The organism is Xanthomonas sp. WHRI 6108, assembly GCF_040202385.2.
Lineage (GTDB): Bacteria > Pseudomonadota > Gammaproteobacteria > Xanthomonadales > Xanthomonadaceae > Xanthomonas > Xanthomonas arboricola.
In genome coordinates, this window is the sequence record NZ_CP168198.1 from 1 (window position 1) to 57,671 (window position 57,671).

Sequence of the window (57,671 nt, forward strand, 5' to 3'; positions counted from 1 at the left end):
ATGGATGCTTGGCCCCGCTGTCTGGAACGTCTCGAAGCCGAATTCCCGCCCGAGGACGTCCACACCTGGTTGAAACCCCTGCAAGCCGAAGACCGCGGCGACAGCATCGTGCTGTATGCGCCGAACGCCTTCATCGTCGACCAGGTCCGCGAGCGCTACCTGCCGCGTATCCGCGAACTGGTGGCGTATTTCGTCGGCAACGGCGAAGTGGCGCTGGCAGTCGGCTCCCGCCCGCGTGCGCCGGAACCGCAGCCGGCACCGATGGCCACGCCCAGCGCACCGGTTGCCGCGCCGATCGTGCCGTTCGCCGGGAATCTGGATTCGCACTACACCTTCGCCAACTTCGTCGAGGGTCGCAGCAACCAGCTCGGTCTGGCCGCCGCGATCCAGGCCGCGCAGAAGCCGGGCGACCGCGCCCACAACCCGCTGCTGCTGTACGGCAGCACCGGCCTGGGCAAGACCCACCTGATGTTTGCCGCCGGCAACGCGCTGCGCCAGGCCAATCCGGCCGCCAAGGTGATGTATCTGCGCTCGGAACAGTTCTTCAGCGCGATGATCCGGGCGCTGCAGGACAAGGCGATGGACCAGTTCAAGCGCCAGTTCCAGCAGATCGATGCGCTGCTGATCGACGACATCCAGTTCTTCGCCGGCAAGGACCGCACGCAGGAGGAGTTCTTCCACACCTTCAACGCGCTGTTCGATGGCCGCCAGCAGATCATCCTGACCTGCGACCGCTATCCGCGTGAGGTCGAAGGCCTGGAGCCGAGGCTGAAGTCGCGCCTGGCCTGGGGCCTGTCGGTGGCGATCGACCCGCCCGATTTCGAGACCCGCGCGGCGATCGTGCTGGCCAAGGCGCGCGAGCGCGGCGCCGAGATTCCGGACGACGTGGCGTTTTTGATCGCCAAGAAGATGCGCTCCAACGTGCGCGACCTGGAAGGTGCGCTCAACACGCTGGTGGCACGCGCCAACTTCACCGGCCGCTCGATCACGGTGGAATTTGCCCAGGAGACGCTGCGCGACCTGTTGCGCGCCCAGCAGCAGGCGATCGGCATCCCCAACATCCAGAAGACCGTGGCGGACTACTACGGCCTGCAGATGAAGGACCTGCTCTCCAAGCGACGCACCCGCTCGCTGGCGCGTCCGCGCCAGGTGGCGATGGCGCTAGCCAAGGAACTCACAGAACACAGCCTGCCGGAGATCGGCGACGCCTTCGCCGGCCGCGACCACACGACCGTGCTGCATGCCTGCCGGCAGATCCGCACGCTGATGGAGGCCGACGGCAAGCTGCGCGAGGACTGGGAAAAGCTGATTCGCAAGCTCAGCGAGTAAGCCGGCAACGGTCTTGACCGCCCGCTTGGAGAAAAGCGTGGAAACGTTGGGGTCAAATGCGGGAGAATCTGTGGATAACGTTGCCTCGCAGGTCGGGCGGAAAACTATCCACAGGTTTTACCGCCAGACCAGGGGCACTAGTCCAACGACTTTCAGGCGCTAATTTGTCTTTGGAAACAAACAGTTATGGTGGTTATCCGCTGAAAACGGCCCTACCATCACCACCAAGCTTTTGATTTATTCCATTATCTTTTGAAGCATAGGGGCACGGAACCACATGCGTTTTACACTGCAGCGCGAAGCCTTCCTCAAACCATTGGCCCAGGTGGTCAATGTGGTCGAACGCCGTCAAACCCTGCCGGTTCTGGCCAATCTGCTGGTGCAGGTCAAGGACGGACAGGTCTCCTTGACCGGTACCGACCTGGAAGTGGAAATGATCTCGCGCACGATGGTGGAAGACGCGCAGGACGGCGAAACCACGATTCCGGCGCGCAAGTTGTTCGACATCCTGCGTGCCCTGCCCGACGGCAGCCGCGTCACCATCTCGCAGACCGGCGACAAGGTCACGGTGCAGGCCGGGCGTAGCCGCTTCACCCTGGCAACGCTGCCTGCCAACGATTTCCCGTCGGTGGACGAAGTCGAAGCCACCGAACGGGTTGCGGTGCCGGAGGCGGCGTTGAAGGAGCTGATCGAGCGCACTGCGTTCGCCATGGCCCAGCAGGACGTGCGTTATTACCTCAACGGCTTGCTGTTCGACCTGCGCGAGGGCTTGCTGCGGTGCGTGGCCACTGACGGCCACCGTCTGGCGCTGTGCGAGACGGAGCTAGAAAAATCCGGCGGTGCCAAGCGCCAGATCATCGTGCCGCGCAAGGGCGTAACCGAGTTGCTGCGGTTGCTGGAAGCGGCGGACCGCGAAGTGGAGCTGGAAGTCGGTCGTAGCCATATCCGCGTCAAGCGTGGCGATGTGACCTTCACCTCCAAGCTGATCGACGGCCGCTTCCCGGATTACGAGGCGGTGATTCCGATCGGCGCCGATCGCGAGGTCAAGGTGGACCGTGAAGCGCTGCGTGCATCGCTGCAGCGTGCGGCGATCCTGTCGAATGAGAAGTACCGTGGCGTGCGGGTGGAAGTGTCGCCGGGACAGCTGAAGATCAGCGCACACAACCCCGAGCAGGAAGAAGCGCAGGAAGAAATCGAGGCCGACACCAAGGTCGACGATCTGGCCATCGGCTTCAACGTCAACTATCTGCTCGACGCGCTGTCTGCACTGCGCGATGAGCACGTGGTCATTCAGCTGCGCGATGCAAATTCGTCGGCACTGGTGCGCGAGGCCAGCAGCGAGAAGTCCCGCCATGTGGTGATGCCGCTGCGTCTCTGACGTCGCGTTCCACGTGGAACACGAAGAGCCCGGCGAAAAAGCCGGGCTTTTTCGTTTTGGAGGTCAAGATCGCTACGTTCGTTGCGGTGTAAGGCTTTGGGAGGCGTGAGCGTCCGTGGGCATCCGCTCGGCGCTGGTATTGGGTGCCCAGATGCGTCGGTGCCTTACCCGGAGCTACTTTGCCTTCGGGCATGAGCCTCAGAGCATCAATGCCGCACGTTTACCAAGCCAAGAACGGTTCGATAGACGCCACTCACGGGTAGTCAGACTTCGACGACCGGACAAGGGCGTTGGTTCGTTTGCTTGGATTGACGGGTGTGAGTTGGAACACGAGCGCTATCAAAAACTGGCATCAGCCCGGTGCGCTGCTGTCGTCAGCACGGATACTTTGCCCATCTGTGTTTCAGACATGCCCAAGGATCAGTGAGCTGTCTTGCCTAGGGAACGTGCCGCGTGCGATCGCTGTGCTCTGGGCAAGCAGGCAGCCTAACCGTGCCCTGTCGAGTTACGAAGGCTTTGTTGGCAGGTCCACGGGATACACGTGGAACAACGTGCTTTCTCCTCGTGTCACTCACCGCATTGGGACAAGCTGGTTTTGTCGCAGCTCCCGTGAGATTAATTGGTCATACACGTTGCGGTTTGTCGTCCAGCGAAGTCGCACTGACTGGAGTCAGCCTGAATCAGTTCATAAAAGACAAGGTGGTCCGCTCCGACCGAGTACGTACAGCTGCGCCTGGCGTGAGCGTCCTTGAGCCGGTTTTTGAGTTATGCACATCGCGCTTTGCTTTTAAATCTATAAATAATTTAAGAGCTTGGTGGTGATGGTAGGGCCAGATTTCGCCGGAAACTACCCTATGTGTTTGTTTTTAAATTACTTTTAGACCTCGAAACCCTGTGTCTAGACCCGTGTAGAGAGGTCGGCAACCTGTGGATAAGCGGGAGCGGCTGCTCGGGCCTGGTTTTTATCCACAGGTTGTCCCCTGCCTGTCCCTCGGGTCGCCTCACGTCTGCACGGGCAGGATCCGCATCGATCACGTATCCTCCGCTCCGACCGGGATGCCGGATCACAGCGCAGAGCAGACCGATCGATGCACGTAGTGCGGTTGTCCATCCATCGACTTCGTCGTTTCGAGACCGTCGACCTCCACCCCGCCAGTTCCTTGAACCTGCTCACCGGCGATAACGGCGCGGGCAAGACCAGCGTGCTGGAAGCGTTGCATCTGATGGCCTATGGCCGCAGCTTTCGTGGCCGTGTGCGCGACGGGCTGATCCAGCAAGGCGCTGGCGATCTGGAAGTTTTTGTGGAGTGGCGCGAAGGAACCGCCGCGACCGGGGAACGCACGCGGCGGGCGGGGCTGCGCCATAGCGGCCAGGAATGGACGGGGCGGCTGGATGGCGAAGATGTCGCCCAGCTGGGCGCCTTATGTGCCGCTCTGGCTGTCGTGACCTTCGAGCCCGGCAGCCACGTGTTGATCAGTGGCGGCGGCGAGCCGCGGCGGCGCTTCCTGGACTGGGGGCTGTTCCACGTGGAACCTGACTTCCTGGCGCTGTGGCGGCGCTATGCGCGAGCGCTCAAACAGCGCAATGCCTTGCTCAAGCAGGGCGCGCAGCCGCGCATGCTCGATGCCTGGGATCATGAACTCGCCGAATCCGGCGAAACGCTCACATCGCGTCGTCTTCGCTACCTGGAGCGCCTGCAGGAGCGACTGATTCCGGTCGCCACCGCAATCGCTCCGTCGCTCGGGCTATCCGCGCTGACGTTCGCACCGGGCTGGAAGCGCCATGAGGTGTCGTTGGCCGACGCGCTGCTATTGGCACGCGAGCGTGATCGCCAGAACGGCTACACCTCGCAGGGACCGCACCGAGCCGATTGGGCGCCAGCCTTCGATGCATTGCCGGGCAAGGATGCGCTCTCCCGCGGCCAGGCAAAGCTCACCGCCCTCGCCTGCCTGCTGGCGCAGGCCGAAGACTTCGCCCATGAGCGCGGCGAATGGCCAGTGATCGCTCTGGACGACCTGGGCTCGGAACTGGACCGCCACCACCAGGCACGCGTGTTGCAGCGCCTGGCGTCCGCGCCAGCGCAGGTGTTGATCACCGCAACCGAAATGCCGCCCGGTCTGGCCGAATCCGGCAAGCTGCTGCATCGGTTCCACGTGGAACACGGCAATGTGGCCGTGCTGACGCCCTCCGCGTAACCGTCGGCGGCGCAGGTGGGCCGACTGGTATAATTTCCGGGCTATCCCCCTTTTCCCACGGTGCGATGCGGCTCCTGCCGCCTGCGCCCGTGTTGTGGAGCTAACGGCACACGCATGACCGACGAACAAAACACCTCGCCCACCCCCAACGGCACCTACGACTCCAGCAAGATCACTGTGCTGCGTGGCCTGGAAGCCGTCCGCAAGCGCCCCGGCATGTACATCGGCGATGTCCATGACGGCACCGGCCTGCATCACATGGTGTTCGAGGTGGTCGACAACTCGGTCGACGAAGCCCTGGCCGGCCATGCCGACGACATCGTGGTCAAGATCCTGGTCGATGGATCGGTTGCGGTGTCCGACAACGGCCGTGGCGTGCCGGTCGACATTCATAAGGAAGAAGGCGTCTCCGCGGCGGAGGTGATCCTCACCGTTTTGCATGCCGGCGGCAAGTTCGACGACAACAGCTACAAGGTATCCGGCGGCCTGCACGGCGTGGGCGTGTCGGTGGTCAATGCGCTGTCCGAGCACCTGTGGCTGGACATCTGGCGCGACGGCTTCCACTACCAGCAGGAATACGCGCTGGGCGAGCCGCAGTACCCGCTCAAGCAGCTGGAAGCCTCGACCAAGCGCGGTACCACGCTGCGCTTCAAGCCATCCGTGGCGATCTTCAGCGACGTCGAGTTCCATTACGACATCCTGGCGCGCCGCCTGCGCGAGCTGTCGTTCCTCAATTCGGGCGTCAAGATCACCCTGATCGACGAGCGCGGCGACGGCCGTCGCGACGATTTCCACTACGAAGGAGGCATCCGCAGCTTCGTCGAGCATCTGGCGCAGCTCAAGTCGCCGTTGCACCCGAACGTGATCTCGGTGACCGGCGAGCACAATGGCATCGTGGTGGACGTGGCCCTGCAGTGGACCGACGCCTACCAGGAAACCATGTACTGCTTCACCAACAACATCCCGCAGAAGGATGGCGGCACCCACCTGGCCGGCTTCCGCGCCGCGCTGACGCGTGTGCTGAGCACCTACATCGAGCAGAACGGCATCGCCAAGCAGGCCAAGGTCGCGCTCACCGGCGACGACATGCGCGAAGGCATGATCGCGGTGCTCTCAGTCAAGGTGCCCGACCCCAGCTTCTCCTCGCAGACTAAGGAAAAGCTGGTCAGCTCGGATGTGCGTCCGGCGGTGGAAAACGCCTTCGGTGCGCGCCTGCAGGAATTCCTGCAGGAGAATCCGAACGAAGCCAAGGCCATCACCGGCAAGATCGTCGACGCCGCCCGTGCGCGCGAAGCCGCCCGCAAGGCGCGCGACCTGACCCGCCGCAAGGGCGCGCTGGACATCGCCGGCCTGCCCGGCAAGCTGGCCGACTGCCAGGAAAAAGACCCGGCGCTGTCCGAGCTGTTCATCGTCGAGGGTGACTCGGCAGGCGGCTCGGCCAAGCAGGGCCGCAACCGCAAGAATCAGGCGGTGCTGCCGCTGCGCGGCAAGATCCTCAATGTTGAACGCGCGCGTTTTGACCGCATGCTGGCCTCCGACCAGGTCGGCACCCTGATCACCGCGCTGGGCACCGGCATCGGCCGCGACGAGTACAACCCGGACAAGCTGCGTTACCACCGCATCATCCTGATGACCGACGCCGACGTCGACGGCTCGCACATCCGGACCCTGCTGCTGACCTTCTTCTACCGGCAGATGCCTGAGCTGATCGAGCGCGGCTACATCTACATTGGCCTGCCGCCGCTGTACAAGCTCAAGCAGGGCAAGAGCGAGCTGTATCTGAAGGACGATGCAGCGCTCAACGCCTACCTGGCCAGCAACGCGGTCGAAGGCGCGGCGCTGATCCCCGCCACCGACGAGCCGCCGATCACCGGCGAGGCGCTGGAAAAGCTGTTGATGCTGTTCACCAGCGCCAACGAGGCGATCGCGCGCAACGCGCACCGCTACGACCCGGCGCTGCTCACCGCGCTGATCGACCTGCCGCCGCTGGATGTGGACAAGCTGCAGGCCGAAGGCGAGGTGCATCCCACCCTGGATGCGCTGCAGGCGGTGCTCAACCGCGGCACCTTGGGCACGGCGCGCTACCAGCTGCGTTTCGACCCGGCTACCGATGGCGCCTCGGCGTCGCTGGTGGCGGTGCGCAGGCACATGGGCGAGGAATTCACCCAGGTGCTGCCGATGGGCGCGTTCGAAAGCGGCGAGCTGCGTCCGCTGCGCGAGGTCTCGCTTGCCCTGCACGACCTGGTGCGCGAAGGCGCGCAGATCGTGCGCGGCAACAAGACCCACCCGATCACCAGCTTCGCCCAGGCGCATGCCTGGCTGCTGGAAGAGGCCAAGCGCGGCCGCCAGGTACAGCGCTTCAAGGGCCTGGGCGAAATGAACGCCGAACAGCTGTGGGAAACCACGGTCAATCCGGACACGCGTCGCCTGTTGCAGGTGCGTATCGAAGATGCCGTGGCCGCCGATCAGATCTTCAGCACCTTGATGGGCGATGTGGTCGAGCCACGCCGCGACTTCATCGAGGACAACGCGCTGAAGGTGTCCAACCTGGACATCTGAGCCACCGTTGCCCGTCGGCGCACCGCTCAGGCGCTGCGCCGACGCCTGCGGTTTTTTCAGGACGACGATGAGCGCAGATCCTTCTTCGCGGCCGGTAACGACGCCGGCCGCCGGCACCGCCCCGCTGCTGCCGCCATTGCTCGGCTTCGGTATCGATGTGCTGATCGCCACCGGCCTGCTGCTGTCGCTGAGCGTGGCCGGGTTTGCGCTCTGGGGCGTGTTCCGCGGCGTCAGTGCCGTGCAGGCCGCCAAGGCGCAGGGCCTGACGCTGTCCTCGAGCGAGATCATGGCCACCATCGGCCAACCCGGCGTGCTGGTGCAATTGCTCACCGCGTTGGTCAGCACCGCCTCGCCGGCGCTGCTGCTGTATTACTGGCGCCGCCGTGCGACGGCAGACGAACACCGGGCCTCGCGCGCCGCTGCAAGGCGTGCCTCCACCTGGGGTTGGACCGCGCTGATCGCGGTTGGCGTGTTCCTGCTCAGCAATCTGGTCAGCGTCGCGGCGTCGGCGTTGGGCATCAAACCGGTGCCGACCAATCTGCCGCTGATGGAAGAAGCAATCAGGCAATGGCCGCTGGCGCTGGTGGTGTTTGCCGTGGCGATCGCCCCGGCGTATGAAGAATTGCTGTTCCGACGCGTCTTGTTCGGCCGCCTGCTCGCCGCTGGCCGGCCCTGGCTGGGCATCGCGCTGAGCAGCGCGATCTTTGCGCTGGTGCACGAAGTGCCCGGCGTCAGCGGCAACGGACCGGCTGCCATCGTGCAGCTATGGCTGGTCTACGGCGGCATGGGGGCGGCGTTCGCATGGCTGTACTGGCGCACCGGCACGCTATGGGCACCGATCGTGGCGCATGGCGTCAACAACGCCACCGCCCTGGCGGCGCTGTACTTTTTTGGCATCGGCTGAGCCGTTTGACGAAAAGTTAAGACGAGCCTGCCAAAATGCCCCCAGAGTTCAAGGGGGATTGAATGAAAGCCAGGCTGTTGATCGTTGTCGCCGTCTTTGCACTGACGGCATGTGCCACCACAACCTCGCCGACCGGCCGCCGACAGGTGGTGGGAGGCGTCACGCAGGACCAGCTCGACAAGCTTGGCGCCGAATCGTTCGCGCAGACCAAGGCCAAGGAAAAAGTCAGCACCGACGGCAAGCAGAACGCCTACGTGCAGTGCGTGGTCAATGCGCTGGTGGCGCAGCTGCCGCCGCAGTGGCGCGAAACCCGCTGGGAAACCGCGCTGTTTGTCGATAACGAAGCCAACGCCTTTGCGCTGCCCGGTGGCAAGGTGGGCGTGAACACCGGCATCTTCACTGTCGCCAAGACGCAGGATCAGCTGGCCGCCGTGCTCGGGCACGAAATCGGGCATGTGATCTCCCGCCATCACGAAGAGCGCATCACCCGCCAGCTCGGCGCGCAGACCGGTCTGGGCATCATCGGCGCGCTGGCCGGTGCGGCCTACGGCGACGGTGCCGCCAGTGCGGTCAACCAGGTCGGCGGGATGACCGCCCAGACCGTGTTCCTGCTGCCCGGCTCGCGCACCCAGGAAAGCGAGGCCGATGTGGTCGGCCAGCGGCTGATGGCCCAGGCCGGCTTCGACCCTGCTCAGGCAGTCACGCTGTGGCAGAACATGATGGCCGCCAGCGGCAATCGCCAGCCGCAGTGGCTGTCCACCCACCCCGACCCCGCCAATCGCATCCGCGAACTGCAGGCAGACGTCAATCAACTCGAACCGGTTTACCAGCAGGCGCGACAGGACGGGCGCGTGCCGCGTTGCGGCTGATTTCGCAGCGCTCACGTACCGAATGTCGCAACACAGCATGGAAACCGTTTTCGGGAACTGAGACTTTCTGCTAAGTTTGCCGGCTCAGATTTTTCGTACAGCGTTTATTCCGCTTTTCGTACCGCCCGACGGCGGCTCGTCCGAGGTGAAACATGAAACTGCTCAACCGCAAGCAAGCCCTGTTGTCCCTGTTCATCGCCGCGTCCCTGGGCGGGGCTGTCGTCACCGATGCTGTTGCGCAGTCGGATCGTTCGTCCGAGCGCGCCAGCCGCAAGTCCAAGAACAGCGGCAAGGCCGAAGAGTTGTATCCGCAGTCCACCCGCGCCGCGCCGACGATCAAGCCCTCCTCCAAGATGGGCAGCAAGCTGCAGAAGCTGATCGAAACCTTCAACAAGGGCGAAGACTTCCCCGCCGTGCGCAGCCAGGCCGACGAGATCCTCGCCAATGGCTCGGCCAATGAAGCCGACAAGGCGCTGGCGTCGCAGCTGGCCGCCCAGGCGGCGTACAACATGGACGACACCGCCGCTGCCAAGAAGTACCTGCAGCAGGCGATCGGCCTCAATGCGCTGGACAACAACGGCCAGTTCCAGTCGATGCTGATGCTGGCGCAGTTGCAGATGCAGGACGACCAGCAGGCCGAAGGCCTGGCCACGCTGGACAAGTATCTGGAAGAGAGCAAGTCGCAGCGTCCGGAAGACCTGATCCTCAAGGGCCAGGCGCTGTACCAGGCCGAGCGCTACAAGGAAGCCATTCCGGTGCTGAAGCAGGCCATTGCCGCCTCGCCCGAGCCGAAGGACACCTGGAACCAGTTGCTGATGGCGTCCTACGCCGAAGCCGGCCAGACCGGTGAAGCGGTGGCCGCTGCCGAAGCGCTCGCCGCCAAGACGCCGAACGACAAGAAGGCCCAGCTCAACCTGGCCAGCATGTATATGCAGGCCGACCAGATGGACAAGGCCGCCGCAGTGATGGACAAGCTGCGCGCTGCCGGGCAGTTGACCGAAGAAAAGGAGTACAAGCAGTTGTATTCCATCTACGCCAACACCGAGAACAAGGAAAAGGACGTCATCGCGGTCATCAATGAAGGTATGCAAAAAGGCATCCTTAAACCCGATTATCAGACATACCTTGCGCTGGCACAGTCGTATTACTACAGCGACGACGTGCCCAAGGCGATCGAGAATTGGCAAAAGGCCGCACCGCTTTCCAAGGACGGCGAGACCTATCTGAATCTGGCCAAGGTGCTGCATTCGGAAGGTCGCATCCCGGAGGCCAAGCAGGCCGCGCAGCAGGCAATCGCCAAGGGTGTCAAAAAACCTGATGACGCCAAGAAGATCATCAATCTGAAGTAAAAAAGAAAATAAACCCCCGAAATCCCTGTGTTTTTAGTGGTTACAGGACTCGGGATTGGTATAAGCTTGGGGGTTCCTGCGGTGTCAAAGCCGTCCGAAAACCTGGGGATCATCACAGTGATCCGGGGCCCCCACTGAAAGAGCCATTGGCGCATGACGGAACAACTCGTTATCCACAGGCATGACTATGATGCCGGGAACCAGGGTCTGAGCTGGGCCCGCATTATCGGCATTGCTTTCGTAATTGCCTTGCACCTCACTGCACTGATGATGTTGCTGATCCCTGCAGTGGCGCCGAAGGCTCCGGCAGAGAAGGAGCGCACCACCATGGTCACCTTGGTGGATGCACCGCCTCCTCCCCCGCCGCCGCCGCCGCCGCCGCCGCCGGAAGACAAGCCGCCACCGCCGGTCAAGAATCTGTCGCCGCCGAAGCCGTCACCGGTTCCGCCGCCGCCGGAAGCTCCGGTTGTCGATGTTCCCGAACCGCGTCCCAGCGATATCGTCACGCCGCCGAGCCCGCCGGCTCCGCCGCAACCGCCGAGTGACATCGGCGCCAGTGTCGATATCTCGTCCAAGAACATGAACCCGCCGAAGTACCCGCCGGCTGCATTCCGTGCCGGTGTCCAAGGTGAGGTCATCCTGATCGTGGATGTGGATGCCAACGGCAACGTGACCAATGTGTCGGTCGAAAAGTCCAGCCGCAACCGCGACCTTGACCGTGCCGCGATGGACGCAGCACGCAAGTGGAAGTTCAACGCCTCCACTGTCAACGGGCAGAAAGCCGCCGGACGTGTCCGCGTCCCGGTCAACTTTGCTCTGAACTGATCCCACGGGCCGGCCACGGTCGGCCCAGGATCCTGTCTTCCTTTCGCTCCACCCTTCATCACCACACACAACAAAGGTAAGCGTCATGCTGCAGGAATTCTTTATCGCCGCCGCTGCAGGGGGCTCCAATCCGTCGGCCGCCCTGTCGCAGATGGGCTTCGAGCACTTGATCACTGAAATGACGTCCAGCCCCGGCGATTTCGCCGTGTCCTGGGTCGTTCTGATCACCCTGATCGCCATGTCCGCTGCCTCCTGGTACTGGACTGTCATCAACATCTTCCGTGCCACCCGTCTGAAGAGCGCGGCTGACCGCGTCACCACTGCGTTCTGGGATGCCCCGAATGCACAGGATGCCATCCGCGCCATGGAAGAGCAGCCGGCTTCCGAGCCGTTCTCCAAGATCGCACTGGACGCAGCGCAGGCTGCTGCTCACCACCAGCGCGCCGAAGGCAGCACCGGTGGCCTGGGCGAGAGCCTGAGCCGTTCGGAATTCGTCGATCGCGCCCTGCGTCAGGCCGTGACCCGCGAAAGCACCAAGCTGCAGTCGGGCATGACCCTGCTGGCCACCGTCGGTGCGACCGCGCCGTTCGTCGGTCTGCTCGGTACGGTGTGGGGCATCTACGGCGCGCTGATCAAGATCGGTGCAACCGGTTCGGCCTCCATCGACGCCGTTGCCGGCCCGGTGGGTGAAGCGCTGATCATGACCGCGATCGGTCTGTTCGTCGCCATCCCGGCCGTGTTCGCGTTCAACTTCTTCTCCAAGGTCAACAGCTCGGTGATCGCCAAGTTCGACACCTTTGCCCACGACCTGCACGACTTCTTCGCCACTGGTTCGCGCGTTCGCTAATCCGTAGTAAAGAACGACTTCGCAACGATTTAGACGGAGCCCGTTATGGCCTTCAGTAGTGGAAACAGCGGTGGCCCGATGGCCGACATCAACGTGACGCCCCTCGTGGACGTGATGTTGGTGCTGCTGATCATCTTCATCATTACGGCACCGCTGATGTCCCATAAGGTCAAGGTGGAGCTGCCAGAGGCCAACCTGATCCAGAAGGAAGATGCGGAGAAACGCGCCGCGCCGATCACCCTGGCCGTCAAGGAAGACGGGTCGCTGTACTGGAACGACGAGCCGATTTCCAAGGAGGCCTTGGAATCGCGCCTGTCCACCGCCGCACAGCAGACACCGCAGCCGCCGCTCAATTTGCGTGGCGACCGCACGACCAAGATGCGTACGATCAACGAGATCACCAAGATCGCGCAGGGTCAGGGCATGTTGGACGTCGGCTTCGTCGCAACCAAAGAGAAGGGGCAGTAAGCCATGGCATTCAGTACCGGTGGAAACCGCGGCCCAATGGCCGACATCAATGTCACGCCCCTGGTGGACGTGATGTTGGTGCTGCTGATCATCTTCATCGTGACCGCGCCGATCATGACCTACCCGATCGCCGTGGATCTGCCGCAGCGGGTGCTCAACCCGCCACCGCAGACGACCGAACCGCCGCCGCCGATCGAGTTGCGGATCGACGCCAGCAACCAGGTGTTCTGGAACAACAGCCCGACCCCGGTCGCGCAGTTGCAGCAGAAGATGGAAGAAGTGGTGCAGGCCGATCCGACCAATCAGCCGGAACTGCGCATCGACGCCAATGAAGATGCGGAGTACGAAGTGATGGCCAAGGTCCTCGCTGCGGCGAAGAACTCGCAGATGAAGAAAATCGGCTTCATGCAGTAAGACATCGCAAGACCGCAACACAACAGTCATGACGCGACTGCAACGCCACCGGAAACGGTGGCGTTTTTTTATGCTCGATCAATGGGGTGGTTGCTGCTGCGATGTTCGACGCGCATGCATGCGGCCGGCTGTTTGCCAGGACGTGATATCCGTTTCCCGGGCACCGGGCGAGTGATGCATGCAGTGACCCTCAGGTCGTCCGCGCAAGCAAACCGCCGGAGGTGCAGCGACAAGTCGCAACGGCACGCTTCGGGGCTCGGCCTGCCAGAGGCGTCTGCCCTGCCCTTCCCTCACTGCCGACCAGGTGTATGCTCGATCGTGCAGCACCCACGCTCATAGCACAGGAGGCAGTCATGGCTTTCAGTACGGCAGGCAATCGGGGACCGCTGGCGGAGATCAATGTCACGCCGCTGGTGGATGTCATGTTGGTGTTGTTGATCATCTTCATCGTCACCGCTCCGATGCTGGCGCGGCCAATCACGGTGGACCTGCCACAGCGCAGCGAGCAGACCCAGTCACGCATGGACCCGCCTGCACCGATCGGGTTGCGTGTGGACGCCAGCGGGCAAGTGTTCTGGAATGCCAGCCCGATAACGCTGCAGCAATTGCAGCCCAGGTTGATCGAACAGATGCGCCAGGCAGCCGGCAATCAGCCAGAGCTGCGCATCGCCGCCAGTGCGGATGCCGAATACGCGGTGATGGCCAAGGTGCTGGCTGCAGCCAAGAATGCGCAGGTGGATCGCATCAGTTTTGTGCAGTAAATGGGTGATTAACCAGCCTGGTAAATCAGCCGCAAGTCATCGATAACGATTGCATCGGGGCAGAAGCCCTGCCCCGATGCAATACCTAGAAACTAGACAACGCATCCATATAATCGACTTGATTATCTCAAGCGCTGATCGATGCGCCGCGCAGTATGTCCAGATAGGCGCGCACGGTCGCATCCAGGCCTTGATACAAGGCTTCGCTGATCAATGCATGACCGATCGAGACTTCGAGTACGCCGGGGACAGCGCTCAGAAAGTCGCCGAGATTGGCCTGCGACAAATCGTGGCCGGCATTGATGCCCAGACCTGCGGCGGCGGCGCGCTGCGCTGCGTCGGAAAACAGCTTGAATGCAGCATCCGGCTGGCCGCTCAGATGCGCGTGCGCATATGGGCCGGTGTACAACTCGATCCGGTCTGCACCGAGTGCTGCCGCCTGCGCGATAGCGGGATTTTCGGCATCGACAAACAGACTGACGCGAGCACCGATGGCCTTGAACGAGGTGATCAGCGTGGCCAGTTGGGCGGTGTCCTGGGCAAAATCGAAACCGTGGTCGGACGTCAGTTGTCCATCGCCATCCGGTACCAGGGTGACCTGTTCGGGGCGGGTGGCACGACATAAGGCCAGCAGGCCCGGATAACCGTCGCGCGGCGGCGCGAACGGGTTGCCTTCGATATTGAATTCGACACCGTGCTCGCGTGTCAGCGCGCTCAGCGCCAGCACATCGTCGGCGCGGATATGCCGCTGGTCCGGGCGCGGGTGCACGGTGATGCCGTGCGCACCGGCGGCAATGCAGGTGCGTGCGGCCTGCACCACATCCGGATCGTGGCCGCCGCGCGAATTGCGCAACACCGCGATCTTGTTGACGTTGACGCTGAGCTGGGTGGTCACTGCGTCGGTCTCAGGCCTGCGGCTCGCCGTCGCGCGTGGCGTTGAGGGCGGCCGCCTTGCGGGCTTCGGCGATCTCGCGCAGGCGGCGCAGCTCGGCCGGGTCGATCAGGCTGCTGGTATCGCGCTGGGTATCCCCCATGCGCGAGGCGAACCAGCCGCGCGTCCACAGCAACAGCAACAGCAGTGCCACCAGCAGCGAGGCCACCAGCAACCACACGTGCGGCGTGCTGAACGCCAGCACCAGCGCACCCAATGCCATAAGCAGAAACAGCCAGTGCATGACGACGAGCTCCCCGATCAGTGGCGGCAGTGTAGCGCCGCGCCCGGCATGGTTCCACGTGGGCGCGGCGATGCGGATCAGAGCAGCGGTGACAGCAGCCGTGCGCAGGCTTCGGGCAGCCGCGATCGCCACAATGGCCGGTGGCGGGCGAAGCGCACTTCCTGCGCCTGCTGCAGGTCGGCGTCGATCAAACCGGCCAGCTCGGCGGCCACCGCCTGGTCGCGGAACAGCATCGACAGCTCGAAATTCAGGCGAAAGCTGCGGCTGTCGAAATTGGCGCTGCCGACGATGCAGACCTCGTCGTCGGCCAGCAACGCCTTGGTGTGCAGCATGCGCGGGCCGTATTCGTAGATGCGCACGCCGGCCTCGAGCAGCTCGTCGAAATACGAACGCGCCGCGTAGGTGACCAGACGCGAGTCGCTGACGCGCGGTACCAGCAGGCGCACGTCCAGGCCCCCCAGTGCGGCCGAGGTCAGCGCCATGCGCGCAGCCTCGCCGGGCACGAAATACGGCGTGACCAACCAGACCCGATGCCGGGCTTCGTGAATCGCAGCGACCATCAGCCGGTGGATGGACTCCCACGACGAATCCGGGCCGGAGACCAGCACCTGCGCGTCGACATCGCCCTGCGCACGGCTCGGCACGTCCTCGGGCCATAGCTGCTGGCCGTGGAAGGCAGCGCGGCCCTGCCCGGTGGCGTACAGCCAGTCTTCCAGGAACACCAGCTGCAGGCTGCGCACCACGTGGCCCTGCAGGCGCATGTGCAGGTCGCGGTAGGCATCGCTGCGGACCTGCTCGTTCTCTTCGTCGGTGACGTTGATGCCGCCGGTGAAGCCGATCCTGCCGTCGACCACGACCACTTTGCGGTGGGTGCGCAGGTTCAACCACGGCCGCTTGAACGGCTTGAGCAGCTGGGATGGATGGAACCAGGCGGTCTCCACCCCGGCCGCGCGCAGCGTGCGCAAGCTGCGCCGGGTCATCGCCGACGACCCCACCGCGTCCATCAGCAGGCGCACCTTGACCCCGGCGCGTGCGCGCTCCATCAGCGCATCGCAGATCGCGGTGCCGCTGTGGTCGGGCTGAAAGATGTAGTACTGCAGATGGATATGGTCGCGCGCACCGCGGATGGCCTCGATGATGGCCGCATAGGTGGCCGCGCCATCGACCAGCCAGTGCACCTCGGTGGCGCTGCTGGGGGCCAGCCCGGTAGTGGACTGGGCGATCTTGGCCAGCTCGGTGCAGTCCGCGTCCGGCGGGCAGACGCTGCTATAGCTCTCCATGCCCGAGCGCGAACGGCCGCGCCGTAGCCGTTGGCGTTTGACCTTCTGCGGGCCGAGCCAGTAATAGATCAGCAGGCCCAGGTACGGCAGCGCCGCCAGCGACAGCACCCAGCTGAGCGTGGCCACCGGCTCGCGCTTCTGCAGCACGATCCAGCTGGCGATCCACAGCAGGTACAGCACGTAGGCGGCGAGGAGAAGCGCTTCGAGGTGGGGAATGGTGGCCAGCCACTCCCAGGCGCCCTGTACGGATGCGAGCATGCGCGGATTCTACGGGGCGCACGCTCCGCTGCGGTGAGCGTGGGGACGATGCGATCGCCGCGCCGGGTCTGAAAGCTTCATCGTGGCGCGCCCCTGGTCGCATCGATTGAGACCTGCCGGCCGTACGATGCGGGGGATGGCAACAGCGATCAAGGGCCGTGGGGCGACCGGCCATCTGCCCGGACGCTTCGAAACCACCACCCAACAACCGGTGGACGATGGCTGGTACGCCGACGACGGCGAGGAGTTCGCCGCGCCGGCATTGCGCACCCAGGTCACCGAGGAAACCGCGCGCAGCATCATCAGCCGCAATCAATCGCCGGACATCGGCTTTTCGCAATCGGTCAATCCGTATCGTGGGTGCGAGCATGGCTGCAGCTACTGCTTTGCGCGGCCTTCGCATGCCTACCTCAATCTGTCGCCCGGGCTGGATTTCGAGACCAAGCTGTTCGCCAAGACCAACGCGCCGGAGCTGTTGCGCCGCGAATTGTCGCGCCCGGGCTATGTGCCCAGCCCGATCGCACTGGGCATCAATACCGATGCCTACCAGCCGATCGAGCGCAAACGCGCACTGACGCGGCGCCTGATCGAGGTGCTGTGGGAGACCCGGCACCCGTTCACGCTGATCACCAAGAATGCGTTGGTCACCCGCGATCTGGACCTGCTCGCACCGCTGGCACGCGAGGGCCTGGTCAATGTGCATTTTTCGGTGACCACGCTGGACCCGCATCTGTCGGCCAGGCTGGAACCGCGCGCGTCCGCACCGCATGCCCGCCTGCGCGCGATGCGGGCACTGCACGAGGCCGGCGTGCCGGTCGGGGTGATGGCCGCGCCAGTGATCCCGTGGATCAACGACCATGAGCTGGAAGCGATTCTGCAGGCCGCGTCCGCTGCCGGCGCGCACAGTGCCGGCTACGTATTGCTGCGGCTGCCGCACGAAGTGGCGCCGCTGTTCCGCGACTGGTTGCAGACCCATCACCCGCAACGCGCCGGGCACGTGATGAGCACGATCCAGCAACTGCGCGGCGGCAAGGATTACGACAGCGCCTTCGGCACACGCCTGCGCGGCCAGGGCGTCTACGCGGAGTTGCTGGCACGCCGCTTCGCCCTGGCCCACCGCCGCAGCGGTTTCGACGCCCGCGACATGCCGGCATTGGACACGACCAAGTTCCGCCGCCCCGCTCCGCCGGCCAAGCCGGTGCCGCAATCGCCGCAAGGCAGTCTGTTCTAGGGGCGGGAATTGGGGATTTGAGATTGGGGATTCGTAACAGCCGACGCACTGCAATGACCGGCCCTTACCAATCCCCAATCACGAATCCCCGCCGTACAAGGCACTCGCCGACTGGAACAGGATCCAGCTGGTGGCGATGAACTTGTCGCCGCCGACCGGGCGGTTGCCGCGGTGGGTGTGGGTGAAGGCGGTGGGGGCGATCAGCAGGCTGCCGGTGCGCGGGCGGGCCTTGCGCTGCTGGAACAGGAATTCGGTCTCGCCCTGTTCGAACTCGTCGTTGAGGTACAGCGTCCACAGCAGATGCCGGTGCAATGTGTCGGCGCTGGCATCGCGTGGATACAGCTCGCAATGCCAGTAGGGATAGCCGCCCTGGTCGGCGGTGTACCACTGCAGGTTGATCGCGCCCGGGCGCAGGCAGGTACGGGCCAGGTCGCCCAGCGCCTGGTCGCTCATCTGCGCGATGTCCTCGGCCACCAGCCGGTGCGGGCTACCGTCGGCGGTGGTGACCTGCAGCATCAGCGGTGAGATCAGGGCTTGTGGATAATGCCGCAGATAGGTCAGCACGCCTTCGAACACCGCTTGCTGCAGGCGGTTTTCCACCGCCGCCCACTCGGCTACGCCGCTGATGCGCAGGTCGCGGCTGTGTTTGAGTTCGGGAAACACGCCGCCACCGATACGGCCGGGATGCAGCTGCTGGCTGTCGCGCATGCGTTGCACGATGGCGGCGCAATCCTCGCGCGAGACGGCGTTGTCGGTGATCTGGATGAAGTCGGGTTGGCTCATGCGCACGACCATAGCAATCTGCGCTACCGCCTGCACAGCGCGCCCGGCGGCGCACGCAAGGCAGCAAAGAAAAACCCCGCCGAAGCGGGGTTTTTCGTTACACGCGTGGTGCTACGACGATCAGAACTTGTAGTTGACCGAAGCGGCCAGCACGTCGCCCTTCACCTTGTAGCTGCCCGCCAGGCGGTCGCCGGTGGCACTGCGGGTGTCGCTGGTCGGGTCGCTGGTGAACAGGTGGGTGTAACCGAAGTTGTATTCGGCCTGCTGCGACGGACGCCAGCTCAGACCCAGCGAGACCCACTTGCGGCTCGCATCCGGCACGCGCACGTCGCGGTGCTCGGCGGTGGTCGGGGTCTGGTCGTACGCCAGGCCGCCACGCAGGGTCAGCGTCTCGCTCATGCGGTAGTCGGCACCGATCGAGGCGAAGGTGGTGTCGCGGTAGGAGAAGTCCAGCACGCTGTCGGGCTGGTTGGAGGCGAAGTCCACCGTCACCTGGTCGAACTTGCTCCAGGCGGTGCGGGTGACGTCGGCCATGATCGACCACTGCTCGTTCACGTTGTGGGTGAAGCTGGCGGTGGCGCTGGCCGGCAGCTTGACGGTGGCGCGGCCCTTGGTGTCGACGAAGGTGCCCGGCGCGGCAACGCCCAGGACTGCCGCAGCCGGACCCGGCACGGTGAAGTCGGCATCGCCGTCGGTGATCTTGTGCTCCACTTCCGAGCGGTAGCTGAAGCCGATGTGGGTGTTCTCGTCGATGCTGAACAAGCCGCCGAGGGTGAAGCCCACTTCGGTGCTGTCGCCCTTGATGCGCGAGTAGCCATCGGCATTGCCCGGCGCGAAGCCCGGCACGCGGCGCGCGGCCAGCACGCTGCCGAAATCGACCGCATTGGCCAGGTCGATATCCAGACGCTCGGCGAACACCGAGGCACCGAAGGACACGTACGGGTTCACGTCATAGGAGAACGCGACATTGAAGTCGATCGCCTGCAGCTCGGTCTTGGTGCCGTGGTAGCGGCCGACCCAGTCGCGGTCGTATTCGGTCTTGAAGCCGAACGGCACGGTCAGCGAGGTACCCAGGTGCATGTTGTCGTTCTCGCCGAACGGCACGTGGAAGTACATCGCCGGGACCGGCGCGATCATGCCGGCGTCGCCGCCATTGCCGCCGGAGACCGGGGCGCCGTTGGCGTAGGTGGCGGTGTCGGGCTGGAACTTGGCCGAGAAGCTGATGGCGCTGACGTCGGCCTGGAACAGGCGACCGTCCAGCTGGCGCATGCCGGCCGGGTTGTTGGCGATGATCGAGGCATCGTCCGGGGCGCTGCCCGAACCGGCGAAGGCACGGCCAAGACCCTTGGCGCTGTTTTCCTTCAGCTGGAAGGCGGCGCCGTGGGCCTGGCCAACGGCGAGTACGCCGGCAATACCGACGGCCAACAGGGTGGCGCGGCTGAGAGTGGAAGCGGTAGACATAAGGTGGTGCTCTCCGGATAAAGACTGCAGTGGTCGGTACAGCGCCCGCGCCCAGCGCCAAGTGGCTGCTGGAGCGCGCCGGAGACCCCCCCCCGACATACGACGCCGTACGCAGTATACCCACCACAATTAACCGAACAATAACGAAGCACGTTTTGATCGTCTGGACAGGTTAGGGATGGGTTCAGGAGCGTGAACCCGCTAGAGTGCCACTCCGATGTTCGTCTCTCTCCCTTCCCGCAAGAAACCCACCCCGCGCTGGGCAGTGCCGTTGCTGTTCGCAGCCGTCTGGCTGGCCTACCTGTGGTCGATCAGCCGGCCCGGCGAGGCACGCAATACGCTGTGGCTGGACTGGGGCGCGCTGTCCAGCGGCGTGTCCAACCTTGGCGACTGGTGGGCGACGCTGCGCGACGGCAGCGTGCTGCGGCTGTTCACCGCGTTGTTCCTGCATGCGGACTGGTCGCACCTGCTCGGCAACCTGGTGTTCCTGCTGATCTTCGGGCTGCCGGCCGAGCGCATCCTCGGGCCGTGGCGCCTGCTGTTGCTGTTCCTGGTCGGTGGCGCGGCCTCCAATCTGGCGGCAATCTTCGCGATCGGCACCCCGGACCGGGTGATCATCGGCGCCTCGGGCGCGGTGTCGGCGTTGATCGGCACCTATCTGGCACTGTTTCCCGGCGCCAAGCTGGGCGTGGTGCTGCCGCTGGGGCTGTTTCTGGAATTCATCCGGGTACCGGCGCCGTTGCTGATCGGCGCCTGGGCGCTGCTGCAGGTGGTGTTCGCCTATATCGGCCCGGCCTTCGGCATGGTGGCGTGGTCGGCGCATATCGCCGGGTTCGTGTTCGGCATCGTGTACGGGCTGTATGTGCGCGCGGCGATCGCGCGGCGGCTGCGCAAGCGCCACGGGTTCTAGCGCGGCGGCAATCGTGCAAGGCGCACCGGAGCGCAGTGTTGCGCCGGCTGCGCGCTGCGTCGCTGCGCGGTGGCGCGCCTATAATCGCTGCATGTCCAAGCCTCTGTACAAAGTCACCTTCCTCAATCACGGCAAGGTCTACGAGCTCTACGCCCGCCAGGTCACCGGCAGCCATCTGTGGGGCTTCAACCAGATCGGCGAGCTGGTATTCGACGTGCACGACGGGCTGGTGGTCGACCCCACCGAAGAGCGCCTGCGCGAAGAGTTCGGCAACACCAAGACGCTGCACCTGCCGATGCAGAGCATCGTGCGCATCGAGGAAGTCGAGAAGAAGGGCCAGTCGGTGATCCGCGATGCCACCACCGGCGACAAGGTGGTCACGCCGTTCCCGTTGCCGACCAAGCCGCGCTGATGCGCATCCTGGTGCCCGACGATTACCAGGGCGCCGTGCGTCACCTGCCCTGCCTGCAGCGCCTGCACGGCCACGATGTGCAGGTGCTGGGCGCGCTGGCCACCGACCCCAACGAATGGGCCGAGCGGCTGGTCGAAGCCGATGCGCTGGTGCTGATCCGCGAACGCACCCGCGTGGACGCCACGCTGTTGCGGCGACTGCCGCGACTCAAGTTGATCAGCCAGACCGGCCGGATCGGTGCGCATGTGGATGTGGCCGCGTGCACCGAGTTCGGGGTGGCGGTGGCCGAAGGCGTCGGCTCGCCGGTGGCGCCGGCCGAACTGACCTGGGCCTTGATCCTGTCGGCCAGCCGGCGCCTGAGTGAGTACCAGCGCGCGCTGCACCAGGGCCGCTGGCAGGCGCTGGGCGATCCCGGTCTGGGGCGCGCGTTGCATGGGCGCACGTTGGGCATCTGGAGTTACGGGCGGATCGGCCAGCGCGTGGCCGGCTTCGGGCGTGCATTCGGCATGCAGGTGCTGGTGTGGGGCGGCGAGGCCTCGTGCGCACAGGCCGCGCGCGATGGCTTCGACATCGCCGCCAGCCGGCAGGACCTGTTCGAACGCAGCGATGTGCTGTCGCTGCATCGGCGCCTGACCGCGCAGACCCGCCACCAGATCAACGCGCAGGATCTGGCCTGGATGCGTCCGGATGCGTTGCTGGTCAACACCAGCCGCGCCGAGCTGATCGCGCCCGGCGCCTTGCTGGCCGCGCTGGATGCGGGCCGGCCGGCACAGGCGGCAGTGGATGTATTCGAACGCGAGCCAGTGCTGGATCCGCGCGACCCGCTGCTGCAGCATCCGCGCGTGCTGGCGACGCCGCATCTGGGCTACGTGGAAAGCGACAGCTATGCGCTGTACTTCGAAGCAGCGTTCGACAATGTGCTGGCATTTGCCGCCGGTGCGCCGCGCAACCTGGTCAATCCCGAGGCATTGGCGATTACGCGATAGTGCGTGGTTGACGCGGTGATCGTGCGCTCGGAGAGGCTTGTCGCGACAGGGGTCGCTCCTACAAGCGCCTTGGGGTCCAAAACCCGCCGGCGCTGTGGCGGCCGGGTGATCCAGGGATGCGTGCAGGTGGCGTGGCAGTGCCGATGCGTAGCGATCGGGCCTGGCGCGCAGCGGGTGATTCACCCGCTGCGCTGTGGCCGGATTACTTGACCGGTTCGGCCGGCGCAGGCGCAGGCGCGGCAGGTTCCACCGGCGGCGCGGGCTTGGCCTTGTCGGCCGGTTCGCTTGGCTTGTCGGCAGGCTTGGGCTTGTCGGCTGCTGCCGGGCGCGCGGCGGCCGGCCTGGGCTCGGCCGCGGTCTTGGCGGCCTTGGCCTTCTGCGCTGCCTGTGCCTTGGCCTTGAGCGCGGCTTGCGCCTTGGCCGCCGAGCCGGGCTGTTTGAGCTCGGCCAGCGCGGAAGCGATCGGGCCATCGCCCGGCAGCACGTCGCCGGCTGTGTAGCCCTCCTCGCCTTCGGCATCGCCACGCAGATGGCCCGGCAGCGTGGCTTCGCTGAAGTCGGCCAGGCTGGCCGGCACGTCGGCATCGCCGGGCTGCGGTTCGGGGGTGAGCAGCACTTCCGGCACGATGCCGCTGGCCTGGATCGACTTGCCACTGGGGGTGTAATAGCGCGCGGTGGTCAGCTTGACCGAGTCGCCGTTGTCCAGCGGCAGCACGGTCTGCACCGAGCCCTTGCCGAAGGTGCGGCTGCCGATGATGCGCGCGCGCTGGTTGTCGCGCAGCGCGCCGGCCAGCACTTCCGAGGCACTGGCCGAGCCGGCGTCCACCAGCACCACCACCGGCGCGCCGCCGAGCAGATCGCCCGGGGTGGCGTCGAACTTGGCATCGCTGATGGAGATGCGCCCGCGCGTGCTGACGATGTTGCCCTTGTCGAGCAGGTCGTCGGCCACCTGCACCGCCGAGGTCAGCAGACCGCCCGGGTTGCTGCGCAGGTCCAGCACCAGGCCGCGCAACTTGCCGCCGGCCTGCAGCTGCTTGAGGTTCTTCTGGAAGTCGGCACCGGTGTCGGCCTGGAAGGTGCTGATGCGGATATAGCCATAGCCCGGTTCCAGCAGCTTGCTACGCACGCTGGCCACGCGGATGGTCTGCCGCTGCAGGGTCACGTCGAACGGCTTGGGCGCCTTGTCGCGCACGATGGTCAGCACGACCTTGCTGCCGGATTCGCCGCGCAGCGGCTCCATCGCCTTGCTGGCGTCGATCGGCTTGCCGTCGATGGCCACGATGACGTCGCCGGCGCGGATGCCGGCACGTGCGGCCGGGGTGTCGTCGATCGGCGCGATCACCTTGAGCGTGTTGTCCTGCTGCTGCAGCAATTCCACGCCGATGCCGTCGTAGGCGCCAGTGGCCTGCTCGTCGAAGGCTTCGGCATCTTCCTTGTCGAAATAGGTGCTGTGCGGGTCCAGGTCCGAGAGCAGGCCGCGCACTGCGGCGTGCATCAGCTTCTTGTCCTCGACCGGGTCGACGTAGGCCTGCTTGACCGCGTTGTACACCGCCACGAAGCGGCGGATCTCGTCCAGCGGCACCTTGGAGACGGCGGCTTCGTTGGCTTCCGGATCGTCCGCAGTGGCCTGGGCGGCGGCGGGACTGGCTTTCTGCGCCCAACCGGGTGAGGCGAACAACGCCAGCGACAGGGCAACGGACAGGACGGCTACGCGCATGAAGCACTCCGACAAAGAGATAAGACGCCCCGCAACGGAGCAGCCTGGATTATGCGCGAAGCCACGGTAAATCCGCGTTGACTTGGCGGGGCCAGGTATGGCGGCGGTCATGCACCGGCACGCGCGCGGCGTGCGCGTGCGCTCAGCGGCGCTGCAACCAGCTCGACGGATCCACCGGCTGCCCGTTGCGACGCAGTTCGAAGTACAGCGCCGGCACGCCCTGCCCGCCCGAGCTGCCGACCTTGGCCACCGCTTCGCCGCGCTTGATCGACGCGCCGGCATCGCGCAACAACGTGTCGTTGTGCGCGTACAGGCTCATGTAGCCGTTGCCGTGGTCCACGATCAGGATCATGCCGTAGCCGGTCATCCAGTCGGAGAACACCACCGTGCCATCGGCCACCGCGGTGACGGTGCTGCCCTTGGGCGCGCCGATCAGCACGCCCTTGCTGGTATGGCCGTCGGGCAAGGTGGCGTTGAAGCGCGCCAGCAGGTTGCCCGCCACCGGCCAGCTCAGACCGCCGACCTTGGGTGCCGGCGCACTGGCGATGACCTTGGGCGGGGTCTTGCCGGGACGCTCGGGGCGCTCGGTCTTGCTGCGTTTGGCCTGCGCGGCGGCTTCGGCGGCGGCGCGTCTGGCGGCGGCACGCCGTTCGGCCTCGGCCTTGGCGGCGGCCGCGCGCAGGTTGGCGAGCAGCTGCTCCAGCGATTTGGCGTCCTGGCCCAGGGCTTTTTCGCGTTCGGCGCGCTGTTTGTAGCGGTCGTCCAGCTGCGCGACCGTCGCCGCCTGCTGCGAGCGATCCTTCTGCAGCAATGCGGCCTGCGCCTTTTGCTGCGCACGCGCCGTATCCAGTGCCTGGCGACGGTTGGCGATGTCCTGCTCCACCTTGGTCAGCGCATCCAGCTGCGTGGTCAGTGCCTGGATGCGCTGTGCACGCGCGTTCTGCACGTAGCGATGATCGGCCAGCATGCGCGTGGCATCGCCCACGGTGTCCTGCGACAACAACACCTTCAACGGCGCGTTGCGGCCGACCTGGTCGGCGGCGCGCAATAGCGCAGCCAGCTGCACGCGCTGGTTCTGCAGGCCGCGCTGCAGCTGCGCACGCTCCTGCTGCAGCTTGCCCAGATGCTGTTCCTGCTCGCGCATCGCCGTTTCGGTCTCGCTCAACGCACGCGAGGTCCTGGCCACCTTCTCATCGGCCTGGCGCAGTTGCTGGGCGGCAGTGCCGCGCTTGCCTTCCAGCTCGCGGCGGTCGGCGCTGATGGTCTTGAGTTCGTCGCGCAGCTGCTGCAGTTTGCGCTCGGTTTCGCGCTGGCTTTGCGCACCGGCCGCGGTGCTGCCCAGCAGCGTGCAGGCCAGCACGGTCGCCGCCAGCCACGCGCGGCAGCGGCCGGTGGCGGGGGCGGACGGCAGGCGCGAGCGCGGGGCGGGCGACAGGGGCAACGAAAGGTCCAGTGACTTCAGGCAGGTGCGCGATTGTAGCCAAGCATGGTGTGATCACCGCCACGCCCAAGACAGCCGCCGCCGCGCAAGGTTCAGCATGAAGCCCCAGCATCTTCTTCTGGCATTGTCCCTGGTCTGCGCAAGCGCCTGGGCCGACGAGGACATCAGCAAGGTCAACGGCCGCATCAGCGCCGAGGCCGGCAAGGTCTATGGCGGGCTGGACACCGTCAATGGCTCCATCGAGGTCGGCGCCGGCGCGCAGACCCGGAGCGTGGAAACGGTCAACGGCAGTATCCAGATCGGCGACAACGCTCGCACCGGCGATGTCTCCACGGTCAATGGCGCGATCACGCTGGGGCAGAAGGTGGTGGTATCCGGCGGGCTGGAGACGGTCAACGGCAGCGTGCTGGTGGAGCGCGGCAGCCGTATCAGCGGCGGTGTGGAAACCGTCAACGGCAGTATCGGCCTGGTGGAAACCGAGCTCGGCAAGGGCATCGAGACCGTCAACGGCGACATTACCGTCGGGGTGCGCTCGCATGTGCATGGCGGGATCGAGGTCACCAAGCCGAACTTCAGCTTCTCGTTCAAGCCTGCGCGCAAGCCGCGCGTGGTGATCGGCCCGGATGCGGTGGTCGATGGCCCGCTGGAGTTCGAGCGCGAGGTCAGCCTGTACGTGCACCGCACTGCGAAGATCGGTGCCGTCACCGGCGCCACCGCGCGCAGCTTCGACAGCGACGTGGCACCCAAGGACTGACGCGCTCACCACGGGGCCAGCGCCTAGAATCGGGGCACCTTCGCCGCACGAGGAGTCCCGATGCCCCGCAAGATCCTGTTGTGCCTGGCCGCGACGCTGGCCCTGGCCGGCTGCAAGCGCGAATCCGCCGACGCACCAAGCGCGCCCGCCGCACAGGCGCCGGTGGACACGGCGGCCAGCGCACCGGTCAGCCGCCACACCTTTTCGCCGGAGCTGACCGGCGACGACTTTGCCGAGCTGGTCAAGACGCTGGCCTCGGACGAATTCGAAGGACGTGGCCCCGGCACGCCGGGCGAAGAGAAGACCGTCACCTATATCCGCGACCAGATGCAGCGCATCGGCCTGCAGCCGGGCAACGGCGACAGCTGGTTCCAGGACGTGCCAATGGTGGAAACCACCGCCGATGCAGCCACCGCACCCAGCCTGCGCAGCGGCGAGCAGACCCGCATCCTGGCCTTCGGCACCGACATCGTGGTCGGCACCCGCACCGGCCAGGCCGAGGTCAAGCTGGACAACAGCGAGCTGGTATTCGTCGGCTACGGCGTGGATGCGCCCGAACAGCAGTGGAACGATTACGCCGGCCAGGACTGGAAGGGCAAGACGGTGGTGATGTTCGTCAACGATCCCGGCTTCCATACCGGCGATGCCAAGCTGTTCGACGGCAAGCGCATGACTTACTACGGCCGCTGGACCTACAAGTTCGAGGAAGCCGCCCGCAAGGGCGCGGCCGCCGCGCTGATCGTGCACGACACCCCGGGCGCCAGCTATGGCTGGGACGTGGTCAAGAATTCCTGGGCCGGCCCGCAATACGACCTGCCGGCCAAGGACGATCCCGATCCGCGCCTGCCGGTGCAGGGCTGGATCAGCGCCGAGACCGCCAAGCAGTTGTTCGCCGATGCCGGGCTGGATCTGGCGCAGGCCTACAAGGACGCCAGCAAGCGTGGCTTCAAGCCGGTGCCGTTGAAGGCCAGCTGGTCGGTGGACCTGAAGAGCACGATCGCGGAGAAATCCTCGCGCAACGTGGTCGGCGTGCTGCCCGGGACCACGCATGCCGACGAAGCGGTGCTGTACATGGCGCACTGGGATCACCTGGGCAAACACCCGGGCGAGAGCGGCGACAACATCTACAACGGCGCGGTCGACAACGCCACCGGCGTGGCCGGCATTCTCGAGATTGCCGACGCGTTCGCGCATCAGGATCCCAAACCGGCGCGGTCGGTGGTGTTCGTTGCGGTGACGCTGGAAGAATCCGGCCTGCTCGGTTCCAAGTACTACGTGGCCAACCCGAGCTTTCCGCTAGACAAGATCGCGGCGGTGATCAACCTGGATGCGATGTCGGTGGCCGGGCGCGCACGCGATGTCACCGTGGTGGGCATGGGCAGTTCGGAGCTGGAAGACATCCTCAAGCCGATCGCCGCGATGCAGGGCCGCACCCTGCATGCCGAAGCCACGCCGCAAAGCGGCTCGTATTTCCGCTCGGATCATTTCAACTTCGCCAAGGCCGGTGTGCCGGCGCTGTATGCCGATGGCGGCGAAGACCTGCGCGAGGGCGGTACCGCGGCCGGGCGCGCGGCCGCCGAAGACTATGGGCGCAATCGCTATCACGCCCCGGGCGACGAATACGATGCGGCCAGCTGGAAGCTCGATGGCACCATCGAAGACCTGCAGGCGGTGTATGGTGTGGGCAAGGAGGTGGCCGCCGGCCAGCGCTGGCCCAACTGGTATGCCGGCAACCCGTTCAAGGCTGCGCGCGATCGCATGATGGCCGGCAAGCCCGCTGCGGGCGCCGCGGTAGCCGCGCCTGACGCCGAAAATGACGCAGCTGCCGAGGGCAAGAAGGCAGCGCCGGCGCGTTGACCGACGCCAGCACCGCATGCGATGTCATGCAGCTACTGCATGGCGTCGTGATGCGGCCTGCAAGGGGAGCGGTAGCGCCGCGCCCGCGTATCGCGATCAACACAAAGGGCCTCCTGTTGGAGGCCCTTTGTGTTGGTTCGTCCTGGTCGTGACGGTTGCGGACGAGGTCACGATCCGTGTCGATGCAGTGCATCGATGCGTCGGATCACGTGCCCCATCCCACTGAGGCATGTCTCTTGGTCGGTGCTCTTCTGAGAGAGGATGCCACCGGCCTGTGAGAGGCCTTCAATCGTGCTGACGGCAGTGCCTTGCCATCAGCACGGCCGTCCTGTCGGCACGCCGGCGCCCCCGAGATGCGATGGTCAATCGTTATCCACGCTCACCACGTGACCATCATCCGGGTCGACGTGCAGATCGACCTTCTGCCCACCGCGTTGCTCGGCATCGGCCTTCCACAAGCCGTCTTCGAACTTGAGGTCGTGCACGTTGGAATAGCCGCCGGCCGACAGCGCGGCGCGGATATCGGCCTCGCTCAGTTTGGAAGTGGTCTGGTCGCCGTACACGCGGCCGGTCACCGGATCGATACGCACATCCACGTCCTTGCCGTCGCCGCTGCGTGCGTCGGCGGTCCACACGCCATGTTCGAACTTGACGTCGTGCACCTTGGTATAGCCCTTGTCGGTCAGCATGCTGGTGACCTCGCGGGAGGTCAGCGCCTTGGCCGGCTTGTCGGCGGCGGCCTGCGCAAACGCGCCCTGCGCTGCCAATGCGAGTGCGCCGATCAGCGCGGTCTTCATCAGTCGATGTGCCATGTGATGCTCCTGCAGTGAAGTGCGCCCATGCTGGACGCGGTCTTATCGCTGCCAGGTGAATGGCCGTCAGAAGCCGCAGCAAGAGTTCAGTGAGCTCAAGTTTCGGTGATGATGCGCTCGGGGTGCGTCCGATGGCGCACGCACGTTCGCACGTTCATCAGCCAGTGGTTTGCGGCATTGCGGCGCAATGGGCGCGTAGTGTGCTGGGAGTGACGTAAACGGTGTCACATCGAAACCGTCCTGCCCGGCCTGTCATCCAATAGATAGCCAGTACGAAGATGCAAAAGAAGCGAGCCGCCTTGCGGCGGCTCGCCTGACTCAACCCATCTGCCTCAGATTACGGAATGGCGCGTGTGGCGCGCACCGCCTGCGGCGAGAGGATGGACATCTGCGGCTTGTCGGTGCCGTCCTTGTTGGGATGCACGCTGTACTGATAGCTGACATTCCACCACGAACCGGCGGCCCACCAGGTCCAGCCCGACCAGACATCTGCATTGGCGTCGATATAGCGGAGCATGCCGCGCAGTGCCTCATTGCAGACGGGGTTGTTGGCGGTGCCGAATTCGCCCAGAAACCCGCGCCTGTGGTTGGTGCGCAGCCACTCGGTGAAACTACGCAGACGCTCGACACCGATGGTGGCACTGACGCAGACATTGGTGGTGCCGCTGGAATCGGCATCCAGGTACTGATGCACCTCGAACGCGTAGCGATCGAGCGGATCGTAGATCGAAACCAGTGCGGTTGCGTTGGAATAGCCATCGTTGGTGGGCGAATACCAGCTGTGCGCACCGGTCCATAATGCGCCGGGCACCAGAATCAGGTTGTTCGCACCGGTGGCACGAATCGCATTGATGCCTGCCTGTGCAGTGGCAGCCCAGGCGCTGGCCGAGACGCCATTGGGCTCATTCATCAGCCCGAAGATCACCGCGTTGTCGCTGGGAAATGCCAGCGCAAGGCGGCGCCACAAATCGGCGAATGTGGCGATCGGCACTTCGTCGCCACCGATCTTGTAACCGTAGTATTTGCCGTAATTGTGGATGTCCAGCACCAGATACATGCCCGACGCCTTTGCGCGTGCCACGGCTTGCTGCACCAGGGCCAGTTGGGTCGGATCCAGTTCACCGCGTGCACTGGGCTGCAGACGTTCCCACAGCACCGGCAGGCGGATCGTGTTCATGCCGACGCCGGCGAAATAGGTGTAATCGCTGGCCGAGGCATACATATAGTCCTTATTGAGGACGCCGGGTTTTTTGGACGATGCGAATTCGGCGCCGGATAAATTGACGCCGGCATACGTCAGTGCGCGTGTTTGTGCGTAGACGGGTGCGAATGTGCCGAACAGAATGCAGAGCAGGGCGCAGCGGAAAACGGTGCGCAGCGTTTGAGAGACAGCAGACATGAAACAACTCCTTCGACGACGGGGATGGTGTGTCGCAGCGGTTTGCGTGCGATCTGCGCGAGGTGCGCCACACCTGTCGTAACCAATGCATCTGCCGTGCCTAAACGCTCACCACATCGAATGTGAATTAAATGTGTAGGCTGGGTCGCAGTCACTTACCGCAAGGGTCACGTTCTGGAACAGCGCGCTGTGACGCGCCGCGCTGAAAAGCGGTCGCGCACGCTTGTCGACACCGCCATCGCATGCATGGCGCTGTCGAAAAATCGGCGGATGGATACGCTCGCCGTCAACGGCGCGGCGCCGGATCACCGACGCTGCACTGCTGTAGCGCACGCACACGCAGCGAGCGCTAGAGCGCGTGCTGAGTGCTGGCGTTTTGCTGCGTGACGACTGTGCTCACCGCGGCTGGGCACGGCTGTTGCCGGGCATCGGCATATACCGGGTGTACATGCGTTAGCTGGGTGCTTGCTGCGCAGCGTGCGACGGTTGCCCATCGCACGCTGCTTGCTCCGACTACTGGGTGATGCGTTTTGCGCGCGCGCTCAGGATCGACATCTGCGGCTTGTCGCGGCCCTGCGCATCGGGCTGCACGTTGAAGGGGTAGCTGCGGTTCCACCACGCGCCGGCGGCCCACCAGGTCCAGCCCACCCATACGTCGCGGTTGGTTTCCAGATAGCCCAGCATGCCGTTGAGTGCGCTATTGCAGGTGGCGTTGTTGCCGGTGCCGAACTCGCCGAGAAAGCCCTGCTTGTGATTCAGACGCAGCCATTGGGTGAAACTGCGCAGGCGGTCGGCACCGGCGGTGCTGCTGACGCAGCCGGCGCTGGTGCCGCTGGAGTCCGTATCCAGGTACTGATGCACTTCGATCGCGTAGCGATTGAGGGGGTCGCGAATGGAGGCCAGCGCCACTGCGTTGGACTGGCCGGCAACGGTGGAATACCAGCTGTGCGCGCCACTCCATAGCGCGCCGGGCACCAGGATCAGATTGTTGGCACCGGTCTTGCGGATGGTGTCGATCGATGCCTGCGCGGCGTTGGCCCAGGACTGCGGATTGATGTCGTAAGGCTCGTTCATCAGCCCGAAGATCACGCTGTTGTCGTTCTTGAAGGCGATCGCCAGGCGTCGCCACAGATCGTTGAAGGTGCTGATCGGCACGCGCGCGCTGCCGATCTTGTTGCCGTAATACCGGGCGTAGTTGTGGATATCCAGGATCAGGTACACCTTGGCCGCCTTCGCGTCGGCCACGGCCCGGCGGATCAGTGCCAGCTGCGCCGCATCCAGCTCGCCACCGGCCTTGGGTTGCAGGCGCTCCCACAGGATCGGCAGCCGGACGATGTTCATGTGTTTACCGGCGAAGTAGCGGTAATCGCTGGCAGCCGGATACAGATAGTCGACGTTGAGCACCCCGGGCTTTTGCGAGGATTTGATTTCGGCACCGGAAAGATTGACACCTGCGTACTTCAGGCGGTTCTGTGCCTGTGCGAACGGCACACCTGCAAGCAGCACGATGACAAGCAGCAGCAATGACAACGCACGGCTGGACAGCCGGCGCGTCGGCGTGGGGGAGGGCAGCATGGGTGACTCCTGAAGCATTCGCGGGGGAGATGCATTGCCCTGGCGTGGACCTGCCACGTGCATGACGACACTGCATCGCGTTTCACCCTAAGCGCATCGAGACATTCAAACTACGAATGCGAGCTATCACTTAATTGGAGCTGTGAGCGACTTCGCGTTTATTGCCAAACATGCGCACGCTTTGTTGTGGTATGGCGACACCGCACGGTCACGCGCATTGCATGCCGATTGCAATCTGCGCCGAATGGCTGCGGAACGCCGCCTCCCGCATCGCTGGACGGCCATGGTGCGATCACAACGCGGCAGGTCGATGGCGCCGTGCGCCTGGCAGTGGTGCGCATCGCAATTGCGACGTACGCCGCATTGCGCGGGCATCATCGAAACGCAACGCGCGGCGCAGCACAGCACCTGCCATCGCCACCGTGCTGCTGCGCGATCAACGCGCACGCACATGCAAAAGTCACCTGGTGCGGTCGCGCAACCTCGGCACTTGCCATGTGCACCGCGCACTAAGTGTGGGCGGCGTCATGCTTTCGGCAGCGGGCAGCCAGTGCACCTGGTGCAATAAGAAGATCGGATTGCGGCTGAGATGGATGCAGCACGCGGTCTGTAATCGTTGGTGGATGTCATCGGTGACGCGTGGCAGGACATGACGGATGGCGCGCAAAAAAAACGGTGGCCGCAGCAACTGCTGCGACCACCGTGATCGACCTTCCCGCGCGGCTTACTTGGTCGCGCGGCGGGCGTACTTGCTCAGAATCGACATCTGCGGCTTGTCGCTGCCGTCCTTGCCCGGCTGCACGGTGAAGAAATACTCCGGCTTCCACCAGGCGCCAGCGGCCCACCAGGTCCAGCCCAGCCACACGTCGCTGTTCTTTTCCATGTAGGTCAGCATGCCTTCCAGCGCCTGGTCGCAGACCGGATTGTTGGCGGTGCCGAACTCGCCCAGAAAGCCCTTCTGCTTGTTCTCGCGCAGCCATGCGGTAAAGCCGCGCAGCTTTTCCTCGCCGATTGTGGCGCTGGTGCACACCGGCTTGGTGCCGCTGTAGTCGTTATCCAGATATTGGTGCGCTTCGAAGGCCAGGTTATTGCCCGGGTCCTTGAGGATTTCCAGCGCCTTGGCATTGGAGACGCCATAGTTGGAGCTGCGCCAGCTGTGCGCGCCGCTGTAGGCGGTACCCGGCACCAGGATCAGGTTCCTGGCGCCGGTCTTGCGGATCGCGTTGATCGCGCCTTGCGCCGCACTCGCCCAATCGGTGGCGGAAATGCCGTTGGGCTCATTCATCAGCCCGAAGATCACCGACTTGTCGTCCTTGAATTCGAGCGCCAGCCGGCGCCACAGATCCGCCACCGCGGCGGTGGGCACCTCGCTGCTGCCGATGCGCTTGCCGTTGTACTTGGCGTAGTTGTGCACATCCAGGATCAGGTACTGCTTGTTGGCCTTGGCCGCATCCACCGATTTCTTCAGCAGCGCCAGTTGCGCCGCATCCAGATCGCCGTTGAGCTGTGGCTGCAGGCGCTCCCACAGGAACGGCAGGCGAATCGTATTCATGCCCTTGCCGGCGAAATAACTGAAGTCCGACGCGGCCGGATAGGTGTAGTCCTTGAACAGGGTGCCGGGCTTCTTGCGTGAGTTGAACTCGGCGCCAGACAGATTGACGCCGACATACTTCAAACCGCTGGATTCCTTTCCAGGGCGCGCAGGCTCCTTGGCGTGCGCCAGCGGCAGTGCGGCCAGCAAGGTCAGTGCGAGTGCGGCACTGCGCAAGGATGGGAGGTTGGGGGGAGAGCGGAACATGGAAGCCTCCTTCGGCATCGACGTAGGCGGCCGCAGGGGGAGGGCACGGCCAGCAGGGATGGTGCAGGGCAGGATGGTGGTTGGTCAGCGTAGAAGCTCCGGCGTTAGCGCGCCATTCACGCCGGCAAACGCCGATTTGATCGTGCGCAAACACCCGCAGGGCGCACCATGCCGCTGCGGTCGCGTCCGCAACCCGGCAGGCAAGACGCACTGTCGCAGGAGTGCGACAGGCAGCTGTCTTAAGCTAGAGCCACCTATTTCTTCGTCTTCCGCACTGTCGCGGGGGACGTCACATCCTGGAGTCTCCCCATGAGCCAAGCCCACGCGTACGCCGCCCAAACTGCCGATCAGCCGCTTGCACCGTTCGTGTTCGAACGGCGCGCGCCAGGCCCCAACGACGTGCAGATCGATATCGCCTACTGCGGCGTGTGCCACTCGGACCTGCACACCGCACGCAACGAATGGCACAACACGCGCTACCCGTCGGTGCCCGGCCACGAGATCGTTGGCCGCGTCACTGCGGTCGGCGATGCGGTCACCGGCTTCAAGGTCGGCGATCTGGCCGGCGTCGGCTGCATGGTTGACAGCTGCCGCAGCTGCGCGTCCTGTCAGGAAGGCGAAGAACAGTATTGCGAGCAGGGCTTCACCGGCACCTATAACGGCCCGATGTTTGGTGGCGGCGAGAACACCTACGGTGGTTACTCGGACCACATCGTGGTCGACCAGAAATACGTGCTGCGCATCTCGCACAGCGACAACCTGGCCGCAGTGGCGCCATTGCTGTGCGCAGGCATCACCACGTATTCGCCGCTGGCGCACTGGAAGGTCGGTCCCGGTCAGAAGGTGGGCGTGGTCGGTCTGGGCGGCCTGGGCCACATGGCGGTGAAGATCGCCAAGGCGATGGGCGCCACCGTGGTGCTGTTCACCACCTCCGAGAGCAAGCGCGCCGATGCGCTGCGCCTGGGCGCCAGCGAAGTGGTGGTGTCCAAGGACGAGGCGCAGATGGCCGCACAGGCCAACACGCTGGATTTCATCCTCAACACCGTGGCCGCGCCGCACAACCTGGACCCGTTCCTCAATGCGCTCAAGCGCGACGGTGCGATGGTGCTGGTGGGCGTGCCCGAGGAGTCGCATCCTTCGCCGAGCGTGTTCAATCTGGTGATGAAGCGCCGCACCCTGGCCGGTTCGTTGATCGGCGGCATCCGCCAGACCCAGGAAATGCTGGATTTCTGCGCCAAGCACAACATCGTCTCGGACATCGAAACCATCCGCGCCGACCAGATCAACGAGGCCTATGAGCGCATGCTCAAGAGCGACGTGAAGTACCGCTTCGTGATCGACATGGCCACGCTGGACAAGGCGGCCTGATCGCCTGGCCTGCAGCCCTGCCACAGGACTGTAGGTCGGTTGCCGGCCCTACGGTCGGCTAGGTGATGCGGCATGGAATGCATCACCGGGTTCTGACGGCAGTGCGTGGTCGTAAATGACCGCACGACATCAGCCTTACCAGCCGGATCGGCAGCGCCGCTGAGCGGCACTGCCGGCAAGGACTGCGGCTATGCGGACACCGGCGAGGCGTGCAGCTTGCCGGCGACAGGCAAGCTGCGTGGGCGACGCACCGGCAGCGGTGCGGAGAACAGCAGGTTCAGCGCGGGCAGGCGGCCCGGTGCACGCAGCAGGCACAGCACGGCTGGCCCCAGCACGCCGACACTCAACAAGGCGAAGAACAGTACCGTTCCCTCGTCTATCCAGCGCGGCAGCAGGTAGGCCAGCACGATGAACGGCGGAAAGTGGCTCAGGTAGAACACCACCGAGTTGCGGCCCACATAGCGGATCGCCTGCGCGGCCGGTTGCCGGTTCGCCCACATCGCCGCGGTGATCAGAAGTGGTAGCGCGATCAGCACCAGCGGCAAGTAGCCGATCCAGATGCCGTGCAGCGCGGTGAGATTGGCGATCAGCACGATGGCGCACAGGCTCAGGCACGACAGTGGCCAGATCCAGCGCGGTGCCTGCCGTAGCAGGGCCGGCACCCGGCCGGCCAGCAGCGTGCCGATGTAGAAGAACGCAAAGTAATAGAACGGATCGGCACCCTGACGCAGCAGCGGACCCAGGCAGACCGAGCCCAGCACGGTCGCGGCCAGGACCAACGGCGCCGGCAGCCGGCGCAGCAAGGGCATCAGCACCAGAAACACGAACAGGTAGAACAGGAACCAGGTCAGTGCCACGTTGCCGACCGCGATCTTGCCCAGGTCCAGCCAGGCGATGGGTTCGGCCTTGGCCAGCACCGAGCCGGCCTCGCGCAGGGCGAAGATCAGCACCGACCAGAGCAGGTAGGGATACAGCACGTGCCGCAGCTTGCCGCCGAGGTAGGGCGCGATGCCCTTGTCCAGCCCACGCGCCACGAACAGGCCCGAGAGCAGGAACATCAGCTGCATACGCAGCGGCGCCAGCGAGCGGTTGAGGCGCTCGATCGACAGCATCAGTGCGCTGCTTTCTTCAGCAGCGCCGCCGCGCAGTTCCGGGTAGGCATCGAAGGCAAAGCCGTAGGCGTGCAGCACGATCACCATCAACACGCTGGCACCGCGGAGCCAGTCCACCCAGTCGTCGCGTCCGTATTGGCCGGTAGTGAGTTGCTGTGTCATGAGGTTGCTTCCTTGGTGGGGCCCACGGCTTCGCCGCCGCGGGGCGCGGCGACAGATGAATGAGGTCTGGAGTCCGCGGCGGCGGTATCGCGCACCGGGATGGGACCGACTGCCGTCATTGCCGAGCACATCCGGTTTGGCGCAGGGCGTCCTGCGCGTCGGGAGGTGGGTCGGCAGGATCGCGTTAGGGGGCGACAGCAGATATGTGACTTAAATCACACTTCTACAGTGGGTGCAATCGTCGAGGCTGCAGATCGATGCGGGCCCGGGCGCATGCCGATGGCAGGCTCAAGCGTGTGTGCGAAAGGCTGCATGGCGGCTGGGCGCTTGCGTTTGCTGGCATTCCCGTCCGGCGCGCCGTGTGTCCAGCGAGGTGTCGATCGCGGAGGAGGCGTGCGTGTGTCCTCGCGCGCTGCGGGTCGGACAAACCACGACCTTGCGGATGCGATATCGGCGTTGCGCCACGAGGCGTCTGGCCTGCGTGGCAGGCAGGTGGAGCCCTGGAGCATGAGTCAGGCGAGAGTCTGGTCGCCTAGAGCGTCTTCCGCACGGTGGGTCGCGGTGGATGCGCTGCATCGAGCAGCGTCATGCGGCCTGGCCGCCAACGCAGCGTGCGGGTTGCCCGCACGCGAGCCGGTAACCAGCGGTGGGCGCCGAGCCCACGCGCTGGTCGGCACTCAGGCCGCGGCCGGTTCCTTGACCTGCGCCTTGACGCCCAGCAGCTGCACGATGCTGCCGGCCGCATCGCGGCCTTCGGCCACCGCGGTGACCACCAGGTCGGCGCCGCGCACGCAGTCGCCGCCGGCGAACAGCCGCGGATTGCTGGTCTGGTAGGGCAGGCGGCCATTGTCGTCGGCCGGTGCGACGATGCGGCCGTTGCTGCCGGCTTCCACGCCCTGCGCTGCCAGCCAGTCGGGCAGGGTCGGCGAGAAGCCGAAGGCGATGATCACCACGTCCGCTTCCAGCAGCGATTCGCTGCCTTCCACCGGTACCGCGTTGCGCCGCCCGCTGGCATCGGGTTCGCCGAGCCGGGTTTCCACCACGGTCACGCCGATCGCCTCGTCGTCGGCGCCGGATTCGATCGACAGCGGCTGACGGTTGAACAAAAAGCGCACGCCTTCCTCGCGCGCGTTGGCGACCTCGCGTGCAGAGCCGGGCATGCTGGCCTCGTCGCGGCGGTAGGCGCAGGTGACCTTGGCCGCACCCAGGCGGATGGCGCTGCGCACGCAGTCCATGCCAGTGTCGCCGCCGCCGAGCACCACCACGCGCTTGCCGTTGAGATCGGGCAGCGCCATCTGGTCTTCCCAGCCGGCGATCGGCCGGCCGTGCGGGTCGTTGCCGCTGACGATGCGGCTGTTTTGCACCAGGAACGGCAATGCCGGCAGCACGTTCTTCAGGTCCTGCCCGGGCAGCCCGCCATCGGTGTAGCGGTAGGCACCGGTGCCCAGGAACACCGCATCGAACTCGCCCAGCAACTGCTCGATGCTGACGTCCTTGCCGATCTCCACGCCCAGGCGGAACTGCACGCCCATGCCTTCGAGGATTTCGCGGCGCTTGCCGATCACCGACTTGTCCAGCTTGAAGCTGGGAATGCCGAACTGCAGCAGGCCGCCGATCTGCTCGTAGCGGTCGTAGACCACTGCCTCGATGCCCGCACGCACCAGGCGGTCCGCGCAGGACAGGCCGGCCGGGCCTGCGCCGATCACCGCCACCCGCCAGCCGCTCGGCTGCACGTTGCCCAGGTCCGGGCGCCAGCCCATCTTGAAGGCGGTATCGACAATGTATTTTTCCACCGCGCCGATGGTGACCGCGCCGAATTCCTCCAGCGTGCAGCTGCCTTCGCACAGGCGGTCCTGCGGACACACCCGCCCGCACACTTCCGGCAGCGGATTGGTGGAGTGGCACAGCGCGGCGGCTTCTTCGATGCGGTTTTCCTGCACCAGCTGCAGCCACTGCGGGATCGCGTTGTGCACCGGGCATTTCCAGCTGCAGTACGGATTGCCGCAGTCCAGGCAACGGCCGGACTGGTACTGCGCGTCGGCCTTGTCGAACTTGCCGTACAGCTCGCCCCAGTCACCGGACGTACGCAGCTCCACCGGAATGCGCGTGGGCATGGTCCGGGGCAGGTCGAGGAATTGGAAGGCTTGCTTGCGGCTCATAGGGCTGGGATTCGGGAGTTGGGATTGGGGATTCGCAACAGCGTGTGACGGGGGGCGGACGCGGTGCGAATCTCGAACAAACAATCACGACGCTGGAAGGCCGGGAGTGGAGATTCGGGAATCGGGATTCGCATAGCTTGAGCGAATCCCCAATCCCGACTCCCCAATCCCGTCACTCAAGCGGCACGCCTGAGCGACTCTGTCAGCGACTCGATGCTGGCGGCCTTGGGTTTGACCAGCCAGAACTTGCCGATGTAGTCGCGGAACTCGTCGAGGATCTGCTGCGCCCAGATGCTGCCGGTCAGCTCGCGGTGGCGGCTGATCAGGGTGTGCAGGTGCTGGCGATGGTTCTCGAAGCCCTCGGCGGAGACGCGGTGGATGTCGATCAGTTCGTGGTTGTAGCGGTCCACGAAGTCGCGTTCGATATCCAGCACGTAGGCCAGCCCGCCGGTGAAGCCGGCGCCGAAGTTCAGGCCCACCTTGCCCAGCACCAGTACCACGCCATCGGTCATGTACTCGCAGCAGTGGTCGCCGGCACCTTCCACCACCGCCAGTGCGCCGGAGTTGCGCACCGCAAAGCGCTCGCCCGCCCGCCCGGCCGCGAACAGCTCGCCACCGGTGGCACCGTACAGGCAGGTGTTGCCGACGATCGGCGTGCTGCGCGCCTCAAAGCGCGCCCCGCGCGGCGGGCGCACCACCAGCCGGCCGCCGGCCATGCCCTTGCCGACGTAGTCGTTGGCCTCGCCTTCCAGCTCCAGCTGCAGGCCACCGGCGTTGAACGCGCCGAAGCTCTGCCCGGCTGTGCCGCGGAAGCGCAGATTCAACGGCGCATCGCTCATGCCGTGGTTGCCGTGTACGCGCGCGATGGCGCCGGACAGGCGCGCGCCGATCGAGCGGTCGGTGTTGTGGATCAGGAAGCGGTGGTCGCCGCCACGCTTGTTGGCGATCGCATCGGCGAGCAGGCCGTCCATCTGCGTGGCCAGGCTGTCGGGCGATTCGTACAGGCGCTGGGCGGCGCAGTGGCTGCCGTCGTAGCGGGCATGCGTCAGCAGGCGCGACAGGTCGACCTTGACGCCGGCACGCGGGGAGACCTCCAGCTGTTCGAGCAGGTCGGTGCGGCCGACGATGTCGTCCAGCGAACGCACGCCCAGGTAGGACAGCCACTGGCGCACCTCTTCGGCCAGCAGGCGGAAGAAATGCTCCACGCGCTCCGGCAGGCCGGTGAAGTAGTTCGCGCGCAGGCGCTCGTCCTGGGTGGCCACGCCGGTGGCGCAGTTGTTGAGGTGGCAGATGCGCAGGTACTTGCAGCCCAGCACGATCATCGGCGCGGTGCCGAAGCCGAAGCTGTCGGCGCCCAGCAACGCGGCCTTGACCACGTCCAGGCCGGTCTTCAGGCCGCCGTCGGTCTGCAGGATGGTGCGCTCGCGCAGGTCGTTGGCCACCAGCGCCTGGTGCGACTCGGCCACGCCCAGTTCCCACGGCACGCCGGCATAGCGGATCGAGCTGACCGGGCTGGCGCCGGTGCCGCCGTCGTGGCCGGACACGGTGATCAGGTCGGCACCCGCCTTGACCACGCCGGCGGCAATGGTGCCGACGCCGGCATGGGCCACCAGCTTCACCGACACCAGCGCGGTCGGGTTGACCTGCTTGAGGTCGTAGATCAGCTGGGCCAGATCCTCGATCGAATAGATGTCGTGGTGCGGCGGCGGGCTGATCAGGCCGATGCCGGGCTTGGCGTAGCGCAGCCGCGCGATCAGCTCGTTGACCTTGTGGCCGGGCAGCTGGCCACCTTCGCCGGGCTTGGCGCCCTGGGCGACCTTGATCTGCAGCACCTCGGCGTTGACCAGGTATTCCGGAGTCACGCCGAAGCGGCCGGAGGCCACCTGCTTGATCTTGGAGCGCTTCTCGGTGCCATAGCGGGCCGGGTCTTCGCCGCCTTCGCCCGAGTTACTGCGCCCGCCCAGGCGGTTCATCGCGATGGCCAGCGCCTCATGCGCTTCGGGCGACAACGCGCCCAGGCTGATCGCGGCGGTGTCGAAGCGACGCAACACATCTTCGGCCGGGGCCACCTCGTCCAGCGGGGTCGGGGTGTCGGCGCGCTTGAGCTGGACCAGATCGCGCAGCGTGGAGGCCGGGCGCGCATGCACCGCGTCGACGTACTTCTGCCAGTCGCCGGCATCGCCGGTGCGGGTGGCGCGCTGCAGCGTCATGACCACGTCGGGGTTGTACATGTGGTACTCGCCGCCGTGCACGTACTTGAGCAGGCCGCCCACTTCCGGCTTGAGCTGGTCGTTCCAGGCGCGTGCGGTGAGCTCGCGCGCCTCGGTATCCAGCCGTGACAGGCCCACGCCGCCGATGCGTGCGGGCGTCTCGGCAAAGCACAGCTCCACCACGTCCGGGTCCAGCCCGACGATCTCGAACAACTGCGCGCCGCGGTAGCTGGCGATGGTGCAGATGCCCATCTTGGAGATGATCTTGGACAGGCCCTTGTAGATGCCCTTGCGGTAGCGGCGGCCGATCTGCGACTGCTCGCCGCCCTTGCTCAGCTGCAGGATGCCGCGCCGGCCCAGGTCGAACAGCGTCTGATAGGCCAGGTACGGATACACCGCGGTGGCGCCGAAGCCGAGCAGGCAGGCCATGTGGTGCGCATCGCGCGCGGTGCCGGTTTCGATGATCAGGTTGACGTCGCAGCGCAGGCCCACCTTGCACAGGTGGTGATGCACCGCGCCGGTGGCTAGCAGCGCATGCGCCATCGGCCGGTCCGGGACCGGGTAGCGGTCGGACAGCAACAGCATGACGGCGCCGGCGCGTGCGGCCGCTTCCACTTCCTGGCAGATGCGTTCCAGGCCGGCCTTGAGGCCTTCCTCCACGCTGTAGGACAGGTCGATCAGGCGGTTGCGCTCGACGTACTGCTCCATCTTCAGCAGCTGGCGCAGCTTGCGCTGGCTGAGCACCGGCGAGTTGAGGATGACGTGGTTCACCGTCTCCGCACCGGCGTGGAAGATGTTGGTCTCCTTGCCGAGCTGGGTGGTGAGCGACATCGCGATGCCTTCGCGCAGCGGGTCGATCGGCGGGTTGGTGACCTGCGCGAAGGCCTGGCGGAAGTAGTCGTACAGCGGCCGGGTCTGGCGGCTGAGCACCGCCATCGGGGTGTCGTCGCCCATCGAGCCGGTGGCTTCCTGCTCGGTCTCGGCCAGCGGGCGCAGGATCTGCTCCACTTCCTCGGTGCTGAGCTGGAACAGCTTGTGGTAGCTGCGCAGGGTCTGCTCGCTGAAGGGTTCTTCCACCAGCGAAGGGTCGATCAGTTCGGTCTGCAGATAGGTCACGCCCTGCTGCAGCCATTGCTTGTACGGCGCGCGCGCACGGTTGATGCGGTCGATGGCGTCCGAGTCCAGCAGATCGCCGCGCTTGAGGTCGATCGCCATCATCTCGCCCGGGCCCAGCTTGCCCTTGCGGGTGATGCGCTCAGCGGGCAGCTCCCACACGCCGGCCTCGGAGGCGACCAGGAAATGGCGGTCGGAGGTCAGCATCCAGCGCGCCGGGCGCAGGCCGTTGCGGTCGAGCATGCAGGCGGCATAGCGGCCGTCGCAGGCGACGATGCCGGCCGGGCCATCCCACGGCTCGGTGTTGAGGCCGTAGAACTCGTAGAACGCGGCCAGGTCGGCGTCCTTGAACTCCAGCGACTGGGTCGCCGGCGGCACCAGGATGCGCAGCGCCTGCAGCAGGTCCATGCCACCGGCGATCAGCAGCTCGAGCATGTTGTCCAGGCTCTGCGAGTCCGAGCCATGCATGGAGATCACCGGGTCGAACTCGGCGATGTCGAAACGCGGGGTCTGCCACACCTTGCTGCGCGCCTGCGCCCAGCGGCGGTTGCCTTCGATGGTGTTGATCTCACCGTTGTGGGCGAGCAGGCGGAACGGATGCGCCAGCGGCCAGCGCGGCAGCGTGTTGGTGGAAAAGCGCTGGTGAAAGACGATCGCGCTGGAGGACAGGTCGCTGCGCTGCAGGTCCGGGTAGAACGTGCTCAGCTTGTCCGGCAGCACCATGCCCTTGTAGCTGATGCCGTTAGGCGAGAGCGTGGTGACGTAGAAGTTTTCCACCTCGTGCAGCGCCTGCTCGGCGCGGCGGCGCGCCAGGAACAGCGCCAGGGTGAAGCCATCTTCGCTCTGCTCGGCACCGGCATCGACGAATACCTGTTCGATGCGCGGCAAGGTGTCGCGTGCCAGCTGGCCGCAGACGCTGTCGTCGGTGGGTACCACGCGCCAGCCGCGGAACTGCACGCCGGCGCTGTGCAACTGGGTTTCCAGTTCGGTGCGACAGCGTGCGGCATCGGCTTCGTCCAGCGGCAGGAACACCACACCGGCCGCGTAACGCGTGCCCAGGGCGATGCCGGCATCGCGCGCCAGCCCGCGCAGGAACGCATCGGGCTTGCGGATCAGCAGGCCGCAGCCATCGCCGGTGAGGCCGTCGGCCGCCACGCCGCCGCGGTGGGTCATGCGCGAGAGCGCCGCAATTGCGGTGTCCACCAGCGAGCGGGAAGGTTGGTCGTCCAACTGGGCGACCATGCCAAAACCACAGGCGTCGCGCTCATCGCGCGCGCTGTTGTAGAGACCGTGGTCGTTGAGCCCTTGGCGAGTGCGGGGGGCCATGTCTGCCTCTTTGCGATCTGGGAGAGCGGCGACGACGTTGCAGCGCTCGATCCGTGGAGCGTTTCGAAGAGGTCACCGGATGATCGACTAGACCACAGTTGATGCGGTGCCGCAATACACCGTTACAGCTGCAACGAGGGCGGCCGCAAGGCCTTGTGCCAGCTGGCTCGGCGCCTGTTCGCCAACAGGCGCCAACCGGTACTTAGCCGCAACGCACCGAAGCGATCACGTTCTTGGCATCCACTTCCAGATTGAGCCGTTCGCCGTTGAACTCCATCGTGGTCATCTGGCCGGGCTTGAGCACGCGCACCGACTTGGCGCCGGCGTCGGTGCGGGCCTGGTCGCTCACCGCATCGGTCAGCGCCTGGCCCACCAGCGATTGCACCTGGGTGGCATCGCAGCTGCCGATCGGCGGCGCTTCGGGCGCGGCCGCCGGTGCCGGTGCGGCGGCCTGTTCGGCGGCTTGCTGCGCCTTGGCGGAGACGGCTTCCTGCTCGTCCGGTTGCGGCGAACCGCAGGCAGTCAATGCCGCCAGCACGACCAGGGTACAGGCCAGACGGGCGGTAGGCAGGACAGCGCGCATCGATGACTCCAGCACAGTAGGGGAGGCCCAAGCATAAGCAGAAAACCCGCCCGCGGGCATCGCTTGCCCACATGGCGTTGTCGCAGCGTTGACGCGGCCTAGTCCTGACCGGCTCAACAATCGGCGCCTGTCCTTCGATCCGTGCGCAATGAAAGCCAAACGTGTTCTTCGCAATGCCGCCGCCACCGCCAGCGCGGCCGGCAAGCTGGCCACCGTTGCCGCCGGCGCGGTGGCCGCCACCGCCGCGGTGGCGAGCGTGGCCGCGGTTGCACAGGCCAAGGCCACCGCGCGCGCGGCCGGGCTCACCTACGTCAACGATCAGCAGCCCGGCATCAGCCGCCGCAAGGCCGGCAAGAGCTTCAGTTACCGCAGCGCGGATGGACAACGCGTAGCCGATGCCGACACCTTGCAGCGCATCCGCGCGCTGGCGATTCCGCCGGCATATACCGAGGTGTGGATCTGCGCCAAGCCCAACGGCCATCTGCAGGCCACCGGCCGCGATGCGCGCCGGCGCAAGCAGTACCGCTACCACGCCGATTGGGCGCAGGTGCGCGGCGAAGGCAAGTTCGAACGGGTGATCGCCTTCGGCCAGGCGCTGCCCAAGCTGCGCCGACGGCTGCGCCGCGATCTGGTCTTGCCGGGATTTCCGCGCGAGAAGGTGCTGGCGATCGTGGTGGCGTTGCTGGCCGACACGCTGGTGCGCGTGGGCAACGCCGAATATGCGCGCAGCAACCGGTCCTACGGGCTGACCACGTTGCGCAACCGGCACATGGAATTCCTGCGCGGGGGACGTGCGCGGCTGAAGTTCCGCGGCAAGAGCGGCCAGGATCACGATATCGAGGTGGACGACAAGCAACTGGTCAAACTGATCCGCGAATGCCAGCAATTGCCGGGGCAATCGCTGTTCCAGTACCGCGATGACGACGGCCAGCTGCAGCCGGTGGACTCGGGCGAGGTCAACGACTATCTGCGCGAGGCGATGGGCGAGGATTTCACCGCCAAGGATTTCCGTACCTGGGGCGGCACGCTGGCGGCATTGCAACGCCTGGCACGTTTGCCGCTGCCCGAGCGCATGAGCGAGCGCGCGCTGACCCAGGTGCAGAACGATGTCATCCGCGAGGTGGCCGATGCGCTGGGCAATACACCCTCGGTGTGTCGCAAGGCGTATATCGACCCGTGCGTGTTCGAAGGCTGGCGCGCCGGTCACTTGCAGGCCATGGCCACCGGCGTGCGCGGCGAGCGCCAGTGGGAGGCAGCCACGCTGAAGTTCTTGAGCGCTTCGCGTAACAAGCCCAAGGTACGGGCAAGGCCTGCATCAAAGCGGAAGTCCGCTTGAAAACGGCGACAAAAACGACTGCGCTGACCCCCAGGCGGGCGTGGCAGGTACCACAAGTACAGTGCGGTTGCTGCTCGCCGTCCACGCTTACGTGAAGCCGACGCGCTAGATTTTGTCAGCCACTCCAAGTGGAGGACCGGGAGACGGATAGCAGCAGTGCCTTACCGAATCCCGAATCTCCAATCCCGAATCCCAAACGACTCAGCCGCAGTAGATCGCGGTGATGTTGTTGTTCGGGCCGGTCTCGACGGTGAGGTGATCGCCGCCGCTTTCGCTGGCGCCCTGGGCCGGGTCGGCCAGGCCGCTGGCAGTGGTGCCACCGGTGGCGCGCTCGCCGCGGCGCACGCTGACCTGCAGGCTGTCGCTGTCCACGCGCGCGCGTTCGATGGTCTGTGCCGCCGCGGCCAAGCCGACGGCGCCGCGCACCTTGTCGATATGGCACTGCCCGGAAATGGCCCCGTCGATGGGCTGCACCTGCACGACCTGGTTGGAGGCACAGGCCGAGAGCAACAACACGGCAGCGAGCGGAGCAAGGGTGCGGATCATGGGAGATCTCCAGGGGAAGAATGGCGCAAGCGTGAAGAAAGCGTTGTTGGCGTGGCATGAAGACTGCCCGCAGCCCGTGCACACGCCGGCTGACGCTGTTGGGCGTGGCGCCCCAGTCGGCGCGCGGCCCCGGCAAAACCGGCGCTGCGTACCATCTGCACGTACAGCGCAATGTCACCGAGATCGACCACCAGCGGCCTTGGCGTGTGCGGAGACTGCCTGCGTGCTTACTGCGTCCGCGTCAGTCCGTGACGGCGCAGCAGCTGCCGCAGGCGGCATTGCACCCGCTGCAGATCGGCTGCAGCCGCCTCATCCAGAATGCCTTTGGCCAAGGCATCGAATTGCGGCCAGAACTGGCTGGGGTCGCGCACCCGCTGCGGCCAGACCGACAACATTCTGCCCAGATCGGAAAGCTGGTGATTGGTGTGGGTGCGTATGCGTGTGCTCATGTCGCGTCTCCCGGCCAGTCCAGGGCGACAGCGTGGACCGCACCGTCGTCGACCAGAGTGAAAGCAAGCTCGGCTTGCGCTATGCCGTCGATTTCCAGCCGTGGCTCGACACCGGGGCGCTGGGTGACGTCGATGACGTAGGTGCTGGTGCCGAAGCGATAGCGCAGCTGGTACTGGGGCCAGCTGGCCGGGATGCACGGCACGAGGTGCAGGCGCTCGCCATGGCGTTGCAGGCCGAGCAGCGATTCGGTCAGCAAGCGGTACATCCAGCCGGCTGCGCCGGTGTACCAGCTCCAGCCGCCGCGGCCGGCGTGCGGCGCCACCGCGTAGACATCGGCCGCCAGCACATAGGGTTCGGCCTTGTAGCGCTGCACGCCCGCCGCGTCGCGGGCGTGGTGGATCGGGTTGATCAGGCCGGCCAGTTGCCAGGCCCGCGCGCTGTCGCCCAGATGCGCGAAGGCCATCGTTGCCCACACCGCCGCATGCGTGTACTGGCCGCCGTTTTCGCGCACGCCGGGGACGTAACCGCGGATATAGCCGGGGTCGTGCCCGGTGCGATCGAACGGCGGCACCAGCAACTTGACGATGCCGGTCTCGGCATCCACCAGCTGCTGGTGCATCGCGTCCATCGCCTGTGCGCTGCGTGCCGGGTCCATCGCACCGGACAGCACCGCCCAACTCTGCGATAGCGAATCGATACGGCATTCGTCCGAATCGCTCGAACCCAGCGGCGTGCCGTCGTCGAACCAGGCCCGCCGGTACCACCGCCCATCCCAGGCATGCTGCTCCAGCGCGGTGCGCAAGGCCTGCGCATGCGTACGGCAGGTCGCCGCGAATGCCGCATCGTCGTGCTGCGCGGCCACCTCTGCGAACCTTAGCAGCGTGTCGTAGAGGAAGAACCCCAGCCACACACTCTCGCCCTTGCCGTCCTTGCCGACCCGGTTCATGCCGTCGTTCCAGTCGCCGCTGCCGATCAACGGCAGGCCGCGTTCGCCCAGCCGTGCCATGCCGCGTTGCAGGGCGAGCACGCCGTGCGCGTACAGCGACTGCATGTTGGCGGTGATCTGCGGCAGGTCGTAATACGATTCTTCGTCGGGCTTGAGGGCGCGCCCGTCGATAAAGCTCACGCGCTCGTCCAGCACACTGGCGTCGTTGGTGACGTCCAGATAGCGGCATAGCGCCTGCGGCAACCACAGAAAATCGTCCGAGCACTGCGTGCGCACGCCGCGGTCCTGTGGCGGGTGCCACCAATGCTGCACATCGCCCTGCACGAACTGATGCGCGGCGCAGCGCAGCAGATGCGCGCGTGCCAGCGCTGGCTGCGCGTGCACCATCGCCATGCTGTCCTGCAACTGGTCCCGGAAGCCGTACGCGCCACCGGACTGGTAGTAGCCGCTGCGTGCCAGGAACCGGCAGGCGATGGTCTGGTAGAGCAGCCAGCCGTTGGCCAGCAGATCCACCGCTGGATCGGGCGTGGTCACCTGCACGGTGCCCAGCACCTGCTGCCAATGCGCGCGCACCGCCAGCAAGGCGGTGTGCGCGGCGGCCACGCCACGGCTCTGGCGTGCCAGTGTCAGTGCGGTGTCGCGATCCACCGCCGCGCCCAGGCGGAATACCGTTTCGAAGCTCTGTTCGGCCGCCAGCGTGACCGGGATCTGGATCGCCGCGCACGGGTCCAGGCCGGCACCCACGCGCCCGGACAGACGTTGCCGGCTGAGTGCGGCGGGCGCGGCCAAGCTGCCATTGCGCCCGATGAATTCGCTGCGGTCGGCAGTGATGCTGCGGCTGGGTGCATCGGCATCGAAGAACGCCACGCGCCCGTCGAACTCGGTGTTGTACGGGTTGCGCGCGGTCAGCACGCTGCTGCCCAGATCCACCTCGCTGACCACGTGCAACTGCGAGCGGGTGCGGATGTCGCCCAGCACCCATTCCACGTACCCGGTGACGCTGAGCCGGCGTGGGCGGCCGGAAAGATTCTTCAACCGCAGATGGCTGAACTTGATCGGGCGCTCCACGTCCACGAACACCCACAGCTCGCTGCCGATGCCGTGTTCGATATGGCTGTAGACGCTGTAACCGAAGCCGTGGCGCACCGTGTAGCGACCGCTGCCGCGGCATGGCAGCGCCATCGGCGACCACACCTGGCCGGTGTCTTCGTCGCGCAGGTAGAACGCTTCGCTGGAGGCATCGCCGACCGGGTCGTTGTGCCACGGCGTGAGGCGGAATTCGTGCGCGTTTTCGGCCCAGCTGTAGCCGGGGCTGCTGTCGCTGACCACGCTGCCGAACTGCGCGTTGGCCATCACGTTGCACCACGGCGCCGGTGTGGCGGTGCCTTCGTCCAGGGTGATGCGGTATTCGCGGCCGTCGGCGGCGAACGCGCCCAGGCCGTTGTCGAACAACACCGGTTCTTCGGCGGCGGCCTGCAGGGTTCGGTCCAGGTAGGCGGCGTGGGTGCTGCTGAGGTAATCGGCGCTGTCCAGTTGCTTGATGGGCTCCAGCAACGGCGGATGCGCACGCGCGCTGGGGTGGCGCTGCAATTGCGCGTCCAGGCTGCCGTTGGCATCGCTGAGGATCGCGCGCGCCACGGTCTGCAGCAGCACGCGGTCTTCCTGCGAGATGTGTTCGATGGCGCGCACGAAGATGCCGCCGGGGCGGTCGAGCACATTGGCCTCGGGGTCTGCGGCGATCAGGCCCAGGATGGCGTCCTGCAGCGATTGCCGATAGCCGGCCTGGCTTTCGTTCCAGATCACCAGATCCGCGCGCAAGCCTTTCAGGCGCCAGTACGCGTGTGCCTGCACCAGCTGGCGCACCAGCTCCAGATTGTCGGGGTCGGCGATGCGCAACAGCACGATCGGCAGATCGCCGGAGATGGCGTGACTCCACAGCGCCGACTGGCCGCGATGGTTGTGCAGCAGCACCTCGCTGTCGGCGCGCAATTGCGGGTCGACGAACAGCACGCGTGCGGCCAGCCGTTCGTAGAGCATCGCGTCTTCCAGCGAGGCGTTGATCTGCCGGCGGATGACCTGGCTCTGGGTCAGCGCCAGATCGAACACGCGGTCGGCCAGACGGCGGTCGCGGTACTTGTCGATCAACGCGGTGCAGGCCGCGCGTTGGGTGCCGACGCCGTAGACCATGTCCACCTGCGCCTGTTGATCGGGCGCCAGCGAAATGCGGCAGCGGATCGCCACGATCGGGTCCAGCACCGAGCCGGCCGCGCCGGACAGGCTGGCGTGCGCGTGTGCGTGCAGGGCCAGCGGATTGCGGGTGCTGCGCCCGCGCCCGACAAATGCAGCGCGATCGGTCTCGTAGGAGATCGACGCCACGTCGGCATCGTGCACTGCCACCAGATGCAGCATCCACGGCTGCGCTTCGTCATGCCCGCGCGGGCGACGCGTGCACAGCAACGCCTGTTTGTCGGCCAGGATCTCGGTCTGCACGAACAGGTTGCTGAAAGCCGGATGCGCCTCGTCGGCCTGCGCCGGTGCCAGCACCACTTCGGCGTAGGTGGTGATTTCGATCACCCGCGTCTGCCGTGAGCGGTTGCGGATGCGCAAGCGGCGCAGCTCCACATCGTCTTCCGCGGAAATGGCGATTTCCAGATGGCTGTCGTAACGCTGGTGGCTGCCTTTGAACTCGGCCTTGGCATCGGAAAAGATCGCCTCGTACCGCTCCACCGGCACGCAGGTGGGCTGATGCGCGGCCGACCACACCGCGCCGCTGTCCACATCGCGCAGATAGCAGAACGTGCCCCAGTGATCGCGGGTGCCGTCTTCGCGCCAACGCGTCACCGCCATGTCGCGCGCGCGGCTGTAGCCGCCACCGGCCGAGGTCAGCATGCCGTGGTAACGCCCATTGGAGAGCAGTTGCAGCGCCGGCTGCTGCAGATTGGGGTCGCGATGGATGCGCAAGGCCATGCCGGCTTCGGTGGCCACCGGGCGCTCGGCGGCGTCGGCCAGGCCTTTGACATACACGCCAGCGCGCGGTGCACGCTCCTGCAACAGCAACAGCGTGGCCTGGAATTGCGGGTCGGCGACAAAGCGCTTCTGCATCGGCGCGTCGCGCAACACCTGGTCCAGCGCCAGCAGCGCCATGCCCTGGTGATGCGACATGAACGAGCGCACCAGCGCATGCTGTTCGCCACGCGGCACGCGCGAGGGGGTGTAGTCGATCGCCTCGTACAAGCCGAAACGCCCGCCAAATCCCAGCGCCTGCAGTTGCTGCAGATTGCGGCAGGCCGCATCCGGCTCGACCATCAGCGCCATCGCGCTGGCGTAGGGGGCGATCACCAGATCCTGGCCCAGGCCGCGCTTGAGCCCCAGGCCGGGCACACCGAACGCGCGGTATTGATAATTGCGCCGCGTATCGACGGTGTTGTAGCCCGATTCGGACACGCCCCACGGCACGTCGCGTGCGGTGCCATAGCGGATCTGCGCCTGCACCGCACCGCGCATCGTGCGGCTCAGCAAGGTCTGCGGGTAGCTGGGCATGACCAGATCGGGCATCAGGTACTCGAACATCGAGCCGCTCCACGACAGCAGCGTGGGCTCGGCGCCGGTGTCGGTCAGCGTGCGCCCGAGTGCGAACCAGCTCTCCTGCGGCAACTTGCCCTGGGCGATCGCCACGAAGATCCCCAGGCGCGCTTCGGAGGCGAGCAGATCGTAATGGCCGCTATCCAGGCGCTGGTCGTCGACGTTGTAGCCGATCGACAGCAACTGCTGGGCGGGGCTGTAGAGGAAGTCGTAGTCCAGCTGCGCCAGCTGCCCGGCGATATGCGCCAGCCGTTGCAGCTCCTGCACGCGTCCGGCGGCCCAGGTCTGCACGCCGGGTGCGTGGTCGCTGACGGCGAGTTGCCGCAGCGTGGCGATTGTGGCGCCAGGGGGCGGCGTCGCGTGCGCATCGGTACCGGCAAGCGTGGTTGCGCAATGGCCCACTTCGGCCAGGGCCGCCTCGCAGCTGTCGATCAAGCGTTGCGGCCACGGCTCGTCGTCGTCGCTGTCTGGCTTCAGCGCCAGGATCGTGTGGCTCTGCGCCAGCAGCAGGCGCAGCGCTTGGTCGGCCTGGTGCAGGCTCGGCGCGGGCTGGCTGCGGATGCTCTGCAGGCTCTGCGACATTGCGTCCAGCGCATTGGCGGCGTCGTCGCTGCGTGTCTGCGTTCGCGATGCCAGCACGCCCAGGGTGTCGGCCAGCCCATCGAACACCGCCATCGACACCGCCGGCGCATCCACCAGTGCCAGCAGGCCTTGCCGCAGCGTCAGCAGATGCCCGACCAGGTTGCCGCTGTCCACGGTGGAGACGTAGCGCGGCAACAGCGGTACCAGCGTTTCGGTGTCGTACCAGTTGTAGAAGTGGCCGCGATAACGCGGCAGCGTTTCCAGCGTGGTCAAGGTATCGGCCACGCGGGTCATCACGCCGGCCACCGTCAGGTAGCCCAGATCGTAGGCGGCCAGATTGGCCAGCAGGCCCAGCCCGATATTGGTCGGCGAGGTGCGGTTGGCCACCACCGTGACCGGGTATTCCTGCACGTTGTCCGGTGGCAGCCAGTGGTGCTGCGCAGTGCAATGGCTTTCGAAGAACGCCCAGGTGCGCCGCGACAATCCACCGAGGAAAGCGCGTTGTTCCTGCGACAACTGCGCCACCGGTGCGGCGGGTTGTTCGCCCAGCCAGGCCATCAGCCAGGGCGCGGCCATCCACGCCAGCCCCAGCGGCAATGCCGCCCACAACGCCAACGGCGACCACCACGCCACCGCGGCGATCGCCAGTGCCGCGCTGCACGCGGCGCCGGCCATCAGCTGTTGCTCGGCATTGCCGCTGCGCGCGCTGCGTTCCACTTCGCTGGATGGCGCCCACTGCAGCAGATGGCGCCGGGTGATCGACATCCGCACCAGCGTGCGGGCGATGGCGGCCAGCTGCATCCCTGCTTCGAACGGCAGGCAGGCCAGTACCACGCCGGTGCGCAGCAGATGCTGACGCAGCCCCACACCGACCTGGCGCGCGTGATGACGCAGTCCCAGGCCCTCGGGCGGATGCGCCAGCGCATACAGCGCCGAACACAGCCCCGGCAGCAGCCATAGCACCAGCAGCCACAGCGTCCAGCGCAATGGCGTGGGCGAACACAACCAGCCGATCAGCAATAGACTCAGCGCGGCCGGGGCCACCAGGCTGCGGCGCAGGTTGTCCAGCAGCTTGCCGCGCGACAACCACGACAAGGGATTGCGCGCGCGCCGGCCACCCCGGTCGGGCACCCACGGCAGCAACCACGGCAGCAACTGCCAGTCGCCACGCACCCAGCGCGCGCGGCGCTTGGCATCGGTGGCATAGCGTTGCGGGTGGCGCTCGTACAGACGCACGTCGCTGAGCAAACCGGCGCGCACATAGCAGCCCTCCAGCAGGTCATGGCTGAGCACGCGGTTATCGGGGAAGCGGCCGGCCAGCACCTGCTCGAAGGTGGCCACGGCATAGATGCCCTTGCCGATGAAGGAGCCTTCGCCGAACAGATCCTGATACACGTCCGAGACCACACGCGTGTACGGGTCGATGCCCGGCTCGATGCCGAACATGCGCGCAAACCGCGACTCGCCGCCCTCGCTCATGCCGGTGCCCAGGCCCGGCTGCAGAATGCCGTAACCGGCCTCGACGATCTGCCCGGCCGCGTTCATGCGCGGCACATTCAACGGATGCGACATCGCCCCGACCAGCGCGCGTGCCGCATCGCGCGGCAGGTGGGTGTCGCTGTCGAGCGTGATCACATAGCGCACCTGCACCAGCGCGGCGACATCGCCTTGCACCTGCAGGAATTCGTTGGCCGCCTGCAGCCGCGCGTCGTCGGCGCAGAGCAGGCGGTTGAGCGCCTCGAGCTTGCCGCGCTTGCGTTCTGCGCCCATCCAGCAGCCTTCGCCCGCGTTCCACTGGCGTGCGCGATGCAGCAGGAAGAAGCGATCGCCGTGCGCATCGGCATAGGCCGCGTTGAGCCGGTCGATATGCTGCGCCGCATGTGCCACCAATGCCATGTCGCCAGGCAACAGCGCTTGCGCGGCATCGAGAAAATCGGTGAGCAGCGCGAAGTACAACTGTGCGTCGCGGTTGGCCAAATAATGCACCTCCAGCGCGCCGACCAGCTCGTCGATGGCCTCGTGACTGGCCAGCATGCTCGGCATCACCACCAGCGTGCGGCAATCGGGCGTGATGCCGGCACGCAGGTCCATGCGCGGCAACGGATGCGGGCGCACCCACAGCGTTGCCACCCAGTTGACCAGCGCAATGCCCAGCTCGCTGGCGGCCAGCAGCGCGATGCCGGCGGTGATCCACCACAGCGCCGGCGGCAGTGCGCTCACGCCCTGCAGCAGCACGCCGGTCCACAGCAACGCGATCGCTGCGATCGGCAACAGGTAGAGCGGCAGCGCAACGCGATGCGCGCGCGGGTGAGAGGGGGGCGGCGTATCTGCCGCAGCTGGGTCGCGAAGCGCGGCACGCAGCCGCGGCAATCCCGCATCCACCAGGTAATAGCCCACGTGGTTGGCCACCGGCATCGCGGCATCTGCGTGCGCCGCCAGCTGCAGCACGGCCTCGGCCACGTCCGGCTCGTCGCGGTCCAGGCGCTGCGCTAGCTGTTCCACCACATGCCGGTAGCTATCGCGGGTATGGAAATCCATGCGCGCATACACGTCGGCCGGATCCTTGCGCAAGGTCTGCTCGACCACGCTCATGGCCTCGACGAAATCGCGCCAATCCATGTCATCCAGAAACCGTAGGCTACCGATGCTGTTGCTGATCGCCACCTGCTCGGCTGCCTGGCGCTGGCTTTCGGCGTGCACCAGCGCTTCCACACTGTGGCCCTCGCTTGCCAGCCATTGCTCCACCCAGGCGCTGGCCATCGACAACACCGGCCCACGGCCCTGGATGCCGCGCGTCAGCTCGGCCACGAATGCACCGGTCGCCGGCGGCTGCGAGCGCGCCAGGTCGGCCACCACCACCAACACATCCTTGGGTTGCGCCGCCGCCGTGGCGTTGAGCAACGCGGCCCAATGCGCGGCCAGGCGGGTGTCGCGGCCGTCGTGCATGATGTCCTCGGCGATGCGGCGCAGGTTGCCGATCAGCGCCAGCCGCAACATGATCGGAATCGCCCACAACTCGCCAAGCTTGAGCGGCGCCACCTGTTGGTAGGCCGCGATGAAACGGCTCAGCGTGATGACATCCACGCGCCCGTCGCCATGCGCCACCACCTGCAAGCCCAGCTCGTAGACGCGCGGCAGGCCCACCGACGTTGGCGTGCGCAGACGCGGTAATTGCCGGCTATACCCGGGCGGAAGATGCTGACGCGCCAGGCGCATCTGCTCTTCCACCAGATAATAGTTGTCCAATAACCACTCGCCGGCCGGATGCAGGCGCAAGCCATCGGCAGACATTTCGGCCAATCGCGCTGCGGCCGTGCCGAGCGAGCGCTCGTTGAATTTGAGTTGCGACAGCAGCAGCTCGCGGGTAGGCCCGGTATAGAGCACATGCGCCTGCGCCAGGCTGTGCCCCAGCGCCTCCATCTGCTCGTCGCCAAGCAAGGCCGCGCCTTCAGGCACGGTATCGCGCACCGACGGATGCTGCAGGGTTGCTGCTGGCTGGGTAATCGACTGCCACCAGAGAGAAAACGCAGAAGCCTTCCGCTGTGGCGGCATCGAGACATGACCTGTGCAGCATAAGAGCCGCTAGAACCACGATCATGCGCGCCGGCATGGTGGCGCACGTGAAGGCCGCCCGCTTCATCGCGATGGTTTCTCCCTGGCACGCGCTAGTGGCAGCGGCGCTGGCTAGTTCTCCGCACAGGAGGCTCCATCTGCCGCACACATCACGTCATCGACCCAGGTGACATATCGCGAGATGCGGACGTTATAGACCATTTGCCCATAGAAACCGGCCTCTAGCGCGTGTTCCGGAACTGCCGTGATCCAAGATCCCAGTCCAATGAGTTGCCAGGCGCCCTGAACTTGCACCACGAGCGGGCCGCCGCTGTCACCGCTTCCCAATACACCTTCGAGGGGAAGCCCCTGTGCAGGGGGATCGAATCGATACCAGAGATAGCGGTCGTTCGCTCCAGTAATGGCGTTGTAAGCCCGCCTCAGCGCGCCACGATGTGGAGAGCCGGGAATCTGCCCCTTAATGCCATTGCCGGTTGCCCCCTTTCCTAGAAACATGGCGACTTCCGTGACCTCATCGCCACCTCGATAAAGAGCGACCGGTACAACCTGCTCAACAGGTGCATCCAATTCGATCAAAGCAATGTCATCCGAACCTGCCAGAAAGGCATGAATTCTGGACGGATCGCCGGACTTCAACGCTTCTTGGCCCAGTGCGTCGGGCATGCGCTTGTAGCCAGGGTGGACGAAGACCCGAGCAACTTTGTAGGCATTCCCGTTGATGACCACCTCCGCGTCCATGCCGTCCATGGGAGCCGCGTGTCCGGCGGTGAGGACCCACTTCCGCGCGATAAGGACGCCGTGCCCTTCGCCCGGCATGTCCGCCAGAGCTGGAAACGCTGATCGATCGATTCGATAATTTGAGTCGTCAACATCGGCACGAATGACAACGCCGTTCGCCCCGAATGAAAGGGTGAGCAAAGCAACAAACAGCCAGCATTTCATGTGTCCGCACGTCCTTGTAGGTATTGATCTGAGCCCCATCTGCAATGTGCTTGCAGATCCCGGCGCAACATAGCTGAGCAGGCTCAAGACAGGGCACGCAATCTGACGAAACGCACTGGTGAGCGACGAAGTCCAGGAAACGATGTCTGAAGCCGGTAGCAGCCTTTGACTCCATCGCCAACCTTGAGATGCATGCATGCGCGGCAGCAAGTTCGAGTCGGCTGTCCGCTTAGGAGCGATAACTGACGCAGCCTCGATTCCCCGGTTGGCTCCGTCAGGTTGGTAAATCTTGCAGCGGGGAACAGTCTGTCGGAGGCGCCAATCTTGGCGAACCTCTTCGTCACGGCTTTCCGTCTGATTCTTCATCTGTACCGTCCCCCTGCCATCCGACCTATTGACTACAGTTGTCGTCACGCTTACGGTAGCGACAACTGTAGTCATGGAGAGCGGCATGCGTGGCAAGACCATCGGGGACCAGGAGCTGGCCCTGCTGCAACACATCGAAGAACAACGGCAGGCCAGTGTCGGCGAAGTGGCGGCCGCGTTCGGTGAGCCGCGTGGGCTGGCGCGCTCGACCGTGCTGACCATGATGGAGCGCTTGCGCGCCAAGGGCTTTCTGCGCCGTGAGCAGGTGGACGGCATGTATCGCTACAGCGCCACCAGCGGGCAGGACGCGGTGGTGCGCTCGGCGGTGGGGCAGTTCGTGGAAAAGACCTTGCAGGGCTCGGTGTCGCCGTTCGTGGCGTGGATGTCGCAGCGCGCCGAGGTCAGCGACAGCGAGCTGGCCGAGCTCGAAGCCCTGGTCGCCAAGCTGCAGTCGCAGCGCAAGGAGGATTGAGCATGTCGCCGATGATCGAAGCCTTGCTCTGGAAACTGGGTGCAACCAGCGTGCAGACCGCCGTGCTGGCGTTGGCGGTGTGGGCGCTGTGCCGCAGCGTGCGGCGGCTGCCCGCCACCACGCAGACCTGGCTATGGTGGCTGGTGGGAGTGCAGGCCGTGGTCGGCCTGCTGTGGAACGCGCCGCTGCAGTTGCCGGTATTGCCCGCAGCCACGCCCACGCCTGCCTTGATTGCCGGCAATAGCCTGGCGCCGATGGTGATGGCCAATGCCAGTGCATCCGGCGCCGGCGCGGTCGCCAGTGCGGGCGCGGCAGACGTGCTGCAGGGTGCAAGCGGTCCGTCCTGGGCGCTGTGGCTGGCCGCGTTATGGGTTGCCGGCGTTGCAGTGATGGCGCTCGGCACAGTGCGCGCATACCGACGCAGCCGCGCCCTGGTACGCGCTGCCGCACCGTGCACCGATCGCGCCCTGGTCGCCGCACTGCGCATGGCCGCAGAAGCGCATGGCCTGTCGCAGCCGCCGGAAATACGTCTGTCGCAGCAGATCGTCTCGCCGCAGTTGATCGGGCCCTGGCGCCCGGTCTTGCTGCTGCCCGCCGCACGCCTGCCGCACATGGCCGACGACGATCTGGATATGGCGCTGACCCATGAACTGATCCATCTGCGTCGGCGCGATCTGTGGTGGGGCTTGCTGCCGTCGCTGGCCCAGCACCTGTTCTTCTTCCACCCGCTGGTGCATCTGGCCGCGCGCGAGTACGCCACTGCCCGCGAGGCCGCCTGCGATGCCGCGGTGGTCGCAGGCCACCGTCATTGCCGCCACGACTATGGCCGGCTGTTGCTGCAATTGGGCGTGGCACCGCGCCCGCACGGCGGCGTGGCCAGCGCCTCGCCGTCCTTCCTCAGCCTCAAACGGAGATTGCTCATGTTGCAGAACCCGACCTCGTTCCCGCGGTTTGGCGCGGCCCTGATCCTGGGCGCGGTGGCCATCACCGGCGTGCTACCGCTGCGCCTGGTGGCGATGCCCGCCGCGCCGGCTGTTGCTGCCGCATCAGCGGCCGCACCGGCGAAATCAGCTGCCGGCGTGTCCAGCACCGTGGC

The 57,671-nt window shown here is 65.8% G+C and carries 41 protein-coding genes (1 of these 41 running past the window's edge); 22 read left to right on the plus strand and 19 right to left on the minus strand.

The features are described 5' to 3' along the window. From dnaA to ABQ039_RS00060, 12 genes are all read left to right on the plus strand, one after another. Window positions 1-1,329, plus strand: a complete 1,329-nt coding sequence (gene dnaA, locus ABQ039_RS00005; protein ID WP_024939149.1) for a chromosomal replication initiator protein DnaA — start codon at window positions 1-3, stop codon at window positions 1,327-1,329. Between the two features lie 277 nt (window positions 1,330-1,606). Next, window positions 1,607-2,707: a DNA polymerase III subunit beta gene (gene dnaN / locus ABQ039_RS00010; protein ID WP_016901842.1), complete on the plus strand. Its 1,101-nt coding sequence runs from the start codon at window positions 1,607-1,609 to the stop codon at window positions 2,705-2,707. Window positions 2,708-3,795: 1,088 nt separating this feature from the next. Continuing rightward, window positions 3,796-4,902 (plus strand): DNA replication/repair protein RecF, encoded by a 1,107-nt coding sequence (gene recF / locus ABQ039_RS00015; RefSeq protein ID WP_046345195.1) that lies wholly within the window; start codon window positions 3,796-3,798, stop codon window positions 4,900-4,902. Window positions 4,903-5,016: 114 nt separating this feature from the next. Beyond that, window positions 5,017-7,461, plus strand: a complete 2,445-nt coding sequence (gene gyrB / locus ABQ039_RS00020) for a DNA topoisomerase (ATP-hydrolyzing) subunit B (RefSeq protein WP_016901840.1) — start codon at window positions 5,017-5,019, stop codon at window positions 7,459-7,461. A 67-nt stretch (window positions 7,462-7,528) separates the two neighbouring features. Further along, window positions 7,529-8,365, plus strand: coding sequence for a CPBP family intramembrane glutamic endopeptidase (locus tag ABQ039_RS00025; RefSeq protein WP_126966904.1), 837 nt, complete (start codon window positions 7,529-7,531; stop codon window positions 8,363-8,365). Between the two features lie 62 nt (window positions 8,366-8,427). Further along, a complete protein-coding gene (locus tag ABQ039_RS00030; RefSeq protein WP_016901838.1) occupies window positions 8,428-9,234 on the plus strand; it encodes a M48 family metallopeptidase in 807 nt (268 codons plus the stop codon). Between the two features lie 152 nt (window positions 9,235-9,386). Next, entirely contained in the window at window positions 9,387-10,583 is a 1,197-nt protein-coding gene (locus ABQ039_RS00035) for a lipopolysaccharide assembly protein LapB (RefSeq protein ID WP_024939146.1), read from the plus strand. A gap of 267 nt (window positions 10,584-10,850) precedes the next feature. Further along, window positions 10,851-11,408: an energy transducer TonB gene (locus tag ABQ039_RS00040; RefSeq protein WP_024939145.1), complete on the plus strand. Its 558-nt coding sequence runs from the start codon at window positions 10,851-10,853 to the stop codon at window positions 11,406-11,408. An 85-nt stretch (window positions 11,409-11,493) separates the two neighbouring features. Continuing rightward, on the plus strand, window positions 11,494-12,255 hold the full coding sequence (exbB, locus tag ABQ039_RS00045) for a TonB-system energizer ExbB (protein ID WP_005912445.1): 762 nt from the start codon (window positions 11,494-11,496) through the stop codon (window positions 12,253-12,255). A 45-nt stretch (window positions 12,256-12,300) separates the two neighbouring features. After that, window positions 12,301-12,723 carry a biopolymer transporter ExbD gene (locus ABQ039_RS00050; protein ID WP_011035268.1) on the plus strand — a complete coding sequence of 141 codons (423 nt, stop codon included), beginning with the start codon at window positions 12,301-12,303 and terminating at the stop codon, window positions 12,721-12,723. A 3-nt stretch (window positions 12,724-12,726) separates the two neighbouring features. After that, window positions 12,727-13,137 carry a biopolymer transporter ExbD gene (locus ABQ039_RS00055; RefSeq protein ID WP_011035269.1) on the plus strand — a complete coding sequence of 137 codons (411 nt, stop codon included), beginning with the start codon at window positions 12,727-12,729 and terminating at the stop codon, window positions 13,135-13,137. A 353-nt stretch (window positions 13,138-13,490) separates the two neighbouring features. After that, complete coding sequence (locus ABQ039_RS00060) at window positions 13,491-13,898, plus strand: biopolymer transporter ExbD (RefSeq protein ID WP_184609626.1); 408 nt, start codon at window positions 13,491-13,493, stop codon at window positions 13,896-13,898. Window positions 13,899-14,025: 127 nt separating this feature from the next. Here ABQ039_RS00060 and ABQ039_RS00065 read toward each other — a convergent pair whose 3' ends face one another. The 3 genes from ABQ039_RS00065 to cls form a co-directional block, all read right to left on the minus strand. After that, on the minus strand, window positions 14,026-14,793 hold the full coding sequence (locus ABQ039_RS00065) for a pyridoxine 5'-phosphate synthase (RefSeq protein ID WP_184609628.1): 768 nt from the start codon (window positions 14,791-14,793) through the stop codon (window positions 14,026-14,028). Window positions 14,794-14,803: 10 nt separating this feature from the next. Continuing rightward, the gene (locus tag ABQ039_RS00070; protein ID WP_024939143.1) at window positions 14,804-15,073 is read right to left on the minus strand and encodes a hypothetical protein; all 270 of its coding nucleotides are present in this window, start codon (window positions 15,071-15,073) and stop codon (window positions 14,804-14,806) included. A gap of 77 nt (window positions 15,074-15,150) precedes the next feature. Beyond that, a complete protein-coding gene (gene cls, locus ABQ039_RS00075) occupies window positions 15,151-16,611 on the minus strand; it encodes a cardiolipin synthase (protein WP_046345200.1) in 1,461 nt (486 codons plus the stop codon). Between the two features lie 136 nt (window positions 16,612-16,747). Here cls and ABQ039_RS00080 point away from each other — a divergent pair, with 136 nt between their 5' ends. Further along, window positions 16,748-17,842, plus strand: a complete 1,095-nt coding sequence (locus ABQ039_RS00080; RefSeq protein WP_046345201.1) for a PA0069 family radical SAM protein — start codon at window positions 16,748-16,750, stop codon at window positions 17,840-17,842. Between the two features lie 78 nt (window positions 17,843-17,920). On the opposite strand, the gene ABQ039_RS00085 is transcribed toward ABQ039_RS00080, so the two are convergent. Both ABQ039_RS00085 and ABQ039_RS00090 read right to left on the minus strand, forming a co-directional pair. Next, the gene (locus tag ABQ039_RS00085; RefSeq protein WP_104591067.1) at window positions 17,921-18,625 is read right to left on the minus strand and encodes a 2OG-Fe(II) oxygenase; all 705 of its coding nucleotides are present in this window, start codon (window positions 18,623-18,625) and stop codon (window positions 17,921-17,923) included. 120 nt (window positions 18,626-18,745) lie between these two features. Then, window positions 18,746-20,086, minus strand: a complete 1,341-nt coding sequence (locus ABQ039_RS00090; protein ID WP_024939140.1) for an outer membrane protein transport protein — start codon at window positions 20,084-20,086, stop codon at window positions 18,746-18,748. 217 nt (window positions 20,087-20,303) lie between these two features. Here ABQ039_RS00090 and ABQ039_RS00095 point away from each other — a divergent pair, with 217 nt between their 5' ends. The 3 genes from ABQ039_RS00095 to ABQ039_RS00105 all read left to right on the plus strand — a co-directional run bounded on the left by ABQ039_RS00095 (window position 20,304) and on the right by ABQ039_RS00105 (window position 22,394). Then, window positions 20,304-20,996 carry a rhomboid family intramembrane serine protease gene (locus ABQ039_RS00095; RefSeq protein WP_024939139.1) on the plus strand — a complete coding sequence of 231 codons (693 nt, stop codon included), beginning with the start codon at window positions 20,304-20,306 and terminating at the stop codon, window positions 20,994-20,996. Window positions 20,997-21,087: 91 nt separating this feature from the next. After that, on the plus strand, window positions 21,088-21,408 hold the full coding sequence (locus ABQ039_RS00100; RefSeq protein ID WP_016901574.1) for a DUF1820 family protein: 321 nt from the start codon (window positions 21,088-21,090) through the stop codon (window positions 21,406-21,408). Beyond that, window positions 21,408-22,394, plus strand: a complete 987-nt coding sequence (locus tag ABQ039_RS00105) for a D-2-hydroxyacid dehydrogenase family protein (RefSeq protein ID WP_104553577.1) — start codon at window positions 21,408-21,410, stop codon at window positions 22,392-22,394. The genes ABQ039_RS00100 and ABQ039_RS00105 overlap by 1 nt, the downstream gene beginning before the upstream one ends. Window positions 22,395-22,596: 202 nt before the next feature. Here ABQ039_RS00105 and ABQ039_RS00110 read toward each other — a convergent pair whose 3' ends face one another. Both ABQ039_RS00110 and ABQ039_RS00115 read right to left on the minus strand, forming a co-directional pair. After that, a complete protein-coding gene (locus ABQ039_RS00110) occupies window positions 22,597-24,111 on the minus strand; it encodes a S41 family peptidase (protein WP_054591743.1) in 1,515 nt (504 codons plus the stop codon). A 142-nt stretch (window positions 24,112-24,253) separates the two neighbouring features. After that, on the minus strand, window positions 24,254-25,552 hold the full coding sequence (locus tag ABQ039_RS00115; RefSeq protein ID WP_184609630.1) for a murein hydrolase activator EnvC: 1,299 nt from the start codon (window positions 25,550-25,552) through the stop codon (window positions 24,254-24,256). A 97-nt stretch (window positions 25,553-25,649) separates the two neighbouring features. Here ABQ039_RS00115 and ABQ039_RS00120 point away from each other — a divergent pair, with 97 nt between their 5' ends. Beyond that, complete coding sequence (locus ABQ039_RS00120) at window positions 25,650-26,306, plus strand: hypothetical protein (protein ID WP_046345204.1); 657 nt, start codon at window positions 25,650-25,652, stop codon at window positions 26,304-26,306. Between the two features lie 60 nt (window positions 26,307-26,366). Further along, complete coding sequence (locus ABQ039_RS00125) at window positions 26,367-28,163, plus strand: M28 family metallopeptidase (protein WP_184609632.1); 1,797 nt, start codon at window positions 26,367-26,369, stop codon at window positions 28,161-28,163. A gap of 362 nt (window positions 28,164-28,525) precedes the next feature. On the opposite strand, the gene ABQ039_RS00130 is transcribed toward ABQ039_RS00125, so the two are convergent. From ABQ039_RS00130 to ABQ039_RS00145, 4 genes are all read right to left on the minus strand, one after another. Next, complete coding sequence (locus tag ABQ039_RS00130) at window positions 28,526-28,975, minus strand: PepSY domain-containing protein (RefSeq protein WP_046345206.1); 450 nt, start codon at window positions 28,973-28,975, stop codon at window positions 28,526-28,528. 337 nt (window positions 28,976-29,312) lie between these two features. Beyond that, window positions 29,313-30,374 carry a glycoside hydrolase family 5 protein gene (locus ABQ039_RS00135; protein ID WP_054591745.1) on the minus strand — a complete coding sequence of 354 codons (1,062 nt, stop codon included), beginning with the start codon at window positions 30,372-30,374 and terminating at the stop codon, window positions 29,313-29,315. 513 nt (window positions 30,375-30,887) lie between these two features. Next, a complete protein-coding gene (locus ABQ039_RS00140) occupies window positions 30,888-31,877 on the minus strand; it encodes a glycoside hydrolase family 5 protein (RefSeq protein ID WP_184381366.1) in 990 nt (329 codons plus the stop codon). Between the two features lie 796 nt (window positions 31,878-32,673). Then, the gene (locus ABQ039_RS00145) at window positions 32,674-33,747 is read right to left on the minus strand and encodes a glycoside hydrolase family 5 protein (RefSeq protein ID WP_349778293.1); all 1,074 of its coding nucleotides are present in this window, start codon (window positions 33,745-33,747) and stop codon (window positions 32,674-32,676) included. Window positions 33,748-34,056: 309 nt separating this feature from the next. Here ABQ039_RS00145 and ABQ039_RS00150 point away from each other — a divergent pair, with 309 nt between their 5' ends. Next, complete coding sequence (locus ABQ039_RS00150; RefSeq protein ID WP_016901586.1) at window positions 34,057-35,115, plus strand: NAD(P)-dependent alcohol dehydrogenase; 1,059 nt, start codon at window positions 34,057-34,059, stop codon at window positions 35,113-35,115. Window positions 35,116-35,303: 188 nt separating this feature from the next. Here ABQ039_RS00150 and ABQ039_RS00155 read toward each other — a convergent pair whose 3' ends face one another. The 4 genes from ABQ039_RS00155 to ABQ039_RS00170 all read right to left on the minus strand — a co-directional run bounded on the left by ABQ039_RS00155 (window position 35,304) and on the right by ABQ039_RS00170 (window position 43,780). Continuing rightward, window positions 35,304-36,389 (minus strand): acyltransferase, encoded by a 1,086-nt coding sequence (locus ABQ039_RS00155; RefSeq protein WP_184380627.1) that lies wholly within the window; start codon window positions 36,387-36,389, stop codon window positions 35,304-35,306. Window positions 36,390-37,066: 677 nt separating this feature from the next. Beyond that, window positions 37,067-38,548, minus strand: coding sequence for an FAD-dependent oxidoreductase (locus tag ABQ039_RS00160; RefSeq protein ID WP_039514691.1), 1,482 nt, complete (start codon window positions 38,546-38,548; stop codon window positions 37,067-37,069). Between the two features lie 176 nt (window positions 38,549-38,724). After that, window positions 38,725-43,197, minus strand: a complete 4,473-nt coding sequence (gltB, locus tag ABQ039_RS00165; RefSeq protein WP_184609636.1) for a glutamate synthase large subunit — start codon at window positions 43,195-43,197, stop codon at window positions 38,725-38,727. Between the two features lie 202 nt (window positions 43,198-43,399). Next, window positions 43,400-43,780, minus strand: a complete 381-nt coding sequence (locus ABQ039_RS00170; protein ID WP_016901590.1) for an I78 family peptidase inhibitor — start codon at window positions 43,778-43,780, stop codon at window positions 43,400-43,402. A gap of 58 nt (window positions 43,781-43,838) precedes the next feature. Here ABQ039_RS00170 and ABQ039_RS00175 point away from each other — a divergent pair, with 58 nt between their 5' ends. Next, window positions 43,839-45,116 (plus strand): DNA topoisomerase IB, encoded by a 1,278-nt coding sequence (locus ABQ039_RS00175; RefSeq protein WP_184610406.1) that lies wholly within the window; start codon window positions 43,839-43,841, stop codon window positions 45,114-45,116. Between the two features lie 201 nt (window positions 45,117-45,317). On the opposite strand, the gene ABQ039_RS00180 is transcribed toward ABQ039_RS00175, so the two are convergent. The 4 genes from ABQ039_RS00180 to ABQ039_RS00195 form a co-directional block, all read right to left on the minus strand. Beyond that, a complete protein-coding gene (locus ABQ039_RS00180; protein ID WP_024940425.1) occupies window positions 45,318-45,662 on the minus strand; it encodes a hypothetical protein in 345 nt (114 codons plus the stop codon). A gap of 227 nt (window positions 45,663-45,889) precedes the next feature. After that, window positions 45,890-46,111, minus strand: coding sequence for a hypothetical protein (locus ABQ039_RS00185; protein WP_024940426.1), 222 nt, complete (start codon window positions 46,109-46,111; stop codon window positions 45,890-45,892). After that, window positions 46,108-54,774 carry a GH36-type glycosyl hydrolase domain-containing protein gene (locus ABQ039_RS00190; protein WP_374057833.1) on the minus strand — a complete coding sequence of 2,889 codons (8,667 nt, stop codon included), beginning with the start codon at window positions 54,772-54,774 and terminating at the stop codon, window positions 46,108-46,110. Before ABQ039_RS00190 ends, ABQ039_RS00185 begins: the two co-directional genes overlap by 4 nt. A 132-nt stretch (window positions 54,775-54,906) precedes the next feature. Beyond that, on the minus strand, window positions 54,907-55,737 hold the full coding sequence (locus ABQ039_RS00195) for a trypsin-like serine protease (RefSeq protein WP_184609638.1): 831 nt from the start codon (window positions 55,735-55,737) through the stop codon (window positions 54,907-54,909). 439 nt (window positions 55,738-56,176) lie between these two features. Between ABQ039_RS00195 and ABQ039_RS00200 the strand changes: the two genes are divergently transcribed. After that, window positions 56,177-56,575, plus strand: coding sequence for a BlaI/MecI/CopY family transcriptional regulator (locus ABQ039_RS00200; protein ID WP_024940429.1), 399 nt, complete (start codon window positions 56,177-56,179; stop codon window positions 56,573-56,575). Window positions 56,576-56,577: 2 nt separating this feature from the next. After that, window positions 56,578-57,671 carry the 5' portion of a M56 family metallopeptidase gene (locus ABQ039_RS00205; protein ID WP_184609640.1) on the plus strand. It continues 751 nt past the right edge of the window, so the window shows 1,094 of its 1,845 coding nt (coding positions 1-1,094); the start codon lies at window positions 56,578-56,580; its stop codon lies beyond the right edge, outside the window.

Coding starts and splice junctions, on each gene's coding strand:
- dnaA (WP_024939149.1), top strand. CDS start 1: ATGGATGCTTGGCCCCGCTGTCTGGAACGTCTCGAAGCCGAATTCCCG.
- dnaN (WP_016901842.1), top strand. CDS start 1,607: ATGCGTTTTACACTGCAGCGCGAAGCCTTCCTCAAACCATTGGCCCAG.
- recF (WP_046345195.1), top strand. CDS start 3,796: ATGCACGTAGTGCGGTTGTCCATCCATCGACTTCGTCGTTTCGAGACC.
- gyrB (WP_016901840.1), top strand. CDS start 5,017: ATGACCGACGAACAAAACACCTCGCCCACCCCCAACGGCACCTACGAC.
- ABQ039_RS00025 (WP_126966904.1), top strand. CDS start 7,529: ATGAGCGCAGATCCTTCTTCGCGGCCGGTAACGACGCCGGCCGCCGGC.
- ABQ039_RS00030 (WP_016901838.1), top strand. CDS start 8,428: ATGAAAGCCAGGCTGTTGATCGTTGTCGCCGTCTTTGCACTGACGGCA.
- ABQ039_RS00035 (WP_024939146.1), top strand. CDS start 9,387: ATGAAACTGCTCAACCGCAAGCAAGCCCTGTTGTCCCTGTTCATCGCC.
- ABQ039_RS00040 (WP_024939145.1), top strand. CDS start 10,851: ATGATGTTGCTGATCCCTGCAGTGGCGCCGAAGGCTCCGGCAGAGAAG.
- exbB (WP_005912445.1), top strand. CDS start 11,494: ATGCTGCAGGAATTCTTTATCGCCGCCGCTGCAGGGGGCTCCAATCCG.
- ABQ039_RS00050 (WP_011035268.1), top strand. CDS start 12,301: ATGGCCTTCAGTAGTGGAAACAGCGGTGGCCCGATGGCCGACATCAAC.
- ABQ039_RS00055 (WP_011035269.1), top strand. CDS start 12,727: ATGGCATTCAGTACCGGTGGAAACCGCGGCCCAATGGCCGACATCAAT.
- ABQ039_RS00060 (WP_184609626.1), top strand. CDS start 13,491: ATGGCTTTCAGTACGGCAGGCAATCGGGGACCGCTGGCGGAGATCAAT.
- ABQ039_RS00070 (WP_024939143.1), bottom strand. CDS start 15,073: ATGCACTGGCTGTTTCTGCTTATGGCATTGGGTGCGCTGGTGCTGGCG.
- cls (WP_046345200.1), bottom strand. CDS start 16,611: ATGCTCGCATCCGTACAGGGCGCCTGGGAGTGGCTGGCCACCATTCCC.
- ABQ039_RS00080 (WP_046345201.1), top strand. CDS start 16,748: ATGGCAACAGCGATCAAGGGCCGTGGGGCGACCGGCCATCTGCCCGGA.
- ABQ039_RS00085 (WP_104591067.1), bottom strand. CDS start 18,625: ATGAGCCAACCCGACTTCATCCAGATCACCGACAACGCCGTCTCGCGC.
- ABQ039_RS00090 (WP_024939140.1), bottom strand. CDS start 20,086: ATGTCTACCGCTTCCACTCTCAGCCGCGCCACCCTGTTGGCCGTCGGT.
- ABQ039_RS00095 (WP_024939139.1), top strand. CDS start 20,304: ATGTTCGTCTCTCTCCCTTCCCGCAAGAAACCCACCCCGCGCTGGGCA.
- ABQ039_RS00100 (WP_016901574.1), top strand. CDS start 21,088: ATGTCCAAGCCTCTGTACAAAGTCACCTTCCTCAATCACGGCAAGGTC.
- ABQ039_RS00105 (WP_104553577.1), top strand. CDS start 21,408: ATGCGCATCCTGGTGCCCGACGATTACCAGGGCGCCGTGCGTCACCTG.
- ABQ039_RS00110 (WP_054591743.1), bottom strand. CDS start 24,111: ATGCGCGTAGCCGTCCTGTCCGTTGCCCTGTCGCTGGCGTTGTTCGCC.
- ABQ039_RS00120 (WP_046345204.1), top strand. CDS start 25,650: ATGAAGCCCCAGCATCTTCTTCTGGCATTGTCCCTGGTCTGCGCAAGC.
- ABQ039_RS00125 (WP_184609632.1), top strand. CDS start 26,367: ATGCCCCGCAAGATCCTGTTGTGCCTGGCCGCGACGCTGGCCCTGGCC.
- ABQ039_RS00130 (WP_046345206.1), bottom strand. CDS start 28,975: ATGGCACATCGACTGATGAAGACCGCGCTGATCGGCGCACTCGCATTG.
- ABQ039_RS00135 (WP_054591745.1), bottom strand. CDS start 30,374: ATGTCTGCTGTCTCTCAAACGCTGCGCACCGTTTTCCGCTGCGCCCTG.
- ABQ039_RS00145 (WP_349778293.1), bottom strand. CDS start 33,747: ATGTTCCGCTCTCCCCCCAACCTCCCATCCTTGCGCAGTGCCGCACTC.
- ABQ039_RS00150 (WP_016901586.1), top strand. CDS start 34,057: ATGAGCCAAGCCCACGCGTACGCCGCCCAAACTGCCGATCAGCCGCTT.
- ABQ039_RS00155 (WP_184380627.1), bottom strand. CDS start 36,389: ATGACACAGCAACTCACTACCGGCCAATACGGACGCGACGACTGGGTG.
- ABQ039_RS00160 (WP_039514691.1), bottom strand. CDS start 38,548: ATGAGCCGCAAGCAAGCCTTCCAATTCCTCGACCTGCCCCGGACCATG.
- gltB (WP_184609636.1), bottom strand. CDS start 43,197: ATGGCCCCCCGCACTCGCCAAGGGCTCAACGACCACGGTCTCTACAAC.
- ABQ039_RS00170 (WP_016901590.1), bottom strand. CDS start 43,780: ATGCGCGCTGTCCTGCCTACCGCCCGTCTGGCCTGTACCCTGGTCGTG.
- ABQ039_RS00180 (WP_024940425.1), bottom strand. CDS start 45,662: ATGATCCGCACCCTTGCTCCGCTCGCTGCCGTGTTGTTGCTCTCGGCC.
- ABQ039_RS00185 (WP_024940426.1), bottom strand. CDS start 46,111: ATGAGCACACGCATACGCACCCACACCAATCACCAGCTTTCCGATCTG.
- ABQ039_RS00190 (WP_374057833.1), bottom strand. CDS start 54,774: ATGCCGCCACAGCGGAAGGCTTCTGCGTTTTCTCTCTGGTGGCAGTCG.
- ABQ039_RS00195 (WP_184609638.1), bottom strand. CDS start 55,737: ATGAAATGCTGGCTGTTTGTTGCTTTGCTCACCCTTTCATTCGGGGCG.
- ABQ039_RS00200 (WP_024940429.1), top strand. CDS start 56,177: ATGGAGAGCGGCATGCGTGGCAAGACCATCGGGGACCAGGAGCTGGCC.